Source organism: Actibacterium sp. MT2.3-13A (assembly GCF_018139985.1).
In the GTDB taxonomy this organism is placed as follows: Bacteria; Pseudomonadota; Alphaproteobacteria; order Rhodobacterales; family Rhodobacteraceae; genus JAGSOU01.
Genome location: NZ_JAGSOU010000007.1, coordinates 113,072 through 169,118, shown reverse-complemented (window position 1 = coordinate 169,118; position 56,047 = coordinate 113,072). Strand labels below are relative to the sequence as shown.

Genomic DNA, 56,047 nt, shown 5'->3' with positions numbered 1-56,047 from the left:
TGCCGAGGTTGTCCGCGTTGACGACGGTCACGCCCGTGTCGATGTTCTGCGGATTGGTCTCTTCGCCCTTGATCTGGGCCACCAGGTGCTCGACGGCGAGACGGCCCATCGTGACGGGGCGCTGCACCATGATGCCGTTGATGTAGCCGTCCTTCACGCCCTTGATGGTGTCGGGCAGATCATCGAAGGCGAAGACCTTGAGCTGGCCGGCGCGGTCCGAGAACTCACGCTGGGCCAGAACCTTGGCCACGGCCGGGCCGCCGACCTGGCTGATGCCGAAGATACCGGCAAGGTCGGGGTTGCCGCGCAGCAGCGCCTCGGTCACCGAAACGGCGCGGGCGAGGTCGTCCTCGGTGCCTTCGGTCGCGACGATCTCGATGTCGGGATATTCGGCCAGCGCCTTTTTCACGCCGTCGATCCGCTCATTCAGGTTGGACGCGCCCAGCTGGCCGGTGACGATCGCGACCTTGCCCTTGCCGCCCAGGGCTTCGGCCATGGATTTGCCCATGGTCACGCCAGCCTCTTCGTTGATCGTCCCGATATACATGCTGCGGGCGCTGTTGGCGCTGTCGCTGTCGAAGGTCAGCACGGCGATGCCGGCCTCAACCGCCTGGCCGATGATGCCCTCGACCGATTTCGGCTCGTTCACCGAGATCGCGATGCCGTCGACATGGCGCGCGATCAGATCCTCGATGATCTTGACCTGGGTGGAGCCTTGGGTGTTCTGCGGCACGACCCACTGGTAGTTCACGCCCAGCTTGTCGGCGGCTTCCTGTGCGCCGGTGTTGCAGTCGTCGAAGAACGGCACGGCGACCTTCGGCACGACGGCCACGGTGATGTCCTTGGCCATTGCCGTCGTCGCGGCAAGCATCGAGAACGTTACCAGCGCGGCGCGCGCGGATTTCGCGAAGATATTCATTGTCTTTCCTCCTCTGCGGGCCCTGTCCGAGCCCATATTGAACCAGTCTGTCAGTCGATATTTCCGTGTTCTTGTTCTTGTTTTCGCTTGGTCAGTTCGATGTCTCGGTCAGCCATTCCCTCCCGTGTATCGGTTGCGCAGCACGTCCAGGCTGACGGCGATCAGGATCACGCCGCCGGTGATGGCCTGCTGCGCATAGGTATTGATGTTCAGAAGCACGACGCCGTTGGCGATCACGCCGACGAGCGCGGCACCGATCACCGCGCCGGTGACGCTGCCGATGCCGCCGGCCAGGCTGGCCCCGCCGATCGCCGCCGCGGCGATCACGTCAAGTTCCGAGCCGAAGCCCGAGGCGGGCTCGGCCGAGAGGTAGCGCGAGAAGCCGATCACCCCGGCCAGCGACGCGATGGTCGAGGACAGCACATAGACCGCCAGCTTGATGCGATTGACCTTCACCCCGCTCAGCCGGGCGGCGTATTCGTTGCCGCCGGTGGCGTAGACATGCCGGCCGAACCGCGTGCGGCGCATGACGATGGCGAAGATGATCATCAGCGCCACCATGATGATCACCGGCACCGGCACCGGACCGACATAGCCCTGCCCGATCACGGAAAAGATCTCGGGCGTTTCGGGCGTGACCGGCACGCCGTGGGTTATCATGTACATCATGCCCCGGCCGATGCTCAGCGAGCCCAGCGTCGCGATGAAGGGCGGCAGGCCGATCGCGGTGATCAGCAACCCGTTGAACAGCCCGAAGGCCAGCCCCGTGCCCAGGCCCGCCGCGATCGCCGCCGCGGTGGAATAGCCCGCCCCGAAGGTCAGCGCCGTCACCAGCGAGGCCAGCCCCATCGCCGACCCCACGGAAAGGTCGATCCCGCCGGTGATGATGACCATGACCATGCCGATGCTCATGATCGCCGTCAGCGAAAACGCGCGGAACACGCCCATCAGGTTGTTCGTGGTCAGGAAATAGGGCGTCGCAAGGCTGATCAACGCCCCGACAAGCAGCAGCGCGACCAGCACGCCGAATTCGCGCATGTGGCGCAGCTCCATCACACTTCCCAACAGGGTGCGTTCCGTCTGTTCGGACGCTGCAACCTCATTGCCAGACACAGTCATTTCTTTCCTCCCAAGCGGTCCGTTCCGGGCCTCCTGCGCGCCGCTGCGGCGCGCCTCCGGCGAACCTGTTTCGCCGCAGGCCGGCGCTGTCGGCCTTGTTTTGCGGGCCTCAGGTTTGTGACAGCGCTGCCATGACAGCGCTGTTATTAAAGCGTCAGCAGAGATCGCCCTGTCAACGATGTTTCACGGGGAGGGTTTCAATTTTTTACATATAGCTGTTTTTACTTGATATTTTGAAACAAAACCCGCCGATCAAATCCCCAGAAGCCGCCAAACCGCCCATGTTCCCCCTTGCGAAACGCGACATTCCTGACTCAAAGTGGCACCGCTGTCATCTGGTCGATATTTCCGCAATCACGCGCCAAAACATCACAAGAAAACGCAAAAGCAACAGGGCAATCAATGACTTCTGGGAAAACCGCACAACAACGCACCCTCGGCCTGATTCACACCGTCCCGGGGCTGATTCCGGTTCTGGAACCTCTTCTGGCCGCAACCCTCAGGGAGTGGAGGGTGTTCAACCTCGTCGACGAGAGTCTGCTGAAAACGACGATCGCGACCGGCCACCTGACCCGCCCGACCATGCGGCGGCTGCTGCAGCACGTCTGGTCGGCGACGGATGCCGGAGCCGATGCGATCATGGTCACCTGCTCGTCCCTGGGCCAAGCGGTCGAGGCGGCGCGGCCCTTCTGCACGGTGCCGCTTGTGCGGATCGACGAGGGCATGGCCATCGAGGCCGTCGCGCAGGGCGGGCGCATCGGGGTGCTGGCCACCCTGCCGACCACGCTGGAGCCGACGACCGATCTCATCCGCGCCACCGCCGACAGGATGGGCGCGGGCGACCGCAGCATCGTCAGCCATCTGTGCGAGGGCGCCTTCGACCGGCTGGTCGCCGGCGCGACGGAGGATCACGACAGGATGGTGGCCGACGGGTTCCGGACGCTGGCGCAACAGGTCGACGTGATCGTGCTCGCGCAAGCGTCGATGACCCGCGCACTGGCCGGCCTCCAGCTCGGTGCCGACGCGCCGCACGTGCTCAGCAGCCCGGAACCGGGCGTGCGCCACCTGCAGACCATCATCACCGCGCCCTAGGACCTCGGGACGCGATACGCGGGCCACACGGGGGGCCGCGGCCGCAATACAGAAACGGGAGGACAGAATGGAATACAGAACACTGGGACGATCGGGGCTGAGGGTCTCCGTGCTGACGATGGGCACCTTCACCTTCGGCGGCAAGGGCGACTTCGCGATGGTCGGAAAGCACGGCGTCGACGAGGCGAGGCGTCTGGTCGATCTGTGCATCGACGCGGGCGTGAACCTGTTCGACACCTCGAACATGTACTCGACCGGCGCGTCCGAGGAGATCCTCGGCGAGGTGCTGGACGGGCGCCGCGACGACGTCCTGATCTCGTCGAAGGCGCGGATGCGCATCGGCAACGGCCCGAATGACGAAGGCGTCTCGCGTCACCACCTGATCCGTGAGTGCGAGCGCAGCCTCAAGCGCCTGCGCACCGATCATATCGACATCTACTACATGCACGAATGGGACGGCGTGACGCCGCCCGAGGAAATGCTGTCGGCCCTCGACACCCTCGTGACGCAGGGCAAGATCCGCTATGTCGGATGCTCGAACTATTCCGGCTGGCACATCATGAAGACGCTGGCCGTCGCCGACCGCGACCGGCGGCCGCGCTTCGTGACGCAGCAGATTCACTACACCCTCGAAGCGCGCGAGGCGGAATACGAGCTGCTGCCGATCTCAGTCGATCAGGGGCTCGGCGTGCTGGTCTGGAGCCCGTTGGCCGCGGGCCTGCTGACCGGAAAGCACCGCCGCGGCAAGGAGACCCCGGAGGAGTCCCGCCAGTTCGCCGGCTGGACCGAGCCGCCGATCCGCGACGAGGAACGGCTGTGGGATATCGTCGAGGCGCTGGTCGAGATCGGCGAACAGCATGGCGTTTCCGCCGCCCAGGTCGCGCTGGCCTGGCTGCTGGAGCGCCCGGCGATCACGTCGCTGGTCATCGGCGGGCGCAACGAGGCGCAGTTCCGCGACAATTTCGCCGCGCTGGACCTGAAACTGACGCCCGAGGACCGCGCAAGGCTGAACGCCGTCAGCACGATCCCGTTCATCTACCCCTACTGGCATCAGCGCAATTTCGCGAAAGACCGGTTCAGCCCGGGCGACATGGCGCTGCACCAGCACTTCGCCGAGGATTGAGCCCCGGCGACGCGCAACGCATGCAATCCGGGTCCGGCGGCGGCGGCCGCGGGGCCCGGGTTGTCTTGCCGCCACGGCGGCGGGGAACGATCGCTCAGTGCGACATGAACACCGGCTTGCTGAGCGACCGCAGCACCTCGTTCGTCACGCCACCGAGCAGGTCCTCGCTGAACTTCGAGTGCTCGTAGGCCCCCATGACGAGAAGCGTCGCGCCCAGATCGTTGCAGGCGTCGATCAGGCTGCGCGCGATCGAATGCTCGCGCTTGCGGACCACATATTTCGCGTCCACGCCGTGCCGCTCGATATGGGTCAACAGGCGGCGCGTGGCGGCGTCGGGCTCGGACTGCCGCTCATCGCCGATGCGCAGCAGGGTGAGGTTGTTGATCGGCGGCAGGATATGCAGAAGGTCCGAGACCGCCTTGGCCGAGGTGCGCTTGCCGTCCCAGCCGACGACCACGTTGTCGCACATCTTGGGGGCGCCGGTCAGCTCGGGCACGACGATCACCGGCTTGCCGCTGCGCAGCGCGATGACATCGGGGTGGATTTCGAGCTGCTCGCCGTATTCGCTCGGGCTGTATTTTCCCACGATGGTCAGGTCGAAGGTCCGCGCGATCTTCGAGATCGCATCGTCGGCCATGCCGCGCAGCCCCATCCAGTGCACCTTTGCGGGATCCTTGGCCTCCGCGATCACGGCGCGGAATTTCCCCTCGACGCCGGAGACCACCTCCTTCTGGATCTTTTCGGCCAGTTCCTGGAACTGCTGGGACAGGCCCTCCGGCAGCCAGCCATCGACCGACTCGATCGAGCGCGGCGCGCCATGCGCGAACACCCCGGTCAGATGCGCATCGCGCTTCGCCGCGATCGCGAGCCCCAGGCGGAGCGCATGGTCCGAAGTGTCGTTACCGTTGTAGGCCACGAGGATGTTTTTCAGTGACATGTCTCTTCCTTCTGTCTTGCCGCGAGCCGACATGGCCCGATCCGGCCCGGAATGTGGTGCCCGGTCATTGCAGCAGCGCCCTCAGGATCAACCCTTCGAACAGCTGCAACTCCAGCAGGTACTTGAAGACGCCGATCAGGATGGCGAAGGTCCCGATCCCGGCGAACAGCGCGTGGCGGTAGTCGCGGCGATGGCTCCAGCCGACATAGATCAGCACAATCAGCGACCCGCCCACCAGAAACCCGAAGCCGAGAATGGCGCCACCGAAGAGCCCGAGCCAGATGAACATGGCGCGCTCGCTATGCGCGCCCTCATCCCCCGCCTCGGTGCCCTCTTCCACCGGGATCTCGACCCTGACGGGCCTTTTCAGCACGTCGATGGCCAGCTGCGCGATGCACATCAGCAGCCCCGGCACCGCCACTACAAGTGGCATCGCAGCGGCCTTGCCCGGCAGCGCCAGCGCCATCGCAATGGCCGCCGCAAACAGTCCGATCATCGCGATCGTGGTCAGGTTCTTCTGGTCAAGCTTGTTCATGTGTCCCCTCCCTGGGGCGGTGCGCCCTGCGCTCCCGCAGGATGTAGAAGACGACGGTCAGCACGATCAGCGCGATCAGGACCAGCGACAGCGGCCGCAGGAAGAACGACGGCCCCCAGATCGCCATCGCCTTGTGCAGCGAATCCTCGGCGATGCCGCCCAGCACGAGGCCAATCACGAAGGGCGGGCGCGGCCAGTTGTTCTTTTTCAGGAAGTAGCCAAGCGCGCCGATCCCGAGAACCAGGACAATATTCTCCCAGGCGCCTTCGGACAGATACGCGCCCAGAAAGGCCAGCACGAACACGAAGGGGATCAGCAGGAAGCCCTTGACGAACACCAGCAGCGAGAACGTCGGCGCCATGCCGAGAAAGACGAAGACCGACAGGAAATTCGCCAGCGCCAGCGCCCAGATCAGCGACCACACCATGTCCATGCCGGTCAGCGCGATGCTCGGTCCGGGCTGGATGCCCAGCATGACGAAGGCGCCGATCAGGATCGCCATGCCCGAGCTTCCGGGAACGCCGAAGAACAGCGTCGGCAGGAGCGAGCCACCCTCCTTGGAATTGTTGGCGGTTTCTGGCGCGATCACTCCGCGCACGTCGCCTTTGCCGAAGGTTTCGGGGTTATTGCAGGTCTGCACCGCGTGGCCATAGCACATCCACGAGGCCGCATCCCCGCCCAACCCCGGGATGGCGCCGATCGCGGCCCCGATGATCGAGGTGCGGAAGGTCAGCCAGGGGTGGCGGAACACGTCGAGAATGCCCTCGATCACCTGGCCCATGTCATAGCGCGCCATCTTGCCCGACGCCCCGGCGATCGAGCCGCCCTTGACCCCCAGCGACAGCATTTCCGGGATCGCGAACATGCCCAGGACCGCGGCCACGACATTCACGCCATCCCAAAGGAAAAGCTGATCGAAGGTGAACCGCTGCGAGCCGGTGTGCGGGTCGAGCCCGACCAGCGAGACCAGCAACCCCAGCATGCCCACCGCCACGCCCTTGAGCAGCGACCGCCCCGACAGCATTGCGATGAAAGTGATGCCGAAAATGGCCAGCAGGAAGAACTCCGCCGGGCTGAAGGCCAGCACGACCGGACGCAGCACCGGCAGGGTGGCCGCCAGAAAGAAGGCGCCGATGATCCCGCCCACGCCCGACGCACCCAGCGAGGCGCCCAGCGCCCGGCCCGCCTGCCCCTTCTGCGCCATCGGATAGCCGTCCACGATGGTCGCCGCATCCGCCCCGGTGCCCGGCACCCCGAACAGGATCGACGGGATCGAGCCGCCCGTATGCACCACCGCGTGCATCGCCAGCAGAAAGACGGCACCCGCCAGCGGGTCCATGCCAAACACCATCGGGATCAGCAGCACGATCCCCAGTTTCCCACCGAGACCGGGCACCGCGCCGAAGAACAACCCCAATGGAATTGCGAGCAGGATCAGCCCCATGAGATGCGCCGACGTCAGGATATTGAACAACGGCGTGAATATGGCGTCCACGTCAGGCCACCTCCCCTGTTTTTCCGGCCGCCGGTCCGGCGCCGCCCCTGCGGGCATCCGGCCGGACCGAGGCCCGATTACCTCGCCGCCACCTCCCTGTGGCACCGACCTCCCCGGCAACCGTCTCCATGAGACTGAAATCTGTCAATTAAGTTATGGACCGCAGTTTTGCATAAAGGAACACTTGATCGGTTTTCATTGCCCACCCTCTCTCCGGCCCCAACTATCGCGCGGCACAACCAGCCCCCGCAGGGCGCGAAAAAGGAGGAGTTCGCAATGAACGCAGCTGGCTTCATCGGAGTCGGAGCAATGGGGGCTGAAATGGCCGGACACGCGGCGAAGGCGGGCTTCATCGTCCATGCCCACGACCCCGACCCGGAGGCCGCGGCAAACGCGGCCCGTAAGGGCGCGAAAATTTGCCCGTCCTTGGCGGAAATGGCCCGGCTCGCCGATGTCTTCGTGGTCATGGTCGCCACGGACGCCCAGAGCGAAAGCGTGGTAAACGACCTGCTGGCCTGCGGCCTGGCGCTGGGCGCCACCATCGTGATCGCGGCCACGAACCACCCCAAGACCATGGTGACCCTGGGCGAGAAATGCCGCGCCGCCGGCGTGGGATTCGTCGATGCCCCGGTCTGTTACGGGCTGCAAGGCGCAAAACAGGGCGCGCTGATTTCCCTGTGCGGCGGCACCGCCGAGGACATCGCACGGATCACACCGCTGCTGATGAGCTACAGCAGCAGCGTCGAGCATCTGGGCGAGATCGGCTGCGGGCAGATCGGCAAGACCTGCAACAACATGATGCACTGGGCCGCCTGCGTGGCGAATTACGAGGTGCTCGCCCTCGCCAAATCCTGCGGCATCGACGCCCAGGCCATGCGCGAGACGCTGCTGAAATGCCCGGCGCGCAACACCACCCTGGAACGCTGGGACACGACCCGCTTCACCTGGCACCAGAAGGACATGGATGTCGCCCTCGACCTGTCGCAGATGGCCGGCCTCGCGCTGCCGCTGTTCGGCGCCGTGGACCAACTGGTCAAGCGACTCGGGCCGGACCTTGTCCGACAGCTGCTGCACGAGGAAAGAGCCTCATACCTGGGGCAGGAAATTCCGGTGACTCCCCTGTCGCAACTGGCCAAGTCATCACTTTAGTTCCATATAACAGAACACCTTGCCATTGACGGGAACGGAAAATTCCCCATAGCATCCCACCATTACCGTCAAATCAGGGAGGGACCATGTCTGAACCGACCGAAACGGCCACCGGGCTAGGCCACAACAGCGAAGCCGGACGCGACAAGGTCGTCTGGGAACGCTGGACCCGCAAGCGCACCTTCGTCCGCGCCCTCGAAGGCAATTACAGCGAGATGCGCGACGATCTCTACAACCAGCCGCGCATCTACAAGACCTCGGACCTGAAGTGGAAAGGCGGGCCGCACAATTTCGGCAAGAAGGTCATCAACCCTCAGGCCAACCGCATCGCGCAATCCATCGAGGCGCATGTGGACGCCTTCGCCCCGCACGGCTACGGCCAGATCCACGGCCACATGAACTCCGCCGTGTTCTTCGTCCTCAAGGGCAAGGGCCACGACATCCACGACGGCCGCCGCATCGACTGGGAGGCCGGCGACGCCCTGATCGTCGAAAACGGCTGCGTGCACCAGCACCTGAACGACAGCGACGACGAAACCTATGTCCTGGTCCTCAAGGCCAAGCCGCTGTTCCTGTTCATGCACATGGTCTTCCAGGAAATGGTCCAGTTCCCGCCGACAGAGCCCGTGACGGGCCACGAAGACTACCACCCGCCCGCAAGCCTCTGAGCCCCGGCAGGAATAGGGAGAGAAGACAATGGAAGCATCGACCTTCGCAGACGCCACCGAACGCGCGCGCGCCAAGACCGGCCGCGAGGCGAATTTCTACGCCGAGGCCCTGAAAGCCAGCGCCGAGTTTCGCAAGGAATACGAGCAGCGCCTGAACGTCGTGAACCACGACCAGATGCCGATGGAACGCACCGCCGACGGCCTGATCAAGCACATCATCAACGAGAGGATGGACACCAAGGAGTGCTGCCTCGACATCTACATGCAGTTCGTCGACGCAGGCAAAGCCACCGGCACCAGCCGCCACCTGACCGAGGAGGTGGCCTTTGTGATCGAAGGCACCGGCTACGACCTGCATTATGACGTGCATTTCGAGTGCAAGACCGCCTTCGAATGGACTTGGGACACCACCCCGAAGAAATACGAATGGGGCCCCGGCGATTTCATCTACGTGCCGCCCTACGTCGCCCACAAGCGGTTCAACACCTCGGACATCGAGGCCCGCATCATCGTGTGCAACAGCCGCGTCATGAAGGCGATCGGGCTTGACTGGTTCGATCAGCTGGAACCCGCAGAGGGCTTCGAAGACGTCTGGGTACCCCCCGAAGACTGACGACTTTTTCTGGCCGGCACGCACCGCAACGAGAAAATCAACGCGTGCCGGCCATCCAACCAGGGAGGAAGAAATGAAGAAGTTCATGGTCGCAGCGGTGCTGCTCGCCAGCTCCATAACGCCCGGCTGGGCGGATGGATATTTCAAAGGTAAAACAATAACCTACATCATCGCCACCAACCCGGGCGGCAATTACGACGCCTATGGCCGCCTGATCGGGCGCCATCTGGAGGGCAAGCTTGGCGCGAAAAGCGTCGTGTTCAAGAACATCCCCGGAGCGGGCCATATCGTCGGCGCCAACACCCTGCACTCGTCTAAGCCCGACGGCTTGACGATCGGGACCTTCAACACCGGGCTCATCTATTCGCAGTTGCTCCAGACCGAGGGGCTGAACTTCGATCTCGGCGAGATGAGCTGGATCGGCAAGGCGGCCTCGGACATGCGCTCTGTCGTGCTGAGCAGCAACAGCGGCCTGAAGAGCTTCGAGGATCTCCTGAACTCCGAAAAAAAGGTGCTCTTCGCCGGGGCCGGCATCGGATCGGCCTCGTTCACCGAAACCATGATGCTGCGTGACGGGCTTGACCTGAACATCGAGATGATCCCCGGCTACAACGGCAACGAAGGCGAAATGGCGATGCTGCGCGGCGAGGTTGCCGGGCAGGTCAGCTCCTACGACTCGCTCCGCCCCTTCGTGGAGGCCGGCAACGGCTTTTTCGCGCTGCTGGTCGGCGGCGACAAGCAACCCCAGGCCATCGACTATGCCAAGACCGAGAAGGGCAAGGCCATCGTCAGCCTGATCGACGCCACATCGAACCTCGGCCGCCTGACCGCCGCGCCCCCGGGCGTCCCGGCGGACGTGCTGGAGGAGCTGCGCGACGGCTACATGGCGGTTCTCGAAGACCCCGCGTTCCTGGCCGAGGCCGAGAAACTGGGCCTCTCCATCCAGGGCGTGCGCGGCGACAAGGTGGCCGAGATGATTCAGGCCGCACTCCAGCAAAGCCCGGAGACACTCAAGATCATCTCCGCGGCGATGAATGTCGAGGTGCCGACGCTGAAGGTCCGGAGCGACATCCTTTCGCTGGAGGACAGCAACAAGATCATCGAGTTCAACGCCGGCGACCAGAAGGTGAAGGCCAAGATCTCGGGCTCACGCACCAAGGTCACCGTCGGCGGGGCCGAGGCCGACCGAAAGCAGCTTGTCGTCGGCATGAACTGCGCGATCGAGTTCGACCCCAACCACGAGGAAAACGAACCCTCCGTGATCGCCTGCAACAGCTGATACCACCCCTGAAGCACAAGACAGAAGAGCGCCAGAGGGCGCTCTTTTTTCGCAGGGATACCCGCCGCGCCGTCAGTGCGAATGCCCGTGCGGGTGATGGTGATGGTCGTGGTGGTGGTCGTGTTCCTGCTGGTAGCGCCGCGCGATCCGGGCGGTTTCGGCATGACCAGCGGTCACGGCCTCGATCACCGGACGGAACAGATCGGCCTCGGGCGGCAGCTGCCCGGCGATGAACCCGGCCAGGCGCGCGAAGGCGATGGCCTGGCAGGCAATGGCATCGACGGCCTCGTCGTGCTCGGCGGCGTTTGCGTCGCTCAGCGCCCGGCGCATGCCCGCCCTGAACAGCTCTTCCATATAGGCCGCCCGACCCTCGGCGGCCGCGAGGTTCCGCGGCCCGCCGGCCTGGCCGTCGCCACCCCCGGCAGCGAGCCCCAGCATGCGCCCCATCGCGCGGAACTGCTCCTGCAGGTCCAGCCCCACCTGCACGTTATCGTCGATCTCACCGCACATCTCGCCCTCCTCCCGGCGAATGGAAATTCCAGCATTTTTCATAGAGGGTCGCCGAGGCCAGTGTCTTCCGGTATTCCTCGACCTCGCCTTCGGGGATCGGCCGTATCGCCCCCAGCATCGCGCCCCGATAGGCGCGCTCCGCATTCTGCTCCAGATAGATCGCGCGGCAAACCGCCTCCGGCAAACCCGACCCCACCAGCACCGATCCGTGCGCACGCAACAGGATCCCCGGCGCCCGCCCCAGCAGACCCGCCACCGCCGCGCCGCGGTCCGGCGCGCTGATCGAGTGGCTGCTGGGATAAACGGGCAGATCCGGCACCAGACTGCCCTGCGGCATTACCACCGGCAGAGGCGTTTCCGTCGCCGTGAACAGCGTGCTCCACCTGGGATGGCCGTGCACCACCGCCACCACGTCGGGCCGCGCCCGGTAGATTGCCGTGTGCAGGGGCGCCTCGTTGGGCGGGCGGTCGCCCTCCAGCACCTCGCCGCCTGCGCCGACATGCGTAACCTGCCGGGGCGTCATCGCCCGGCGGTTCGACGGGCCCGAATTGATGAGATACCCGCCGCCCGCCACGCGGCACGAGACGTGGCCGTTGTAGTCGAGAACACCCGCCTCGACCAGGATCGTGACCGCATCGCAGATCTGGGCGACCTGAGGATCATCCATCACAAACTCCCCTCTGCCCGGCGGCCCCGGACAATTCGCCCTTTGCCGCAAGCAGTTTTCCATTGCAGCCACGCTACGCGGCAGATACGTTTTCGTCAATGGACCATCAATCCGCATAAAGGAACGCCCTCGGATGCCGAACGACAACGAGACGCCCAAGCGCCACACCGTGGATGACCATATGTTCGGCGATTTCTTTCCGCATGAGCACGGGGACGACGCCGATCACGACCACGACGACATCGACCCCGGCCCGCTCGAGGACAACCCGATCTGGCAGCGCGACAATGTCGCCCTCAGCTCGGTCGGCATCGACATCGGCTCGGCGGGCACGCAGGTCATCTTCTCCAACATCCACCTGCAGCGGGTCGGCTCCAGCCTGGCCAGCCGCTATGTGATCGTCGACCGCAAGACCGTCTACGAGTCGCCCGTGCGGTTCACGCCCTTCCTCGATGAGAGCAACATCAACGGCCGCGAACTGGGCCAGATCATCGACGACGCCTATGCCGCCGCCCAGGTCCGACCGCGCGACATCGACACCGGCGTGGTGATCCTCACCGGCGAGGCACTGCGCCGGGAGAACGCCGAGGCCATCGCCTCGATCGTCGCCGAGAAGGGCGGGGATTTCATCACCGCGACCGCCGGCAACCACATGGAGGCCATGCTGGCCGCCTACGGCTCGGGCGCGGCCAAGGCCAGCCACTCCGCGCAGAACCGTATCCTGAACATCGACATCGGCGGCGGCACGACGAAGCTTGCCCTGACCGAAAAGGGCAACGTCATCTGGACAGCGGCCCTGCATATCGGCGGGCGGCTGATCGCCACCGAGGACGGGCGCGTCACCCGCCTCGACCCGGCGGGACGCCACCACGCCGTGCAGGCGCGGATCCCCGTCGCGCTGGGGGATCCCTTAAGCGCCGGGCAGTTCGCCCCGATCGCCGGGCACATGGCCGACCTTCTGGTGCGCGCCATCACCGAGCGCCCCCTGTCGCCCGAGATCGCCGGGCTGTTCCTGACGGACATCCCCGAGGATTTCTCGGACATCGCCGCGGTGATGTTCTCGGGCGGCGTGGGCGAATACGTCGCCGGGCGCGAGACGCGCGATTTCGGCGACATCGGCTTCCATCTCGGGCGGGCCCTGCGCGCGCGGGCGCTGGCGGGCGATTTCGGTGCGCCGATGGTGCCGGCCGCCGCCTGCATCCGTGCCACCGCCCTCGGCGCCTCGGAATATTCGGTGCAACTAAGCGGCCAGACCAGCACCATCACCGCGCCGGGCAAGATCCTGCCCCGCCGCAGCATGCAGGTGCTGAAGCCCGAGATCGACCTGTCGCAGGAGCCGACGCCGGACGAAATCGCCGCCAGGATCGCCTTTCACTTCGACTCCTTCGACCTGACGCCGGCGGAGAACGAGGTGGCGCTGGCCTTCGAATACGACCAGCCCCCGGAATACCAGTCGATCCACGCCCTGGCCGCGGGCATCGCCCAGGCTATGGCGCCCCGGCTGGCCACCGGCGCGCCGCTCTACCTGATGATTGACGGCGACATCGGGCAGACCCTCGGCGGCATCCTGCGCGAGGAGCTGGCTGTGGAAAACGAGCTACTCGTCCTCGACGGCATCAGCCTGCGCGATTTCGACTATATCGACCTCGGCAAGATCCGGCTGCCATCCTTCACCGTGCCGGTCACCGTCAAGTCGCTGCTGTTCTCGGAGGATCCGCGCGGCATGCGCCGGCATGAGCGCATCCATTTCGCCGAGCCCGCCAAGGCCGAACAGTCGCGCCATTCCCACCATCACGGCCACGGGCACCGCCACCACCACGGACACGGCCACCACCATCACCACGACTGACCGCCGGCCGGGCCGGCGCGGCACCCTGGAGCCCACTGCTGGCCCGGAGGCTCAGCCGAGTTTCACGAACGCCATGGCGATCCCACCGGCGACCAGCGGGATGATGCAGGCCGAGGCCAGCCTGAGACGCAGGAACCCCGCGCCCAGCAGCGGAATTTCGTAGATCAGGATCCGGTGCGCCGCGAACACCGCCCAAGAGGTAAGGAAGGCAACCAGCGCCGGCGCCGACGCGCCGCTCTTGACGAAGACCGCCGCGATCGAGAAGGCGATCACAGGCCCGGCCGGAACGATGATGCCAGCCAGGCTGGCGATCACGATGGACAGAAAACCCGACTCCTCCCCCAGGAAGCGCGAGATGAAGGCGCTGGGGATGAGCTGGGCGATGAAGCCCGCCGCCATCAGCGCCATCAGCATCCGGGGCACCAGCATCGCGAACTGCTCGATGAAGCGCTGAACGATGGGCGCCCAGGGCTGCTCCTGCCGGACCGCCACCACCAGAAGGGCCGCCAGCACGACGAGCAGGAAGATCAGCCCCATGCTCATCGCTCTGCCCCCTCTCCGGCCTGGGGAAATGTCAGATTCCAAGTGATGCGGCGCGCGATCAGCCCGGCCAGGATGGGCATGGTGCAGCCGGCGGCAAATCGCAACAGCGCGAATTCGGTCCCCATGAAGGGCACGTCCCAGATCACGACCCGCTGCAGCCCCAGCGTGGCCCAGGCGGTTATGTAGCACACCAGCGCACCCCGGTCCGCGCCGGAAACCGCCAACACCCCAAGCAGGGCATAGGCAGAGGACGGACCGCCGGGCGTGATCGTGCCCGCCAGCAGGGCGACGATCAGGCCGCGCAGGCCCGAGTTCTGGCCGACCAGCGAGGCGACCCTGTCGCGCGGCAGGATGGCCCAGATGATCGCCGCCACCGCCAGCGCCACGCTGGCCCGCGGCAACAGGCCGGCCAGCAGGTGCATCTCCTCGGTCAGAGTGCCCGAAAAAACCTCCGGGCCGCGCAGGATATAACACGCCGCGCCGGTGGCCGCCGCGAAGGCCGCGAAGCCCTGGAAACTGCGACCGAAGGCATTTCTCGCGACGCCCTCGCGCCAGTCCCGGTCCCTCAGAAAATGGAATTTCCTCATGTATCACCGATCGCCGCCAGCATGGAAATCATGGACCCGCCAAAGGCGAGAAAAAGCAGCTTGAAGAGAGGATGCGCCCGGGGGCGCAGCCTGACGTCGTCTTCCTCTCGCCCCGCCCTCAGAGATGGGCCAGGTGCGAAAAGCTCTCGTAGGCCAGCGCGCCGCCGACATAGAGCGCCACGCCGCCGATGGCGAGCGACGTCGCCAGCCGCATGGCCGGGCCGCGACGGTGGAGAACAACCAGCGGCAGGCTGACCACCGCCGAAAGCGCCGCCATGCCCATGATCGAGCCAAGGCCGAAGACCGCGGCATAGAGATACGCCTGCCATGGCTCCTGTATTGCCGCGACCATCAACACCAGCAGCCCCGCGGAGCCCGCAGCGCCATGCATGAGGCCGACCACGACCGGCTTGAGCCCCGACAGGCGGGAGGCGTGGCCGTGGTCGTGCCGCGCCTTCGCCGCCGCATCGACGGAGGCCTCGTGGCGGTGCAGATGGATATGCTTGTGCCCGCTGTGCTCATGGACATGCGCGTGGTAGCCGCCGCGACGGAGCTTCCGCAGAACGTTGAGACCGAGCAGGACGATCATCACGCCCACGGCGAACTCCAGAGCGCTTTCCACCCGCTCGGAGATCGTCAGGCCGAACAGCGTCACCACGGAACAGATGGCAAACAGGGAAATGGTATGCCCCAGCCCCCAGAAAGCGCCGCGCCGCACCAGCCGCAGCCGGTTCTCCTCCTTGTCCATCATGGTCGCGACGGCGGCCAGATGATCGGCCTCCAGCGCATGCGCCATGCCGACGAACATCCCCAACGGGAGAAACGCCAAAGCGTCCATTCAGTTTCCTTTCATCAGGCGCGCAATGCACTCAGCATTGCCGGCACATAGTCGTTGTCGCTCGCCACCACGAGCACGGAGGTGAAGGGCCGCAGCGTGTTGACGACGGCATTGACCCTCTCGTCCGACGCCCCCTGCCCGAGTGTCAGGCCAACCGTCATGATATTGCGATGGTAGGCTTCGCGGGCGATCACCTCGGCGGCACCGGCATTCGAATGCTGCGAGCTCAGCAGGATGACCACATTCGCCCCCTGAAGCTCCTCCGACAGAAGCGCGGGGCTGCCGTCCGGGGTGCTGAGCGGCAGGTCGTCGATGCCGGTCTCGTCGGGCACGACGTCGCCCCTGGTGGTGACGGTCAGGAAATGCGCCCCGTTCCAGGGCGCCTCGGTGATGGCATACATTGCCTCTGCGGCATGCTGGTCCAAGGCGAAGACCCGCGAGACCCGAGCCTTCGAATTGGGATACTGGACGCGGAACCGTGCCTCGGCTGCGGTTGCGGCCAAGGCACAGCTGCTCAACATCGTCGGGCGGTACTGATCGGCCATCCGCGGCCTCAAACCGATGTCTGCTTGACACCCGGCCGGACGGTCAGGTCTTCCTTGCAGGCCTCCTTGAAGGGCTGATCCTGCGGAAGAACCTTGGCCACCGAGCGGACGAGCTGGTGTTCCTTCACGCGGCCGGGGGGCTGGACGCCCTTGTCCCGCAGGGCCACTGCGGCCTTGCGCAGACGGTGGCGCGCCATGATGATGCCGTTGTCCGTCGAGACCAGGTTTTCCTTTGTGCGGTCGGCGATGGGGCCCATGCTTTCCTGCAGGCTGGAATCCTGAACGGCGATCCCCCAGATGCCCGAATAGGTCTCGCCGCGCTTCTGGGCCTCGCGGTCCATCATGTAGTCGTTGTCCTTGTTCTGAAGCGGGCGGAAGGTGCCGGGCACATATTTGCAGTGCACGCCGTAACCGGCCTCCAGCGCCTCGCGCTCCTCCTTGGTCAGCGCGCGGGTGGGGTGATAGTCAAAGCTCCACGCCCAGCAGTTCTCATCGTCGATCGGAATCCAGAAATGGCCGTGCACGGGGTGGTCGCCGCGCGGCGGAACCATCGTGAAACTGGGCATGACCCAGGGCGTGATCCGCCAATAGTACTGATCTTCCTCGGCCATCCGGCGCGCGCCGATATAGAGGCCACCATCGGACTCAACCACTTCGAAGACCGGCTTCTTGTCGGCAAGGTTGTACTTGTTGCCGCCCGCGCCCCTGAACAGCGGGTCGGTCTGCAGGTTGCCCGAATGCAGGAAGGACACATGGCTCGAGTCGATGCCGCCCTCCATCGCCTGCAGCCAGTTGCATTCCTGCCAGCGCTTCGAGGTGAAGGTCTGTTCCGCGGGCACGGTGGCGAATTCCCAGACCGGCATCTCCGGCCGCTGCTCCTTGTCGCCCATATGGGTCCACAGGATGTCGCCGATCTTCACCAGCGGATAGCCTCGCAGCTTGATGCTTTCGCAGAAGCCACTTTCCTCGGGCTCCGACGGCACCTCGATGCACTGGCCGGTGTAGTCGAATTTCCAGCCGTGGTAGGGGCAGCGCAGCCCGCCCTCTTCGTTGCGCCCGAACCACAGGGAGGCGCCGCGATGGGCGCAGAATTCGTCGATCAGCCCGTAACGCCCCTTGCTGTCGCGGAAGGCGATCAGACGCTCGCCCAGCAGTTTCACGCGAACCGGCGCGCAGTCGTCTTCGGGCAGCTCCTTGGCAAGAAGCGCCGGGATCCAGTACTGCCGGAACATATCGCCCATTGGCGTGCCGGGGTCGGTCCGGGTCAGCAGATCGTTTACTTCTTTACTGAGCATGGTTTCTCTCTCCCATGAATTGATGGGCATCCTGTCCTGCCCACCGTGACGTTGACTGCGACCAGCGAGGTCGCGAAAGCGGCCGGAGTGGCCTGGCGTCGCGCGCACCAAGCCGGCCGGAAACTATATCGCGGCTCACGATTTCGGCGGGAGATCCGCCAATTCCGCCTCGTAGGCCGCTTCCATCTGCGGCGTCAGGCCGTTCCGGGCCAAGGCGTCGGAGAACATGGAGCGGATTTCCGCACTCTCATCGGCATAGTCGATCTGGTCGCCGCCGATGCGCTGCGAGATCCAGGCCTTCGGCACACCCTGGGCGTTGCGGATCGCCACGCCCTCGTATTTGAACGCCAGGTAGCGCGCCGGCGTGGTGCCGGTGTTGAAATGCTGGTGGTACCACATGTTCGGCGGCGTCACCAAAGTGCCCGGCTTCCAGTCGTAACGCTGCGGCTCCTCGCCCTCCGGCCACATCAGGCTGTAGCCTTCGCCGGACAGGATGATGACATGCGCGCCGGGGCCGTGGCGGTGACATTTCTTGTATGTGCCGACGGGGAACTGGCTGATGTGGCTGTTCATCGAGCACTTGGCCAGCTGGAAGCGGATATGCCCGCCACCCGCGCCACGCTCCTTCGCCTCGATCAGCGGCAGGTTCACGGCGTCCGCGACGAAGTTGGTCTCCATCAGCAGGCCCTTCTGCTCACCCTGGTCGGCGAAATAGTCCGGCTCGCCCGAGAACCGCCCCTTGAAGTCGTAGGAAGTGCCGTAGATGAACTCGGGATCCTCGTAGACATTCATCAGCGGCGGCAGGTTGGTCACCGAGACGAAGCGCGCGGGCTCCACCCCCGAGCCGTTGAAATGCTGGTAATGCGCGTTCAGCGGGATGCCGAAGATCGCGCCCGGCCCCCATTCGAAGCTGACCTTGTCGCCGGCATCGTTCCACACCATGGTCGAGCCGCGCCCCGACAGGATCAGGACGGTTTCCTCGTAAAGCTGGCGGATCGGCTCCAGCTTCTTGCCGGCCGGGATCTCCATCACGAAACAGTCGTTCGAGGTGCGCGAGGCGTCATGGTTGATGAACACCGCGTTGCCACCGCGACGCGCCCAGGGCTTCAGTTCGACCTCGTGCAGACTCTCGACATAGTTGCCGTTGATGATGTCCAGGCCTTCGGCCGCGATGAAGCGGGTATAGGGCGTTTCCTTTTCGGTTTTGAACTTCTCCGCAAGCCGGTCGGAAACGATTGCTGACTTAACCATTGGGCCTCCTCATCCACATGTCGGTGTGTCGGCGGTTATTCCGCCCGGAGGCCGGAAAACCATTGCAGTCAGCTTATGAGACGGCTAATGTTCCGTCAATGGACCGTCGATCCACATAGGGGAACGAAATGAATGTCATTTTCCGGAAAACTGCCCTGATATCAGCCCCGTGAGACGCCGCAGTGCCGGGAAAGCTTCTGCGAGCCAGGTCGCGCCGCATCGGCAGCCACGAGGAAGGCGGGCGGGGACTGCATTTTCAACCACACCGCGAGGAGTGATTTTTTGCAGCGGAACAGGATACTTATGCCGCTTCAGCCGCAGAATGCCGCCAGCAGGCGCCGCCCGGATCAACGCGGCGGCGCGCGCGAGGAAGCGGTTTCGTTGACATTCCAACCGCGACGCTGCGAAAGTGTTCCCTTATTCCTATAAGCGGAACACGAAAGAACTGTTCATGGAAAACAAACCGGAAACCAATCGCGTCGAAAAGAATCGCAATCCGCGCCGGGACGGCGGCCGCCTGTCGTCGGTGACGACCGCCGTGCACCTGATGAAAACCTTCTCCGAGGAGGATCAGGAACTCGGGATCAGCGAGCTCGCGAAACGGCTCGGCGTCGCGAAAAGCACCGTCCACCGCCTCGCCTGCGCCCTGCTCGACGAGGGGCTTCTACAGCAGAACCCCGAAAACGGCCGCTATCGCCTCGGCGTCGGGCTGTTCATGCTGGGCGCCCTGGTGCGGGCGCGGCTGGATGTCGCCAGCGAATCCAAGGTGATCCTGACCAAGCTGCGCGACGAACTGAAGGAAAACGTGCGCCTGGCCGTGCTCGAACGCGACAACGTCGTCTTCCTGCACGACTTCGAAAGCCCGCAGGCGGTGCGGATCCGCTCCAAGACCGGCCAGATGCGCCCGGCCTTCTGCACGGCCGAGGGTATCTGCCTGCTCGCCGGCCTGCGCGAGCCGCAATTGACGGCCTTTTTCGACCATCCGCGCGTGGCACGCACGAAGAACACGATCACCGACGAGGAAACGCTGCGCGCCAATATCCGCAAGGTCAAGCGCAAGGGCTACTACTTCGAGGATGAGGAATGCGACGCCGGCACGCGCAGCGTCGCGGCGCCCGTCTTTTTTGCCGACGGCACGATTGCGGCGGCGATCGGCGTCTCCGGCCCGCGCTCGCGCCTGCGCAAGAGCCAGATCGACAAGCTCGCCCGGCGGGTGATGGAGGCCGCGGACGAGATCTCGCTGCATCTCGGCTACGGCCCGCGGGAACGAATATACATCTGACAACGTGACGGGGAGGAAGCATCCGGACCATGGCGAACATCAACACGAACAAGGAGGGGGTTGCCTTTGACTGCGACGACGAAGACACGATCCTCCGCGCCGCGCTCCGCGCAGGCATCGGGATGCCCTACTCCTGCAATGTCGGCTCCTGCGGCAACTGCCGTGTCGAGCTGATCGACGGCGCGGTCGAACACCTTCGGGCGGACGCCCCCGCCTGGTCGGAGCGCGACCTCAAGCGGAACCGCTGGCTGGGCTGCCAGGCGAAGCCGAAAGGCGACTGCACGATCAAGTTCCGCGCCGATGACAGCTACATCCCGCGCGTCCGCCCGATCCGGCAGGGCGCCCGGCTGGTCGGCGTGACCCCGATCACCCGCGACATCAGCGAGTTTGCCTTTCGCCTGGACTCGGCGACCGATTTCGACCCCGGCCAATATGCCCTGCTGAGCGTTCCCGGCGTCGAGGGCGCGCGCGCCTATTCGATGTGCAACCTCCCGGGCGAGGATCTCTGGCGCTTCCAGATCCGGCGGGTCCCGGAAGGGGCCGCGACCGGCGCCCTGTTCGGGCAGCTGGAGACCGGCGCCGAAATCCGGATCGACGGTCCCTACGGCACGGCCCAGCTGCGGACAGATACGCCGCGCGACATCCTGCTGCTGGCCGGCGGATCGGGGCTGTCGCCCATGGTCTCCATCGCCCGCGGCGCCCGGGCCGCCGGCCTGCTGGGGGATCGCAGGATCCACTTCTACTACGGCTGCCGCTCCGCCGATGACGCCATCGCCCCGGATTTCGTCGAGAACGAGCTGGGCTTCGTCGACAGTTTCGTGACCGCGATCTCCGATCCCGCCGGCTTCGACGGCTGGACGGGGCCGAAGGGCTTTCTGCACGACGTGGTCCTCGCCGATCTCGGCGGGGCACTGAAGGAGCACGAGATCTACTTCGCCGGTCCGCCGGTGATGGCGGCCGCGATCCAGAAGACGGCGCATGAGAATGGCGTGCCGATGGATCAGATCCATTTCGACGAATTCTACTGATCGCAGGCGCATCACGGGAGGCGACATTGACTCTAGATCTGACTCTGGGCTGCTGGGATTACGACCGCGTCCAGCCCCTTCTGAATGGGCAAGTGCGCCCTGACGGCATCAACCTCAACTTCCTCAACATGGTGGTCGAGGAAACCTTTTTCCGCATGCTGCGGCACCGCGAGTTCGACGTCTCGGAGATGTCGCTCTCGTCCTACACGGTCTCGCTGAGCAAGCCGGAGCGCCCCTTCGTGGCAATCCCGGTGTTCCCCAGCCGGTTCTTCCGCCATTCCTCGATCTATGTGAACGCGGACGCGGGCATCGAGACGCCGCGCGACCTGATCGGCAAACGCATCGGCACGCCCGAATTCCAGATGACCGCCCCGGTCTGGATCCGCGGCATCCTGTCCGAACACTACCAGGTTCCGGTGGACGGCGTGACCTATTTCACGGGCGGCGAGGAGGAGCCGAACCGCGACGAAAAGCTCAAGCTGAACCTGCCGCCGAACATCCGCGTCGAACGGATCGGCACGGAGCAGACGCTTGCCCAGATGCTGGCCAGCGGCGAGATCGATGCGCTGCACACCGCGCGCAAGCCCTCCACCTATGACGGCCTGAAGGTGAAGCGGCTGTTCCCCGACTTCCGCTCGGTCGAAAAGCAGTATTACCGCGACACCGGCATCTTCCCGATCATGCATGTCATCGCGATCCGCCGCGACGTCTACGAGGCAAACCGCTGGACCGCCATGAACCTGTTCAAGGCGTTTCGCGAGGCGCAGGCGCTTTGCTATCAGGGCCTCAGCGAGACGGCAGCGCTCAAGGGGATGCTGCCCTGGCTGAACGCCGAGGTCGAGGAGGCAACGGCCCTGATGGGGCCGGACTTCTGGCCCTACGGGCTGGAGAGGAACCGCAAGACGCTGGAGACCTTCCTGCGCTACCACCACGAGCAGGGCCTTTCGCCACGCCGCCTCGAGGTCGAAGAGCTGTTCGCCCCCGAAACCCTCGAAGAATTCGTCATCTGAGAAAGATCCGAGCCCATGAGCAAGAAAACCATCCCCGCCCTTCAGCAGATGAAGCGCGACGGGAACAAGATCTTCGGCGTCGTGGTGTGGGATTACCACATGGCGCAGATCGTCGATCGGATCGGCGCCGATATCGTCTCGGTCGGCGATACGGTCGGCCACAATCTGTGGGGCCAGCCCAACCCGCTGGCAATCACGATGGATCAAATGATCACCGTGACCCAGGCGGTGCGCCGCGGCGTCAAGAACGCGCTTCTGAGTGCGGATTTCCCCTATGGCCCGCTGCAGGAGGGCGCCGACAGCGCCGTCCGCGCCGCCATCCGCTTCGTCAAGGAGGCTGGCGTCGACATGATCAAGCTCGACGGCGCGGCGGATTTCCCGGAGGCGACCGAGGCGCTGGTCAAGGCCGGCATCCCGGTCTGGGCGCAGTTCGGCGTGACGCCGCAGACGGCGCTGGCCTACGGGATGGAATACGGCTCGATGAACACCGCGGCCGCCCATGTCCCCGAAGGCATGACCGAGCGCCTCATCCAGGAGGCCAGGATGCTGCAGGACGCCGGCGCCTCGCTGCTCGACTTCACCAATTCCGGGCCGGTGGTCGGCCCCGCGGTGGTTGCGGAAATGGACATTCCCGTGATCGGCGGTTTCGGCGGTGGCCCCTGGCTGGATGGGCGGGTGCGCATGGCGAATGCCGCCATCGGCTATTCGGCCAAGGCGCTCGATTCCGATGCCGAGAACTACGCCAACGTCGCCAAGATCATTCACAAGGCCCTGACCGAGCTGGGCGAGGATGTTCGCGCCGGGCGGCAGATCAAGGGCACCCCGAAGAGCTGAGGAAACAGAAATGGCATTCGCACGCATTGACGGCATCAACACCCGCTACGAGGTCATCGGCGAAGGACCGCCGCTGCTGATGTATTCGCCCGGCGGCTTCGACGCGCGGATCGAGAAATGGACCGACCTCGGCGTCTACGCCCGGATAAGGCTGCTCGATCACCTGCCGAAGAAATACACCTGCATCCTGTTCGACCGGCGCGAAAACGGCCAGTCGGGCGGCCGGGTCGAGGCGATCACCTGGGACCACTATGTGCGCCAGGGCGCGGGGCTGCTGGACCATCTCGGCGTTGACAAGGCACATCTGATGGGCGGCTGCATGGGCTGCTGCCCGCTGTCCGCCTTTGCCGCGTCCCGGCCCGGGCGGGTGCTGAGCATGGTGCATTACTGGCCGGTCGGCGGCGCCAATTACCGCATCAGCGGGCACCAGCGCTTTGCCCGCCACCTGGCCTATGCCGAGGAGAACGGCCTGCAGGGCGTGGTGGACCTGGCGCTCAGCCACGACAAGAACTTCAGCGCCGATCCCCGGCCCGGCCCTTGGGCGCAGCCGATCCGCAACGACCCGGCCTTTGCCGAGGCGTTCGCCAAGCAGGACCTCGCCAACTACCTGCTGACCGTAACGGCGATGTATCGCGGGCTGCTCGACCGCGACACCTCGCCGGGGGCGGAGCCGGAGCTGCTGATGCAGCTCGACATTCCGACGCTGATCGTGCCCGGCGCCGACGGCTTCCACGCCACATCGGCCGCGCGCTACACGCAGGAATGCCTGAAGGGCTCGGAATACTGGGACGTGCCGACGTCGGAGCAGACCGAAGAGAACGCCCCGGCCAGGGTGATCGCGTTTCTCGACAGCGTCGGCACCTGAGTCCGGGCCGCCACGAGAACAAAAGGCCGATCACTTGGATCGGCCTTTCCTTTTGCGCCATCGCCAGAGGCGATCAGCCGACCAGTTCGCGCGTCTCCTCTGCGAAAAGCGACGGGATATCCACGCGCGACCTGACGATGCCCTGCGTGACCGCGTGGTCCATCAGCATCTCCAGCACCCTCTGGTTCGGCGCGATGCCATAGGGCAGCGGATCGTCCATCACCTCCAGCGCCGCCATGTGCACCCTGTCGACGGCCGTTGGATTGGAAATCCGCCCGGCCTTGAGGTCGTCGACATAGAGCTTCTTCGATTCTGTGAAGGCGTCGAAGATCTGCCGCGCAAGGCCGGGATTGGCCTCCAGCACATCATCGCGCACCACCATCAGATGGTTGATGGGGTAAAGGCCGCGCGTCTTCATCGCGCGCACCGCCGCCCCGAACGGGTTCTCGATGAAGGGCCGGACGTCGGGGTGATCGACGGTCGCGCCGACCGCCGCGGCCAGACGGCCGGCGGCCAGCTCCTCGCCCATGTCCAGCCCGGCGCCCAGCGGCTCGACATTCTGCGGCGGGCGATAGGCCTCGACATGCTCGTCGCCCGACAGCGCCCAGGTGACCCGCGAAAGATCAACGCCATGCTCATCCTGCAGGATCGAGCGGGCCCAGACGCCGGTGGTCACGGTGTAGCCGCGGTTCACGCCGACGCGCCGCCCGTGGAAATCCTTGCCCGTCCTGATCGGCCCCTTGCCGTTGCACAGGATCGCGCCGTGATGGAAATCGCGCACAAGGAAGATCGGAAGAGCGGTGAATTTCACGCCGTTGTCGCGCGCGCAGATATAGGTGGTCAGGGCCATTTCGCTGATATCGTAGGCCAGTTCGCGCACCATCTTGCGGAACCCCTGCACCAGAACCGGGATCTCTTCGAAGTCCAGGTCGAAATCGACCGGCCGCACCCGGCCCTCCTTCAGGGCGCGGTTGTTGCCCTGCGTGCGCGTCACCGTCTTGAAGCTGAGCCTGGTCATGTGTCCTCCTTCGCGACCTGAAGCCTTCAACAGCATTCCCCGTCTCCGTCATCCAGAAAGGCCGCCAGAAGCCACCCAACCGGAAGGTCCCCGGGGCAGACATCCGCCGCCGGCTTGAAAATTCTGATCCGGTAACGCGCCTCTCCCCTCCAGAACACGATGACCGTCTGCTCGGGGGGGAAGCCGGCCGTCCTGGGAACATCCTGGGAAACCAGAACGATGTCCCGCTCCCCGAGACCGTAGGCCGACCGCAGCCAGCCTTCGATGTCGTCGAAGGCCGACAGCATCTGATCCGTGATCGAAATCCGGCGGAACACGTCATCCTCCCGGGCCAGGACGCATTTCGGGAATGTCGCCATTGATACCACCCAATGCCCTCCCCCGAAAAGCCTTATATTCCGTATAGCGGAACTTTGTTCTTGTTTATTCCAAAGCCCTTTGCTACCCAAAATCAAACACCGAGATGGAGGAACAATCGTGTCGGAAAAAGTTCTTGCCGCAGTGCGGACCGGCCCGCAAAAGACCGAGCTCCAGGAGTTTGACATGCCGGACATCCCCGACGATGCGGCCCTTCTGAAAGTCGAAGTGGCGGGCATCTGCGGCACCGATGTCAAATTCTACTCCAAGCCGCCGATCGACGACCCGGTGATCATGGGGCACGAGAACATCGGCTACATCGCCAAGGCCGGTAAGACCTTCCAGAAGCGGCGCGGGTTGAAAGAGGGCGACCTCGTCTTCGCCGAGCATTACGTCGGCTGCATGAACTGCGAGCACTGCCATCGGGGCGATTACCGCCTGTGCTACGCGACCGACTGGCGCAAGAACCCCGAGGGGCTGCGCTTCGGCTACACCTCGGCGAAACGCGCGCCCCATCTCTTCGGCGGCTTCGCGCAATACATGTTCCTGCCGTGGAACTCCGTCCTCCACAAGGTGCCCGCCGGGCTGTCGCCCGAACTGGCCGGCGTCGTGACGCCGATGGCGAACGGCATCCAGTGGGCGCTGTTCGACTGTGGCGTGGGCTACAACTCCACCGTGCTGGTGCAGGGCCCGGGCCAGCAGGGCCTGAGCCAGGTCGTCGCCTGCAAACAGGCCGGCGCCTCGCTGATCATCGTCACCGGCACCTCCAAGGACGCCAAGCGCCTGGACGTGGCCAGGAAACTCGGCGCCGATTACGTCATCGACGTCGAGAAGGAAGACCCGATCGAGCGCATCCGCGAGATCACGTCGGGCGAAGGCGTGGACGTGGCGCTGGACTGCACCGCGGGCGCCGGCACGATCCCGGTCCTGCTGGGGATCGAGGCGCTCAAGCGCAAGGGCGGCACCCTGCTGATCCAGGGCGAGGTGGGCGATTTCCCCAACTTCCCGCTGGCCAAGATCGCGAACAAATACATCACCGTCAAAGCGGCGCGCGGCCACAACTTCCAGAGCTGCGAGCTTGCCCTGCAACAGCTGAATTCGGACCGCTTCCCGCTGGACCTGATCACCACCCACCGCTTCGGCCTGCAGGACACCGACAAGGCCATCAGGGCCGTGGGCGGCAGCGGCGATGTCATCCATGTGTCGCTGATGCCCTGGCAGTAGAATGGCGGCCCGGGAACATCGGGATACCAGGATTCCGGTGACCGTCGTCACCGGCTTCCTCGGGGCGGGCAAGACGACGCTCCTGAACCGGATCCTGGGCGCCGGACACGGCCGGAGCTATGCCGTCATCGTCAACGAATACGGCGATATCGGCCTGGACGGGGCGCTCATACGCGGCACCGAGGAAGAGCTGATCGAGCTGAGCAGCGGCTGCGTGTGCTGCGTGCTGCGCGGCGATCTGATCCGAACGGTCCGCGCGCTGCTCAAGGCGAAACAGGTGCTGGACGGGATCTTTGTCGAGACCACGGGGCTGGCCCATCCCGGGCCGATCCTCCAGACCTTCCTGGTAGACCCGCTGATCGCCGCCCGCTGCCGGCTGAACAGCGTCGTCGCCCTCGCGGACGCCCACAGCGTGCTTGAACGGCTCGACGACAGCGCCGAGGCGGCGGACCAGATCGCCTCGGCCAACCTCGTGATTCTCAACAAGGTCTCGGACGCGCCCGCGGACAGAACCCGCCGCGCCGAGGCCGAGATCGCCCGCCTCAACCCATTTGCTGAGGTGCTGAAGACCGACCGCGCCGCCATCGCGCCCGAGCGCATCCTGCAACAGCGCGCGTTCGCGCCCGAACGCATCGCCGCCCTGCTGGACGCGGCCCCCGAGCGGCAGGAAACGCACGGCCACGATGGCCACGCCCATCACGATCACCACGGTCGGGCCGGCGCCGGCATTTCCAGCGTCTCCTGCCTGGCCGAAAGCCCGCTCGACCGGGCGCGGATCGAAAGCTGGCTTGAGGATCTGCTGGCCAGCAAGGGTGCCGACATCCTGCGGATCAAGGGCATCCTCGCCATCGAGGGGCATACGGACCCCTTCGTCCTGCACGGCGTCAACATGACCCTCGAGGGCGCCTTCACGCCCATCCCCCGAACCGGGCCGCCAAACCAGAGCAGGCTGGTCTTCATCGGGCGCGACCTGGACGCCCCCACCCTGAAATCCGAGTTTGCCGCCTGCGCGGCGCAGTCATAACGGAGAATGCAATGGGAACCGTTGTTACCAACATCAAGCGCGCCGACCGCGCGGCCGCAGACGCCCTTGCGCGCTACGGCGTGGCCACCGTGCACGAGGCCCAGGGCCGCGCCGGCCTGATGGCGCCGCGGATGCGCCCGATCTATCGCGGCGCCCGGATCAGCGGCACCGCCGTGACCGCAACGGTCACCCCCGGCGACAACTGGATGATCCATGTCGCCGCCGAGCAGTGCCAGGAGGGCGACATCCTGGTCGTCGCGCCGACTTCGACCTCGGAATCGGGCTTTTTCGGCGACCTTCTGGGCACGCTTCTGCAAGCCCGCGGCGTGCGCGGCCTGATCATCGACGGCGGCTGTCGCGACGTGGCCGACCTGGAGGCGATGGGCTTTCCGGTGTGGTCGCGCTGCATTTCGGCCCACGGGACGGTGAAGGAGACCATCGGCGACGTGAACCTGCCGATCTCCTGCGGCGAGCAGCTGGTGAACCCCGGCGACGTGATCGTCGCCGACGACGACGGCGTGGTCGTCGTGCCCCGCCTGGCCGCGGCCGACGTCGCGCGGAAATCCCAGCAGCGCGAACAGCGCGAGGCCGGCATCCGCGCGCGCTATGCGGCGGGCGAGCTGGGGCTGGACATGAACAACATGCGCCCCCGGCTCGCGGAAAAGGGCCTGCGCTACGTCGATCAGGCCGATCTCGACCTGGGCTAACCAACAGACGGACGGAGAAACACAATGATCATCGATTGCCACGGTCACTACACCACCGCGCCGGCGCAACTGCAGGACTACCGCGACGCGCAGATCGCGCATTTCGAAAACCCCAGCGCCCCGCCGCCCCGACTGGCCGACATCAGCGACGACCAGATCCGCGAAACCATCGAAACCAACCAGCTGCGCGCCCTGAAAGAGCGCGGCGCGGACATGACCGTGTTTTCGCCCAAGGCCTCGGCCATGGCGCATCACATCGGGGACGAACAGGTCTCCAGGACCTGGACGCGCATCAACAACGACCTGATCCACCGCGTCGTGTCGCTGTTCCCGGAGCATTTCATCGGCGTGTGCCAGCTGCCGCAATCGGTGGGCGTGCCCATCCGGAACGCGATCGAAGAGCTTGAGCGCTGCGTGGTCGAACTCGGATTCGTCGGCTGCAACCTCAACCCCGACCCGTCGGGCGGCCATTGGTCCGGCCCGCCGCTGACCGACAAGAGCTGGTATCCCTTCTTTGAAAAACTGGTCGAGCTGGAAGTCCCGGCGATGATCCATGTCTCGGGCTCGTGCAATTCCAACTTCCACGCCACCGGGGCGCATTACATCAACGCTGACACCACGGCCTTCATGCAGTTCCTGCAGGGCGACCTGTTCACCGACTTCCCCGACCTGAAGCTGGTGATCCCCCACGGCGGCGGCGCCGTGCCCTACCACTGGGGCCGGTATCGCGGTTTGGCCGACATGCTCAACAAGCCGCCGCTGACCGAGCACATTATGAGGAACGTGTTCTTCGACACCTGCGTCTACCACCAGCCCGGCATCGACCTGCTGTTCGAGGTGATCGACATCGACAACATCCTCTTCGCCTCCGAAATGTTCGGCGCGGTCAAGGGCGTCGATCCCGAGACGGGGCATAATTTCGACGACACCAAGCGCTATATCGACGCCCTGAATCTGAGCGCCGAAGACCGCCACAAGGTCTTTGAGGGCAACGTGCGCCGGGCCTACCCGCGACTGAATCGCGCACTTGAATCGCGCGGAAAATAGGCCGCGTTACATATCAACAGGTTATGAGAATCCGGGGGCTCTGCAATACACGAAGACCCGTTATGCACAGGCCCCCGGCAGCTTGATTCAGACCCGTCTTTTCGCCATCTGTACCGCAACGCAGCAAACCATGCTGCATCGCAGAACGAAAGGACGCCATCATGGCCACCGCCGTCGAATATGGGTCGCCGCAACTGCTGGAAATCATCCGCGATGTGGCGCCCAGGAACTTCTCCCGTGACTTTTTCGGCCTTCTGACCGGGTTCCGCGCTTTCCGTATCTACTCGTTCCTGACGGAGATGAGCGACGCCCAACTCGCCAGCCTCGGGCTCGATCGCACGAACATCGCCCGCGCGGCGTTCGACCTGGCCGCCTCGGACAAGGCCTGAGCCCACCTTAGAGAAGCAGACGGGTCATCGGCCCGTCGGCTTCGTGCATCCGCCGCGCGATGGTGTGGATGAAGTCGCGGAAATGCGGGGTCTCGACGAGATACTCGCTTTCCTTCGAATAGAGGAACAGCAAGGTCCGCACCACGGGCGGCGCCACGATCGGGCGGGCGATCAGGGTCCCCTTCTGGATTTCGCCCGCGGCCGCCCCGTAGGGCATCACGGTCAGCGCCGCGCCCTTCTGGACCAGGTTCTTCACCGCCCGGATCGACTGCACCTCATAGGCCACGTTCAGCCGCTTGCCGATGCGCGCGGCCATCGCCTCAAGAGTGCGGCACACCGAATCCCAGCGCCCCGTCGTCGCCAGATCCCTGTCGAGCATCTCGGAGAACGGGATCGGGTCGGTGTTCACCCCCTCCCCAGGGCTGTTGAGGCAATAGAGTTCCTCCTCCAGCAGCGGCCATCGCGAATATTTCGGGTCGGGATCGAAGGCGTAGGACAGGGCGCAGTGCAGTTCACCCTGCTCCAGAAGCTGCATCTGGACGAAGCTCAGCTCCTCGACGACCTTCAGCGACACCTCGGGGACGGCGTCCTGCAACTCCATCACGATATCATCGCCGACGACCCGCATCAGGCTGGGCGTGACGCCCATCTTGACGACGGTCCGGTCGCTGCGACCCAGGCTGCGGACCGCGCGCTTGGCCTCGTCGATATGCGCCAGGATGTTGACGGCATATTGATGCATGAGCTCGCCGCTCGGCGTCGCCCGGATACCGCGGGAATGGCGCTCGATCAGGGTGACGCCCAGCTCTTCCTCAAGATTGCGGACCTGTATGCCCAGCGCCGTCTGGGCCACATGCAGTTCTTCGGCGGCAGCCGAGATGGAGCCCGACTCGATGATCTGCCTCAGATACTTGAGCTGCTTGATATTGATTTTGAACCTCCCCCGTTCGGCCATGAGAATGGGTAATTTGCACCGTTCTGACAACAGTCATTCGCGGCCGGCCAACAGGCTCTAGTAAAGCTTGCGCGACAAAACGCGGATTGCATCGGGGCCGAACCCCAGCAGATCGAGCAGCGCGCGCGTATCCGCCGTCAGCGCGATCGCCCCCAGGACCGACATCAGGATCGCGGCGATCACGCCGCGGTCCAGCACCTCGTGCTGCCGGTTCAACATGGCGTTGAAGATGATGCGGAACACGACGGACAGCCTCTGGATCGGGACGACCACCGACACCGGCGCCAGCGCCAGCGCCATGTAGCGAAAGAACTGCGACAGCGCCACGAAGGCGGCAGAGGCCGCGAACCAGCCCACCGATCCGCGGTCGAGCGACCGCATGTAGCGCCGGCCGCCGCTGAACGCGATCAGAACCGCGACCACCACCGCCGCCGCGACATAGGACACCAGGACCCCGCCCACGCTGTCGGCCAGGCTGCGCGTCTGCCCCAGCCCCAGCACGATCATCAGCGGGCTCGCGCCATAGCCCAGCGCGCAGATGAACCCCCAGAACAGACCGGGCCCGTATTCGGGGACGAAGCCCTCGGGAAGGCCCTTGGCCGAGTTCCGGCGCCGCATCACCACCGCCGGCCCCAGCAGGATGATCAGGATGCCCAGCCCGTTGACGAGATTGACGCTTTCGCCCAGGAATGCCGAGGCCAGCGCCAGCGAAACAAGAATGCTGAGCTGCTGGATCGGCGTCGACAGGGTGGCGCCAAGCGCCTGCGTCGCGCGGTAATTTCCGAACCGGCCCAGCACGAAATGCACGATTCCCGCGCCGACCATCCAGCCCCAGGCCGCAAGGGGCCATTTCGCCATGGCCGCGTAGCTGCCGAACAGGGCGGCGAACACCATGAACAGCGGGATGCCCGCCGGCACGGTGATCGCCATGCCGTGAAGCGCCGTGGATTTCAGAACACCCCGCCGGACGGTCGCGTTGTTCAGGCCGAAGAAGCCGGCCGAGGCAAAGGCAAGGATTGCGCCCAGCATGGATGTTCCGATCATGCGGTTTCGGTTATGGGCCCGGCCACCTCAGCCCTGGCGGATCAGGAACCTGCGGATCTCGGTCGCGCAGAGGGTCACGTCGGGATCGTATTCCGGCGCATCCTCGATCTGCTCCAGGTCGTTGAGGCCGCATTGCTTGAAGATCCGGTTGATCGACGAGATCAGCCGCAAGGGCCGGTCGGGATCGGCGTTGAAATGCTGGTGGATCGTGTTGGGCGGCACATAGATGATATCGCCAGCCTCGTAGTCGAAGCGCTGGATCTCATCCTGCGGCTTCCAGTGGTAGCCGTCGGTGATCTCCACGTCGCAATCCTGGTGCAGATCGTAGCCGCGCCCCTCGAGCACATAGATGCATTCCTCGGCGAGGTGGCGGTGCTTGCCCGAGCGCGACCCCGGCGGGATGATCTGCATGTAGGCATCGACCGTCTCCATCCGGGTATTCATGTCCTCGTTGATGAGGTGCTTGAGCAGGCCCTGGCGCGACATCTCCCACGGCATCTCCTCGGGGTGGACGACCTTCTTTCGCTGGGCGTTGCGCGCGGGCGCGGCCTCGGCGTCGTCCAGCAGCTTCTGGTAGAGGTTCCGGGTCTCGTCGCCGGCGATCCAGGTCTTGGCTTCATCCCAGGCCATGCTCAGTACCCCCCGTGCGGATGGTTGAAGTCGTCCTCTTCCTCGCGGACCACGAATTCCTCGCCCCCCGGCGCGGGCTCGGTCTGCCGCGGCTCGACGGTCTTCTGGAACAGCATGTTCATGAAGACGAACATCGGCTTGGTCTTGAGAACGAGGGCGCGAGCGGGCCTGGTGTCGGAGGCGTTGAAATGCTGGTGCACGCAGTTGTTGTGCACAATCGCCACGTCGCCGGCCTTCCAGTCGTAGCGGATGCCATCGTGGATCTCGTACCCCTCGCCGTCGAGGATGTAGAACGCCGCCTCGTTGACATGGCCGTGCTTCTGCGACTTGCCGCCGGGGCCGTATTCCTCGAGGTGGATGTGGAACAGCTGGCTGATGCCGTCCTTGGGCTCGACATAATGGCGCGAATAGGCCTGCGGGCCGTCCACGAACTTGATATCGCGCGCCTTTCTGACCCGAGGCATCGCGCGAAGGCGCTTCAGCTCTTCGGTCAGATTGTATTCGCCTTGAACGGCACGCACGAAGATGCGGTCCTTCTGGCTGTGGTAATAGCCCGCCGGCTGCGCCTCTTCGGCGCTGTCGTGGTCGTCACACATATCGCTCCTCCTGGTTCGGAACCCTTGGCGCACCGCGGGATTTCACGTTCCTATATCGCATACCAGAACAGAGTGCCATTTCCCCAGATCACCCGGTCGCTTCGACAGGGTCATAATTCCAAGGGTTTATATTCTATCCCTGCAAATATTTGAAACATTATGGATGGAGAATCCACCAGATATTTGCGGATGCTTTCTTGCATACGGAATACGGTTCCGATAATTTCCGGCAAACACGGAACCGGAGGGCTCAATGGATTTGAACGTCAAGACACTCACCCTTTGCGCGAAAGGCGACGTCGCGGAGGGCACTGCCATCAAGGTCGAGGCCGGGGACCTCGAACTCGCGGTCTACCATGTCGAGGGCGAATTCTACGTCACCGACGACGTCTGCACCCACGGCCCGGGCTCGCTGTCCGAAGGCTATCTGGACGGGCATGAGATCGAATGCGACTTCCACAACGGCCGCTTCGACATCCGGGACGGCAAGGTGACGGCTCCTCCCTGCATCATGGAGCTGAAGACCTACAGGGTGATACCGGATGACACGATGGTCGTAATCGACCCCTCCTGATTTCCGGACGATACGCCATCGAGACGCTGCCGGCCCCGGGCCGGCAGCTTTTCTCGTTTCAGGCCCGACTGCCCCTGCGCAGGCGGAGCTTGCGCATGATCGGCAGGAAGAAGGTGAACACGGTCGCGCCCAACAGCACCACCGCAACCGGCCGCCCCATCATGAAGTCCAGGGCATGCCCGTCCGAAATCAGCTGCACCTGGTGGAACGAACGTTCCGCCGTGTCGCCGAGCACCAGCGCGATCACCAGCGTCAGGCGGGGATAGTCGAAGCGGATCATCAGGTATCCCAGCACGCCCATGATGATCGTCAGCAGAACGTCGGCCATCCGCCCGTCCAAAACATAGACGCCAGTCAGCGACAGCGCGATCACCACGGGAACGACGATCCCCGCGTCGATCCGGGTGATCAGGACCAGCCAGCGCGACAGCGCGAGGCCGATCAGCGAGGCGCCAATGGCTGCCGCGGTGAGGGCGACGATCAGGCCGTAGATCTCGCGTTCGTTATACAGCAGGATCGCCGGGCCGGGGTCGATCCCGTGCAGCACGAGGATCCCCAGGAACAGCGCGGTTTCCGCGCTGCCCGGGATACCGAAGGCGACGGTGGGGATCAACGAGCCGCCGTCCTTGGCGTTGTTGGCCGATTCCGGTGCGATGACGCCGCGGATGTTGCCCTTGCCGAAGCTTTCGGGGTCGCGGTCCGTCTGCGCGGTGGAACTGTAAGCGAGAAACGAGGCGACGGTGCCGCCCAGCCCCGGAATCGCACCGATGATCGTCCCGATGATCGACCCGCGTAGCAGAACATCCCAGTGGCGGAAGACCGACAGCACGCCCTCCCCGACGCCCGAGATCTGCATCTGCTTCTTGCTCGCCTGCGTGGCGGCGCCGGCGACCGAGCCGCCCTTCAGCGCGAGCTCGATCATCTGGCTGATCGCGAACATGCCGGTCAGGGTCGGCACCAGCGGGATGCCGTCCCACAGGTAGTCGATGCCGCCGGTGAAGCGCAAATCGCCGCTGATGGCGTCCGAGCCCACGAAGGCGAAGAGCAGCCCGACGCAGCCGGCGATCAGGCCGCGCAGCAGCTTGCCGCGCACCGACACCGCGATGGCCGTCAGGCCCAGAATCGTGAGCAGGAAGAACTCGGCCGGCCCGAAGCTCAGAACGATCTGCTTTGCGATCGGGATGAACAGGATCAGGGTGATCAGCCCGATCAGCCCGCCCAGGGACGACGCCGCCGCCGCCGCACCGATCGCCAGGCCCGCGCGCCCCTGGCGCGCCAGCGGATAGCCGTCGAAGGTCGTCGCCGCGTTGGGCGCCGTGCCGGGCGTGTTCAGCAGGATCGCGGTGATCGAGCCGCCGAAGGACGTCGCCCCCATCACGCCGCCGGCCAGATACATCGCCTCGATCGGCTCCAGCGAATAGGTGACGGGGATTAGCAGGGCGAGGGCGGTCGTCCCCCCCAGCCCGGGGATCACCCCGAAGAGCAGGCCCAACACCACGCCCCCCAGAAGATAGAGCGATCCGGCCGACCCCAGAACCTGCAGAAGAGCATCCAGTAGCGCGTCAAAGCCCATCAAGCTTCCCCTCGTCATTCGAAGCGGCCCCACCCGCAATGAACGGGCGGGACCGGTGTTGGCCGCGTCACTGCGCAAGCAGATCCTTGTAGCCGGTGTAGAACTGCGACAGCTCGTCCATCATCGCCGTGGTTTCGGCCGGGCTCATGTAACGCAGCGTCGTGCTGGTGCCTGCGGCCCACTCGCGCACGCTGTCCGCCTTCAGCGTGGCCTCGAAGCCCGCGGCCAGCTTTTCGACGATCTCGGCAGGCATGTTCGGCGGCGCGCCGACGACGCGGCTGATGCCGAATTTGGCCAGTTCCGGGTAGCCCAGTTCGGTGGTGGTCGGCACGCCCTCGACGAGGGTCACGTCGGAGATCGTGACGATGAACCGCAGATCGCCCGACTTGGTGTATTTGCTCAGCGACGAGACCGGCTTGAGCGTCGCATCGACCTCGCCGCGCATCACGGCGATCATCGTGTCGTTCGACCCGCCATAGCCGGTGATGTTCGAGATCGGGCAGCCGATCATGTCGAAGGCCAGGACCGAGGTGATCGACGAGGTCGAATCCTTGCCGGTATCCGACAGCTTGATCGGGCGGCCCAGGTCGCACAGATCCTTGAGCGACTGTATCGGGGAATCCGCCTTGACCGCGATGGCGTATTTTTCCTCGGCGATGTTGGCGATCCAGGTGATCTCACCCAGGTTGAAGCCGATGTCGCGGCCGAGGGCCTCGGACACGGTCAGGCCGGGGATGTTGAAAATCCCGATCGTGTAGCCGTCCGGGTCCGCGCGATAGACCGCCTGGCCGCCGCGCGTGCCGGAGGCCCCGGGCAGGTTCTCGGGCACCACGGTGGCGCCCATGGCCTCTTCGAGGGCCGGCGACAGGGTGCGGACAATGGTGTCAAAGCCGCCTCCCGCGCTGTAAGGCACGATGAAGGTGATGTCGTCATCCAGCGGATAGCCCTTGTCCGCGGCGATGGCCGGGCCACACAGCAATGTGGCTGCGGCCAGCACCCCCCCGAGATATTTCGTTTTCATTGTTTCTTCCCTCCCTGTTTGAGTAATTGCGCGGCCTACCATTGGGACAGGCCACCTTTTGAGAACAGCAGCCCGCGATAGAGCTCGTAATCGAGGACCAGTTCAAAAACGACGAATTGGAAGATCAGCACGATCGACGCCACGAGCACGGCCTCGAACACCGGCCGGCGGGCCTGAAGCAGAACGTAGCTCAGGCAGAACAGCGGCAGCGCGATCAGGATCCCGATCAGGGCGATGGCGGCGAAGGCCGCGAGCACCCAGCCCAGCACCACCAGCTCCTTTCCAAGCGGCGGGCGATAGCGCATCTCGCGGTGTTCGAACCCGCTGCCCATGAAACTGTTGAGTTGCCGGTGTCCCGGCAGGGACGAACGCCCGTAGAGATCGAGCAGCGCCAGCACCGTCAGCGTCCCCGCGACGAGCCGCGGCATGCGGCGCGCGCTTTCGCTGTAGTCATGCGACAGCGCCAGGATGGCGATGGCGAAGACCAGCAACACCAGCGGCGCGATGAAGGAGCGCACCGACCAGGGGATTTCGTTCTCAAGTTCCTCGTCGGACACATGCGTCTCCTTTTTCGGGCAGGGCGTTTTCTGAGGGGAAGACCAGCGACTTGACCACGACCGGCACGGAGCCGGTGGCGTGCAGCACCTCGCCGATATCGACGAAATCGAAATCCGCCAGGTCCAGGCCATCGACCGAAACCACCGCGTTCGCGCAGAGATCGTTCTCGCGGCAATGCATGCCCAGCAGGCCGCCGACATCGCTGTCGCACAACATCACCAGCGGGTGACCGGCGTGCAAGATGTCCTCGAGCCCCGCGATGATGCCGCGGCTCAGCGCGTCGAGGCGCGCATAGGTCGCCGATCCCTGCCAGTCGATGCTGACGGCCAGCGACTGCGCGTCGCCCAGCAGGTCGAAGGTCCGGCGGATGTCCCGGACCGAAGCCGCGACCGCGGCTGGATCTATCTCTTCGCCCGAGATGTCGAAGCGGGGGCGGATATTGACCACGTTGCGAAGGGGCAGCTTTTCGAGGGGGTCGATGAAGACCGTGCTGCCGCTCATCTGCACGGTCTGCTGCGACGCGCCGAGAACGGTCGCGCGGATGCCCTCGGCCCCCGGCAGGACTGGCAGGCCCGAAAGCGTGATGCGCTCCATGATCGCCGCGGCGAGATCGGGGCCGAGATCGCCGAAATCCGCGCTGGTGCGCCGGTGCAGGAATTCCGAAACGCCGCCCGAGATGACGAATCCGGTGTGATCGAAACGGGTCCTGCCCTCGGTCAGGCGCAGGAATTCCGGTGGGCACCTGCCCGCGACGGCATCGAAGATGCGGTCGGCCATGGCCGCCGCCAGCGCCCGTTTCGCATCGGCCGAAAGCGGGGCGCCGAGGGCCAGCGGAAGGCCAAGATCGCGCGCATACCGCGCCCCGTAATCCTCCAGCCGTTCCACCTGCCCCGCAGCATCTGTGACCACGAGGCGCGCGCCGGCCTCAACCACCGACATACCCTCGACCCGGCCGTTGCGGCACAGCGACAGCTTGGTGGTGCCTCCGCCGATGTCGATGTTCAGCGTGCAGCGCCCCGTTTCCGAGGCCCGCAACGCCCCCGATCCATGCGCCGCGAGCAGGCTTTCCAGCCGGTCTCCGGCGGAGACAGCCACGAACTTGCCCGCGTCCCGGGCGAACATTTCGGCGATCGCGCGGGCATTGCGGCGGCGCACCGCGACCCCGGTCAGGATCAGGGCGCCGGTGTCGATCTGCTCGCGCGCGACGCCGCTCTCCTCGAAGATCCCGTCGAAGATCCGCCGCAGCGCCGCGGTGCTGATATCCTCGCCCGACACATAGGGCGTCAGGTGGATCGGGGACTGGTAGAGGACCTCGCGCTCCGAGACCACATAACGGGTGTCGAGCCGCTCCAGCTCGATCCGGGACAGGACCAGATGCGTCGTCGCGGAGCCGATATCCACCCCCGCCGAAATCAGCGAGATCGTATCCTCCTCGACGAGGCTGCGTTCAGCCCCGGAGAAGAAGATGCGTCCGCCGGTTTCGTCCGGGGAGAGATCGCGTGCGGCCATGGCTCAGGCCAGCCCTTCGGGCTTTTCATACCGGCTGGGCTCCATCCGCGAGGTGCCGCCATTGGCCGCGATCGCCGCCTCGAATTCCTCCCGCAGGAACGGGTCCTCCATCCAGTAGGGAATGGCGGTGCCGCCCTCGGTGATGTCCATCGCGGTATAGTCGATCTGCTGGTCGCCCGGCCGGGTGCCGGTCACCAGGCTGGGGTGGTTCGGCCCGAACCACGCGGACAGGCGGAACGGCTCGGCCGAGGTGTTGAAATGCTGGTGATACCAGCGCGCGCCGCCCGGCGCCGCGCTGACCATGCCGAACTGGCCGTAGTCGATGCGCTGTACCTGATCGCCGTTGCCGTCCTTCCAGGGGTTGACGCCCAGTTCCTCCGGCCAGGTATAGGTGTATCCCTTGCCCCTGAGGCCGATCAGAACCGCGGCCGAGGTATGGGCATGCGCCTTGGAATAGCGGCCGGTTTCGTGCTGGCCGAGCCACAGGTAGAACTTGTTGCCGGTCATGAAGGGCTCGACGCGCCGGTAGCCCGGTGAGCGGCGGTTGTCGAGCGGCAGCTCGCAATTCACCACGTCGGGCACAAGGTTGGTCTTTCGCATGGCCAGTCCGCGGATCGGATCGGGCTCGATATCCTCGACCGGCTTGTAGAAATCCGACGCCCTGGAGAAGCGGTCGCCGAACTGGTAGGGCGCGTTGAAGATGAAATCGGTGTTGCCGATCAGGTTCATCAGGTTCGGCGCCGTGGTTCCGGCAATCAGCAGCGCCGGCTTGTTGGTCGCGTTGACGATCCGGTGATAGGCGTTGACCGGAATGGAAAAGAGCGAGCCCTTCTGCCATTCGAAACTGTGCTTGTAGCCGCCCTCCTCGGCCCAGACCTCGGTGGTGCCGCGGCCCTCGGCGACGAGGAATATCTCCTCGTAAATGTGCTTTTCGGGATTCAGCGCGCCACCCGCCGGCACCTCGACCACATAGCAGCCCCATTTGCCCTCGGTGCCGTGCAGCTGGATGTAGTGGCCGCGGCCGCCCATGCGGGGCCAGTCTTCGAGATCCAGATCCTTGACGCTGCTCAGGCCGAGCCCGCGGAACACCGGGATGCCGTCTTCCTCCATGAACCGGTCATAGTCGGAGAGCGGCTGGCCGAACTTCCCGAAACCGGCGCGGTCGCCGGTGGTGGGTTCGTGCCAGTGCACCTTGCCTGAGATGTCGTCGTGCATATGGATCGTCCTCTTGTTTCTGGATGGAACGGCGCGGGGCCCTCCGCCGCGCTCAGAAGTCGCGGTAGCCCTGCAGGTAGCGGATGATCAGCCCCCGATAGAGCTCGATGTCGAAGCCCACCTCGAACAGGGCGAAGATCACAACCGTGGTGATTGCCGCGACCAGCAGGCTGAGCTTCAGCCGTTCGCGCGCCAGCGCCCGCACCAGCACGAAGATGAAGGCGAAGATCGCGGCGTAATGGCCGATGACCAGGACCGCGCCCAGCAGCAGGACGCTGCACAACATGATCACAAGGATCTTGTTGAAATATGGGTTGTTGCCGCTCCAGACCCGGGCGATGCGCCCGCCCACGGCGCCCCACATCCCCGAGCGCGCCATGCGCGCGGCCTGGAAGGCGATCAGGCCCATCAGCGGCACCATGATCACGAAGGGGGTGCGCGACGAGACCAGATCGTAGGTCAGCGCCTCGAAAAAAGCGGCGATCACGACCACGGCTAGGACCGCCAGGAACACGACCTCCAGCGCGAAACGGTCCCGCTCCTGGCCCTGTTCGAAGGCGGCGGCCGTCCGGTCGTCGGTCTCGATGTCGGGGGTCTTCAGGGTGTCGCTCATTTCACGGCCCTCCGGCGGTCGCGCGCGATGATGTAGATGTTGTAGCCGAGGAACAGCAGCGTCAGGATCGACAGGCCCAGCGGGATCGGCTGAAGGAAGAACAGCGGGCCGTCCAGCAGCAGCGCGAGATACAGGTTCTTCTCCACCGCGAAGCCCAGCACGAAGCCGATCAGCAGCGCCGCCCGCGAATAGTTCAGCACCTTCATCAGGTAGCCCAGCACGCCGAACACCAGCGCGACGCCGATGTCGAACAGCGACCGCTCGGAGGCATAGGCGCCGGTCACGATGATCACCATCAGCACCGGCACCATCAGCGTGGCGCGGATCGAGGTGGCGCGCGACAGCGGGTTCACCATGAACATGCCGATCAGGGTGCCGACGAGATTGCCGATGATGATGGTGAAGATCATGATGAAGACGATATCGACATGGTTGTTCAGCATCGTCGGCCCGGTTTCGAGCCCGAGGATGAACAGCCCGCTCAGCAGGATCGCCATCGACGAGCTGCCGGGGATGCCGAAGGCCAGGGTCGAGGCCAGCGCGCCCCCCTCCACCGCGTCATTCGCGGCCTCGGCGCCGATCACGCCCTCGATGTTGCCCTTGCCGAACAGCTCCTTGTTCTTCGAGGTCTGCTTGGCATGGCCATAGGCGACAAAGGCGGCCGGCGCGCTGCCGAGGCCGGGAATCAGCCCCATCACCGTGCCGATGGTCGAACATCGGATGACCAGCCAGCTGTGCTTGAACGCGGCCAGGATGCCGGAGAAGATCTGGCGCTGCGTGTCGCGCGCCGACAGCGGGTTCTCCATCTTCTTGGCCAGGGCGCCGCCCTGCGCCCAGAGCTCGAACATCTCGGCCACGGCGAAGAGGCCCAGGATCACCGGCACCATGGCGAGACCATCCTCAAGGGTCAGCGACCCCATGGTGAAGCGCGCGGTGTTGGTCACGTTGTCCAGACCGATCATCGCCAGAAGCATCCCCATCAGGGCCGCGATCAGGCTGCGCGTCATGTCCTCCTTGCCGAGGACGGCGACGAAGGTCAGCGCAAGGAAGGCGAGAACGAATATCTCGGGCGGACCGAAGAACAGCACCACGTCGCGCAGCACCGGCAGCAACGCGGCCAGCGCGATCGCGCCGAAGGTCGCGCCGAGGAAGCACGACGCCATCGCCGCGCCGACCGCCAGCCCGACCTCGCCGCGGTCGCGCATCGGCGGCCCATCCAGCAATGTCGCGGCGTTCTGCCCGGTTCCTGGCGTCGAGAACAGGATGGCGGTCAGGCCGCCGCCCTGCGCCACCGTCGAATGCGCCCCGAGCAGAAAGGCGATGCCTGCACCAGGCTCCATCGAGTAGAGAAAAGTGACGGCCATGGCCATGGCGAAATGGCCGCTCAGGCCGGGGATGACACCGATGATCAGGCCGAACACCGCCCCCACGACCAGGTATGGCAAGACGTCTAGGCTTATGGCCTGCAGGAAACCGCTGCTCAGGCCCTCAATTATTGTCATTTTCCAAACTCTCGGAAATTGGTGACAGACGCAAACAGGCGCCCGGGCCGGGATCGCAGCCCGGGCGCCTGCCCGAATGCTGGTGTCAGAGCTCGCCCCGGATCGCGGCGATCATCAGCTTTTCGACCTCGGGCGACATCTGCGTGGCCTGGGCCGCCACGGTCGCCATGGTGGCGCCGTCGGCAAAGGACAGTTCGCGCTCGGCGCTGTTCGCCTTGGCCAGGAAGTCGGGGTCATTCATCGACTTCTGGAACGCATCACGCAGGAAGGCGACGCGGTCCTCCGGGATCCCCGGAGGGGCGGCCACGGGGCGGCCGACGGCGTTCAGCGCGTCCCAGGCGGTCATGATCTCGGCGGCCAGTTCCTTGTTCTCCGCCTTTTCGATGTAGTCGAACAGGCTCGGCACATTGCCGACACCGGGGATCTCGCCGCGGCCGCTTTGCAGGATGATGCGGTGGTCGCCGTTCGCGGCCCCGCTCAGCGCGCTACCCAGCGAGCCCCACATGCCGTGGATATCCCCGCGCAGAAGCGCCTGACGCACGTCGCTGGAGCTGTTGAAGCCGTGCACGACCTTCTGCTTCAGCTTGAACACGTCCCCGATGATCACGGCGTCCACATAGGTCGAACCGCCAAGGCCGGTGGCGCCCAGCACGATCGGAGAGTCGCTGGACATGATGTCCTCGAGGCTGCCAAAGCCGTTGTTCGGCGAGGTCACCAGAACACGGACATCCGCGGCGACGCGTCCGAGGAAGTTGTAGTCGGCGACCTTGTAGCGCGCGCCCTTGATCTCGGCGAGCTGGTTGGTCACCATGGCAGACCCGTTGATGATGCCGACGGTCAGGCCGTCGTCGGGCGCGTTGAAAATCTCGTTCGCCCCCTTCATCCCGCCCGCGCCGGGCACGTTCACGATCTCGATGCGCGCGCCGGTGTATTTCTCCATGTAGGGCGCGAGCAGACGGCTGTACTCGTCATAGCCGCCGCCGGGCTTGTAGGGCACGATCCACTTGATCGCCTTGCCAGCGTAAAACTGCTGCGCGTCCTGCGCCATCGCGGGAAGGCCGGTCAGCCCCATCGCCGCGACGGCTGCCAGCCCCTTCAGAAATTGTCGCCTCATGTTCTTCCTCCCTAACCGAACACTTTTATTATCGCTGATCGCAGACCATCAGCTCGCAGTTCTGCTGTCCTGCCTGCCCGTCGCAACAGGCCTCGCACTTGCCGGACCCACCCTTTTCCCTTGAGTCTTCGATGCAGCAGGATTGAGAAGATTAAAGGATAATATCGCCACGCCGTCAATGAGACGTCGGTCCATATAGGGGAACATTTTTTAGCACCTTGCTAGATATTTTTTCGCTGACAGGGCCCTCAGCTAGCTATCCGATAGCGACGAAAATCACGCCCACCATCGCGAAACCCGCCGCCACCAGCACCCGCAGCGACGGGATGGGCTCGGACCGGAAGACGACTGAGGACAGGAACATCGCGATGAAGATCTCCACGGAGCCGATCATCGCGACGGTTGAAACCTCGGCCACGGCCAGCGCCGCGAAAAACAGGATCTGCCCCGCGGACATCAGGATCGACGCCGCCACCACCCAGCGGTCGAGAAAGGCGAACATGCCCAGGAAACTCGCCCGGTAGCGCTGGGAAAAACAGGCGATGACCGCGAAGGCCAGAAGCCCGCTGAGCGCCGAGATGAAGGTGCCCAACGCCGGCGAGTCCATCGCGGCAAGCCCGTATTTGCGCGCGACATAGGCAAAGGCGTAGGACAGCGCCGCCGCGACGCCCACCCCGTAGGCCGGGATCGACCGAGCCTCGCGGTCCCCGCTCCGGCTCAGCGCCTCGTGGATCAGCAGCCCGAAGGACAGCGCGATCAGCACGACCCCCGCAAGCTCCCCGCCGGTCAGCGCCTCTCCCAGCAGGAGCGACGCCAGCAGCACCGAAAAGAACGGGTTGAGGCGCTTCACCGCCGACGAGCGCGCCACGCCCAACTGCCGGACCGAACTGAACAGAAGCGTCCGCCCCAGCACCATGGCCGCGACCCCGGCAACCGCGAACCAGAGCACCCCGGCCAGCGGGTCGCCCCCTTCGATCCCGCCCGCGCCCCCAGCCAGCCAGACGCCGGCAGACATCACCAGCGTCACCAGCACCGAGAACACCGTCCCCTTGTCGCCGCCGGAACGGGTCGTCTGCGAGACGCAGAAATTGGCCGCAGCGAACGCAAACGCAGCGCCGAGAGCCATGAATTCGCCTGGGAATGCACCCACCGCCGCCCCCTTACCTACTGCAATGCATGGATAAACGGGGGGCCACGGAGAATGCAATTTTCTTGGAACATTTTTTCGTATGCAGGAACGTTGGACAATACCTCTGGCAGTCGCCCTCCGACATCCGGTATTGCCGCACAGGCATCAGACCCCTCAATCCCGACCGGCGCCAAGGCCCCCGGCGCGGGCGACAGAGAATTGCCAGACACATGATCGGACAGCTCGCAACAGCCTTCACCGCATTGATCGGAGCCTTCGCCGCGCAACAGATCGGCCTGCCGCTGCCGTGGATGCTGGGCCCGCTTCTGTTCACCGCCGCCGCCGCGATTGCCGGGCTCACGGTGATGGGACAGCCGATGGCCATGCCCCGGCATACGCGGCTCGTCTTCGTCCCGATCATCGGCCTGATGATCGGCGCGCGCGTGTCGCCCGATATCCTCGACCAGATGCTGACCTGGTGGCCCAGCCTGCTGGCCATCGGCCCCGTCGCGATGCTGATCCAGCTGGTGAACACCTATGTCCTGCGAAAGGTCGCCGGCTATGACCGCACCACCGCCTATTTCGCGGCCAGCCCCGGCGGGCTGGTGGAGGCCGTGCTGATCGGAGAGTCCTACGGCGGCAACGGCACCAGCATGGCGATGCAGCATTTCGTGCGGGTGACGCTGGCGGTTCTGACGGTGCCGGCCATCCTGTCGCTGGCGCTGGGCAACGCGGTCGGCAGCGCGGCCGGAGTGGTGATGGAAACCGGCGCGCACGCCCTGACACTCGTGGACGTCGCGCTGCTTGCCGCCGCCGCGATTGTCGGCGCCGGCGTTTCGACCCGTCTCCGGCTGCCCGCGGGGATCATGGTGGGCCCGTTCCTGCTCAGCACCTTGCTGCACGCCACCGGCATCACCGCGGCCCAGGTCCCCGGCGAACTGGTCAAGGTCTCGCAGTTGGCGATCGGCGCGGTTCTGGGGTCGCGGTTCAAGGGGCTGACCGGCTCGGCGCTGTTGCGCGGCCTGGCGAGCGGCTTTTTGGCGCTCTGCTCGTCGCTCGGCATCGCGGCGCTTTCCGCGCTGGCCCTCAAACAGCTGTTCGGCATGCATGTCCCGCTGCTGTTCATCTCCTTCGCCCCCGGCGGCCTGGCTGAGATGAGCCTGATCTCCATCTCCCTCGGCGAGGACCCGGTCTTCGTCGCGGTCCACCACATTGCCCGCATCTCCGTGGCGGTCATGATCTCGCCGATCGTCTTCAGGCTGCTGTTCCTTCGGTCGAAGCCGGACTAGGCGCGGGCGATCTCGCGGTCCAGCCAGTCGCGGAAGGCGCGCTCCTTCTCCGATCTGCGGTTGGGCGGGACCGAATAGTAATAGCGCGGGCGCGGCGGCAGATGGGCCTGGTCCAGCAGGAACGGGACGCGCAACTCGCCCGACCGCACCAGCCGGCTGGCGTTGTGGCGGTTGGCCAGGGCCACGCCATAGCCCTGCCGCGCAGCCTCAAGCGCATGGACCGACAGGCTCAGCGTCAGGATCCGCGGCCGGGCGCGCGCTGTGGCGGCGGGCAGGATATCGGACCAGGACACCAGCCGGCGCTCGGTCTCGATCAGGGTGCAGACCGACAGATCGTCCAGCCCCCGGATCGCGAAGCGCGAGATGTAGTCCGGCGCCGCCATCGGCACGATCTCGTCCGACATCAGCGCCTCGGAGCGCAGCCGCGGCGAGGTGTCGATCCGGTATTCGATGGCGCAATCCACGTCCTCCCCGGATTCGGGAAAGGTCATCCGGTCCACCAGCCGCAGTTCGATCTCGGGGTGCTGTTCGAGAAAACCGCTCAGCCGCGGCAGGATCCAGTTGCTGATGAAGCTGGGCGGCGCCGACACGCTGAGCCTCTCGCGCGGCTTGACGCTGGTGGCGCGCAGGCTGGCGCGGGCGATGCTGTCCAGCGCGGGCTCGAGCTGTTGCAGGTATTCGCGCCCGGCATCGGTCAGCACCAGCCGCCGGCCGCTGCGCACGAAAAGCGGCGTCTGGAGATATTCCTCGAGGATCGCGATATGGCGGCTGACCGCGGACTGGCTGACGTTGAGTTCCTGCGCGGCGGCGCGCACCCCGCCGGTGCGGGCCGCGGATTCGAAGGTGCGGACGGAGTTGAGCGGGGGCAGCTTGCGGTGGGACATCCGGAACCGTTCCATATTTTCGAACGGTTTTCCAATTATTTTGAAATTTTCGTCAATCCCCTGACCGCATTATTGTCACCCGCAGCAATAACGGAGGGACAGCATGTCCGAAGGTGAGCTTGAGGATATCCGCCGCGCCGTGGCGCAGCTTTGCGCCGGGTTCGGCGAGGACTATTGGCGCGAGTTGGATGAAACCGGCGGCTACCCGACCGATTTCGTGAAAGCGCTGACCGAGGCCGGGTTCCTCTCCGCCCTGATCCCCGAGGAATACGGCGGCGCCGGGCTCGGGCTGGTGGAATCCTGTGCCATCCTCGAAGAGGTCAGCCGCAGCGGCGGCCATCCGGGCGCCTGCCACGCGCAGATGTATGTGATGGGCGCGGTGCTGCGGCACGGCTCGGACGCACAGAAACGGGCCTATCTGCCCAAGATCGCCTCGGGAGAGCTGCGCCTGCAAAGCTTCGGCGTGACCGAGCCGACCACCGGCACCGACACCACCAACCTCAAGACAACCGCGGTGCGCGACGGCGACCATTACCGGGTAAACGGCCAGAAGGTCTGGATCAGCCGGGTCGAACATTCCGATCTCATGGTGCTGCTGGCGCGCACCACCCCGCGCGAGCAATGCGCGAAGAAGTCCCAGGGCATGTCTGCCTTCATCGTCGATCTGCGCGCAGCGATCGGCAACGGCCTGACCGTGCGCCCGATCAAGGCGATGATCAACCACCACGCCTGCGAGTTGTTCTTCGACGACCTGATGGTGCCGGCGGAAAACCTGCTGGGGGCCGAGGGCGAGGGCTTCAAGGTGGTGCTGGACGGCATGAACGCCGAGCGCATCCTGATCGCGGCCGAATGCATCGGAGACGCGCGCTATTTCATCGAAAAGGCCACCGCCTACGCCAATGAGCGGGTGGTGTTCGGCCGCCCGATCGGCGCCAACCAGGGCATCCAGTTCCCGATCGCCAGCTGTTTTGCCGACACCTCGGCCGCGGCGCTGATGGTCGAACACGCCGCCCGCCTGTTCGACGCCGGCCGGCCCTGCGGCACCGAGGCCAACATCGCCAAGCACCTCGCCGCCGAGGCCAGTTGGAAGGCCGGCGACGTGGCCATGCAGACCTTCGGCGGCTTCGCCTTCTCCCGCGAATACCATATCGAGCGGAAGTTCCGCGAGACCCGGCTCTACCGCACCGCACCGATCTCGACCAACCTGATCCTCAGCCACATCGCGACCCACGCGCTGGGCCTGCCGCGGAGTTTCTGATGCTACCGATGGAGGGATATACCGTCGTCGCGCTGGAACAGGCCGTGGCGGCGCCGCTGTGCACCTCGCGGCTGGCCGACGCCGGCGCGCGGGTGATCAAGATCGAGCGCCCCGAGGGCGATTTCGCGCGCGGCTACGACGACGCGGCGCAGGGCGACAGCTCGTATTTCGTCTGGACCAACCAGGGCAAGGAATCGGTGGTTCTGGACATCAAGGACAGCGCCGACCGGGCGATCCTGCAAAGCATGCTGGCGCAGGCCGACGTGTTCGTGCAGAACCTCGCCCCCGGCGCGACGGAGCGCCTCGGCCTGGGCTCGGAGAGCCTGCGCCGACGCTACCCGCGGCTGATCACCTGCGACATCTCCGGCTATGGCGAGGATCCGGCGGTCGCGCATCTGAAGGCCTATGATTTCCTGATCCAGGCCGAAAGCGGCCTGGTCGCCATCTCGGGCGGCGAGAACGAACTGGGCCGAGTCGGCGTGTCGGTCTGCGACATCGGCGCGGGCATGGCCGCCTATGCCGCGATCACCGAGGCGCTGCTGCTGCGCGAGCGCAGCGGCGAGGGCGCGTCGCTGAAGGTCTCGCTGTTCGACGTGGCGGCGGAATGGATGACCGTGCCGCTGGTCCATCACGACTACGGCGCCGGCGCCCCCACCCGCCAGGGGCTGCGACACCCCTCGATTGCGCCCTACGGCGCCTATCCCACCTCGGACGGGGCGCTGACCATCCTGTCGATCCAGAACGAGCGCGAGTGGGTGGCCTTCTGCGCCGAGGTGCTGCGGAGGCCGGACATCGCCACCGATCCGCGCTATGACAGCAACACCGCGCGCGTGGCCCACCGCGACGCGATGGACGCCGAGATCCACGCCGTGACCACCGGCATCGACGCGGCCACCTTCCGCGAGCGGCTGGCTGCGGCACGCATCGCCTTCGGCGCGGTCAACGGCGTGCCGGAGCTGTCGCACCACCTGGCGCTGCGCCGGCGCTGCGTCACCACCTCGCAGGGCGACACCCTGACCATCCCGGCCGCGCCGGCGATCTGGGCCGACCATCCGCGCGCGCCCCTGCCGCCCGCCCCCGCGATCGGCCGCGACACCGCCGCCATCCGCGCCGAATTCGGAGAAAGCGATGACTGAAGCCACGCAAGACCTCGACCGGTGGATCGGCCGCAGCGAGACCGCGACCGACGTGCTGGACCCGCGCCCGGCGCGGATGATGGCCAGCATCCTGCCGGCCGGCAGCGCCCTGGAGGAGGGCGACATCCTGCCGCCGCTCTGGCATTGGCTCTATTTCCCGACGGCCGTGCCCCTGGCCGGGCTCGGCCGGGACGGCCACCCGGCCCGCGGCGGCTTCCTGCCGCCGGTCGCGCTGCCGCGCCGGATGTGGGCGGGCGGGCGGTTCGAATTCCACGGCGACCTGCGCCTGGGCGAGCCTGTCGAGAAACGTTCCGAGATCACCAGCATCCGCAGCAAACAGGGCAAGAGCGGCGCGCTCTGCTTCGTCACCGTCACCCATTCCCTGTCCGTCGCCGGCCAGCTCAGGCTGCGCGAGGAACACGATATCGTCTACCGCGACGATCCCGCCCCCGATGCCCCCCGGCCGACCCCCCCGGCGGCCCCCGAGGGCGCCGACCTGACCGAAGAGATCACGCCGAGCCCGGTCATGCTGTTCCGCTATTCGGCAGTCACCTTCAACGGGCATCGCATCCACTATGACCGCGACTATTGCCGCGACGTCGAAGGCTATCCCGGTCTCGTCTTTCACGGCCCGCTGACCGCGACGCTGCTGGCCGACCTGGCGCAACGCGCCGCGGGCCGGCCGCTGGCCGCCTTCGGCTTCCGGGCGGTCAGCCCGCTGTTCGACACCGCGCCCTTCACGATCTCTGTCCGCAGGGGGCCGGAGGGGGCCGATCTCTGGGCCACGGCGCCGGGCGGGGCGCTGGCGATGACCGCGGAGGCGACCTTCCGATGACCCTGTTCCCGATGCGGTCCATCCTCTTCGTGCCCGCCGACCGGCCGGAACTGGCGGTCAAGGCGGCGGGATCGGCCGCCGACGCGATCTGTCTCGACCTCGAGGACGGCGTGGCGCCGGACCGCAAGCCCGCCGCGCGGGCGGTGCTGGCCGACACCGCGGCGCCCCTGCTGGAGGCCGGCAAGCCGCTGTGGCTCCGCGTGAATTCGGAACTGGAAGAAACCGTCGCCGACATCGCGGCCGCGCCCGCCGGCACCGCGGCCATCATCCTGGCCAAGAGCCGCGATCTGACCCATGCCGCGCTGGTCGGCGAGATGATCGACCGCCGCGCCGGGGCGCAGGGTCCCGCCCTCGTCGCCCTGATCGAGGATCCCGCCGCAATCGCCGCCTTCGCGGCGGCCGGGCCGCGGCGCGCCCATTCCCGCCTCGCCGCCCTGGCGCTGGGGGTCGAGGATCTGGCCGCCGAACTGGCTGCCGCGACCGGCTCCGGCCTGATCCGGCGGCAATTCCACGACCTCGTGCTTGCCGCGCACGGGCTGGGCCTGCCCTGCCTCGGCTATCCCGGCTCGATCGCCGAGTTCCGCGACCTCGACGGCTTCGCCGCGCCGCTGGCCGGGGCGGCGGCGGACGGCGCGGTGGGGGGCTTCTGCATCCACCCTGCGCAGATCGCGCCGCTCAACCGCTGCTTCGGCGTCCGCGACGAGGATCGCGACTGGGCCGGGCGCGTGGTCGCGGCCTTCGAGGCCGGCGGCGGCGTCGTGACCGTGGACGGCCGGATGGTCGACCGCCCCGTCTACGAGCGCGCGCGCAAGCTGCTGGCGCGCGCGGCGGGGAACGCGTAGGGCGGCAGCGCGCCGCCGGCGCCCGCGCGGGAAACCGCCGATCTGCCCCCTTGGCGGCCCCGCACGGCGTGGCTAAGAAGGGTCTCCCATCAGACCGGAGGAGACGCCTTGGACCCCGCACGCCGCATTGCCCAGACCATCGCCACAGAGATCGGCGCGCGCCCCGAACAGGTCAGCGCGGCGGTGACGCTGCTCGACGAGGGGGCGACCGTGCCCTTCATCGCGCGCTACCGCAAGGAGGTCACCGGGGGGCTCGACGACAGCCAGCTGCGCCTGCTGGCCGACCGCGTGGTCTACCTGCGCGAACTCGACGCACGGCGGGCGAGCATCCTCGAATCGATCAGGGATCAGGGCAAGCTGACCGGGGACCTGGAGCGCTCCATCGCCCGCGCCGCCACCAAGGCCGAGCTGGAGGACATCTACCTCCCCTACAAGCCCAAGCGCCGCACCAAGGCGATGATCGCGCGCGAGAACGGGCTGGAGCCGCTGGTCGAGGCGATCCTCGCCGACCGTTCCGCCGCGCCCGAGGCGCTGGCCGAGGGCTTCGTCACCGAGGCCGTCCCCACGGTCAAGGACGCGCTGAACGGCGCGCGCGACATCCTGGCCGAGCAACTGTCGGAAAACGCCGGGCTGCTGGGCGATCTGCGCGCCTTCCTGCACAAGGAGGCGTTCCTGAGCGCCAAGGTGATCGCCGGGCAGGAGCAGAGCGGTGCGAAATTCTCCGACTATTTCGACCACCGCGAACTGTGGGCCAACGTGCCCTCGCACCGGGCGCTGGCGATGATGCGCGCCTCGAAGGAGGGCGTGGTGACGCTGGACATCGCGCCCGACCCCGAAACCGGCGCGGCGCGCGCCGAGGCGATGGTCGCCGCCCGGCTCGAGGCCCGCGGCGAGGGGCCGGGCGACGCCTGGCTGCGGCAGGTGGCCGGCTGGACCTGGCGGGTGAAGCTGAGCCTGTCGATGATGATCGACCTGATGGGCGACCTGCGCGCCCGCGCGCAGGAGGAAGCCATCCAGGTCTTCGCCCGCAACCTCAAGGATCTGCTGCTGGCCGCGCCCGCGGGCCCGCGCGCGACGCTGGGCCTCGACCCGGGCATCCGCACCGGCGTCAAGGCCGCGGTGGTGGATGCGACCGGCAAGGTCGTGGCGACCGAAACGCTCTATCCCTTCCAGCCCAAGAACGACCTGCGCGGCGCGCAGGAGGCCATCCTGCGCCTGATCAAGGCGCACGGGGTGGAACTGATCGCCATTGGCAACGGCACCGCCAGCCGAGAGACCGAGCGGCTGGTCAGCGAAACGCTGAAGCTGCTGCCGCGCGAGGCGAAGGCGCCGACCAAGGTCGTGGTCTCCGAGGCCGGCGCCTCGGTCTATTCCGCCTCGGAACTGGCGGCGCGGGAATTTCCCGATCTTGACGTCAGCCTGCGCGGCGCGGTCTCGATCGCGCGGCGGCTTCAGGACCCGCTGGCCGAGCTGGTGAAGATCGAGCCGAAATCCATCGGCGTCGGCCAGTATCAGCACGACGTCGACCAGCACCGCCTGTCGCGCTCGCTGGAGGCGGTGGTAGAGGACGCGGTAAACGCGGTGGGCGTCGATCTGAACACCGCCTCGGCGCCGCTGCTGGCGCATGTCTCGGGGCTGGGGCCTGGGCTGGCCGAGGCCATCGTCGCCCATCGCGACGCGCATGGCGCCTTCCGTTCCCGCAAGGGGCTGCTCGATGTCGCCCGCCTCGGCCCCCGCGCGTTCGAGCAATGCGCGGGCTTCCTGCGGATCCGCGACGGCGAGGAGCCGCTGGACGCCTCCGCCGTCCACCCCGAGGCCTATGGCGTCGCGCGCCGGATCGTGCAGGCCTGCGGGCGCGACATCCGCGCGCTGATGGGCGACACGGCGGCGCTGCGCCGCCTGCGGGCCGAGGATTTCGTCGATGACAGTTTCGGCCTGCCCACGGTGCGCGACATCCTGTCGGAGCTGGAGAAACCCGGCCGCGACCCGCGCCCGAGCTTCGTCACCGCCGCCTTCGCCGAGGGGGTGGAGGACATCAAGGATCTCACCCCGGGCATGGTGCTGGAGGGCACGGTCACCAATGTCGCGGCCTTCGGCGCCTTCGTCGATATCGGCGTGCACCAGGACGGGCTGGTGCATGTCAGCCAGCTGGCCGACCGCTTCGTCAAGGACCCGCATGAGGTGGTCAAGGCGGGCGATGTGGTGAAGGTGCGCGTGACCGAGGTCGACGTGGCGCGCAAACGCATCGGGCTGAGCATGCGCAAGGACGGCGGCGCCTCGGCCCGCGCCGACCGCGCCGCGCGCGACGCCGCCCCGGGGGGCGCGGCGGGCGCGGGTGGCCGCGGCCGCAAGGCGCCGATGCAGGCCGCCCCAAAGGGCAACCCGTCAGGCGGCGGCCAGACCGGCGCGCTTGGCGCCGCACTTCTGGACGCGCTGAAACGGAACTGAGCCGGGATGGCGGCCGCCCCGGCCGCCATCTTCCGACCGCCGGCGTGGGCAAAGTGCAGCACCGCGCCGGGGATGCACCCCGGCACCCGGAAAGCGGTTGACAGGAGCGCGCCACTCCGGGGATGAAACGGGAAATTGTATACAATTTTTCGTCACCCGGAGAGACCCATGATCGAGACAGCCCTCGGCCTCAGCCACGCGATGACCGCGCCGCACCGCACCGCCGCCAAGATCGGCGCCGACGTCATGGAGGCCGGCGGCACCGCGATCGAGGCCATGGTGGCCGCCGCAGCCGCAATCGCCGTGGTCTATCCCCATATGAACGGGATCGGCGGCGACGGGTTCTGGATCATCAAGCGGGCGGGCGAGCGCCCGGTGGGCATCTCGGCCTGCGGCGCCGCCGCCGGGCTGGCCACCCCGGCGTGGTACGCAAGACAAGGGATCACCGGCGCCCTGCCCACCCGCGGCCCGCTGGCCGCGCTGACCGTGCCCGGCACCATCGGCGGCTGGCAGGCGGCGCTGGAGATCGTGCCCGTGGCCCGGCGCATGACCCTGTCAGAGCTGCTGGCCCCCGCCATCAGGCTGGCCCGGAACGGGATCGCGGTCAGCCTGAACCAGGCGCAGACCACGGAGGAGAAGCTGGACGGCCTGAAGGACGTGCCGGGCTTCGCCGGGATCTACCTCGACCACGGCGCCGCGCCCCGCGCCGGCGCCCGGCTGGTGCAGACGGCACTGGGCGACACGCTGGCCCATCTGGCCGAGAACGGCCTCGACGCCTTCTACCGGGGCGAGATCGCGGCGGAACATGCCCGCTTCCTCGAGGAGCAGGGCAGCCCGCTGCGGCACGAGGATTTCGCCGCCTGCCGCGCCAGCACCGTGCGCCCGCTGGAGATCGAGACCAGCCGCGGCCGCCTCTACAACATGATCCCGCCGACGCAGGGCATGTCGTCGCTGGCGATCCTCGGCATCTTCGACCGGCTGGGCGTGACCGAGGGCGAAAGCTTCGCCCATATCCACGGGCTGGTCGAGGCGACCAAACAGGCGTTCCTCGTCCGCAACGCCGAGTTGGGCGACCCCCGCGCCATGCGCCGCGACCCGCAAGGGCTGCTCAGCGACGCGCGGCTCGACGCGATGGCCGCCGCCATCGACCCGGAACGCGCCCTGCCCTGGCCGCAGGAGGCCAAGGCCGGCGACACAATCTGGATGGGCGCCGTGGATGCCGAGGGCACGGCCGTCAGCTTCATCCAGTCGGTGTTCTGGGAGTTCGGCTCGGGCCTGACCTGCCCGCAGACCGGGGTGGTGTTCCAGAACCGCGGGGCGGGCTTCGACCTCACCCCGGGGCCGAACCAACTCGCCCCCGGGAAGACGCCGTTCCACACCCTCAACCCCGCGCTGGCCGAACTGCGGGACGGCCGCGTCATGGCCTATGGCACGATGGGCGGCGAGGGCCAGCCGCAGACGCAGGCCGCGGTCTTCACCCGCTACGCCCATTTCGGCGTGCCCCTGCAACAGGCCGTTACCGCGCCGCGCTGGCTGCTGGGCAAGACCTGGGGCGACGACACCACCAGCCTGAAACTGGAGGGCAACATGGACCCCGCGCTGGTCGAGGCGCTGGCCGTCGCCGGTCACGAGGTGGAGACCGTCCCGGCCTTCTCCAGCCTGATGGGCCATGCCGGCGCCGTGGTGCGCCACCCCGACGGGCTGTGCGAGGCGGCGAGCGACCCGCGCTCGGACGGCGCGGCGCTGGCGCAGTGACTACAGCCCCAGCGCGCGGTGGTGGTCGCTGATCGCGCCTGCGGTGGTCCACCACACGCGGTCGCCGCCCTGCCGCCGGATATGGCGCAGCGCGCGCTCCAGATGCTTCAGCCGGTGCGGCTGCCCCATCAGGTAGCCGTGCAGGGCGATGCCCATGACCAGCGGGCGGCGGGCGCTTTCTTCGGCCATCACGTCGAAGGCGTCGATGATCATGTCGGCGAACTCCGCCCCCTCGCGCCTGCGCCCGACGATCTGGGGAATGTCGTTGAGTTCCTGCGGATAGGGCACCGACAGGATGCGCCCGCCGCGCGTGGCCATCCATGTCGGCTGGTCGTCATGGCACCAGTCCAGCAGGTAGTCGTAGCCGGCCTCCTGCAGAAGGTCGGGCGTGACCGCGCTTTGCGAGATCCACGGCCCCAGCCAGCCCTTGGGTGCGGCGCCGGTTCGTTCGGTCAGAACCTGCGTGGCCTCGACGATCAGGTCGCGTTCCTCCGCCTCGGGCAAGATGCCCTGACGCTCCGCGTTGGTCCGGCCATGCCCCGCGATCTCGTCGCCACGCGCCTGGAAGGCCTCGGCCAGGCCGGGCGCCACGTCGTAGATCCGGCTGTTGACCAGCGCGGTGCAGGGCAGTTCCAGCCGGTCGAACAGCTCCAGCATGCGCCAGGCGCCCACCCGGTTGCCGTAGTCGCGCCACGCGTAGTTCAGAACGTCCGGCTGCGGACCGCCCGGAGTCAGCTCGGCCCCCAGTCCCGCGCCGAAGGCGAAACATTCGATATTCATCCCCAGATACACCGCCAGCCGGGCGCCCCCCGGCCAGCTGAAATCCGGGCGCGCGGTGATCGGCGAAAAGGCATAGCGGCTGTGCTGTGCAAGCGTCATGGAATCGCTCCCTCCGTTTTCCCCACCCATGCCGCGGCGCGGCGCCGAGGCCCAAGCTCAGCCTTGACGCAGGGGTGAGGGGACAGGCGTTTCCCCAGGATTCCGACCAAAAATTCAGCACCGCCCAGCCGCGCGCCGGTCTTTTGATCGCTTGATATTGTATACAAACCAGCCCGCAGGCCCCGATGGACCCGTCACGTTTGGCCATCTCGTATACAAAATGGAGACACTCATGGATCGCCGCAAGTTTATGACCGCAACGGGCCTCGCCGGGGCAGCCGCCCTGTCGGCCCCCGCCGTGGCCCGCGCCGCAACCACCATCAAGTGGAAGATGACCACCGCCTTCCCGCCGGGTCAGCCCTTCTATTCCACCGGCCCCGGCTCGCTGACCGATTTCGCCGACCGGGTGCGCAAGATGTCGGACGGCCGCCTGGACATCCAGGTCTACCACGCCGGCGAACTGGTCCCGGCCTTCGAAGGCTTCGACGCGGTGCGTCAGGGCATCGTCGAGATGAACGGCTGGGTCAGCTACTTCGGCTCGGGCAAGGTGCCCGCCGCGCAGTTCTTCGGCGCCGTGCCCTTCGGCATGTCGACCCAGGGCCAGAACGCCTGGTTCTACATCGGCGACGGCATAAAGCTGTGGAACGAGGTCTACGAGCCGCTGGGTCTCGTCGCCATGCCGATCGGCGCCACCGGCGTCCAGATGACCGGCTGGTTCAACAAGGAGATCAATTCGCTCGACGACATGCAGGGCCTGCGCCTGCGCATCCCCGGCCTCGCCGCCAAGGCCTATGCCCGCATCGGCGTCGACGTGAAACTGCTGCCGGGCGGCGAGATCTTCCCGGCGCTGGAGCGCGGCGTGATCGACGCCGCCGAATGGGTCGGCCCA

Annotated in this window: 56 protein-coding genes (2 of these 56 cut by a window edge); 26 read left to right on the top strand and 30 right to left on the bottom strand. The window is 66.2% G+C overall.

Translation table 11 applies throughout. The features are described 5' to 3' along the window. Positions 1-919, bottom strand: partial view of a sugar-binding protein gene (locus KCI33_RS08690; protein WP_212524390.1) — the 5' portion only. It extends 14 nt beyond the left edge of the window; the window shows 919 of its 933 coding nt (coding positions 1-919); the start codon lies at positions 917-919; its stop codon lies off the left edge, out of view. A 108-nt stretch (positions 920-1,027) separates the two neighbouring features. After that, a complete protein-coding gene (locus tag KCI33_RS08685) occupies positions 1,028-1,972 on the bottom strand; it encodes an ABC transporter permease (protein WP_212524389.1) in 945 nt (314 codons plus the stop codon). Between the two features lie 468 nt (positions 1,973-2,440). Between KCI33_RS08685 and KCI33_RS08680 the strand changes: the two genes are divergently transcribed. After that, complete coding sequence (locus KCI33_RS08680) at positions 2,441-3,130, top strand: aspartate/glutamate racemase family protein (protein ID WP_212524388.1); 690 nt, start codon at positions 2,441-2,443, stop codon at positions 3,128-3,130. Between the two features lie 67 nt (positions 3,131-3,197). Next, complete coding sequence (locus KCI33_RS08675; protein ID WP_212524387.1) at positions 3,198-4,253, top strand: aldo/keto reductase; 1,056 nt, start codon at positions 3,198-3,200, stop codon at positions 4,251-4,253. A gap of 94 nt (positions 4,254-4,347) precedes the next feature. Here the strand turns inward: KCI33_RS08675 and KCI33_RS08670 are convergent, their stop codons facing one another. The 3 genes from KCI33_RS08670 to KCI33_RS08660 form a co-directional block, all read right to left on the bottom strand. Then, on the bottom strand, positions 4,348-5,190 hold the full coding sequence (locus KCI33_RS08670) for a universal stress protein (RefSeq protein WP_212524386.1): 843 nt from the start codon (positions 5,188-5,190) through the stop codon (positions 4,348-4,350). A 64-nt stretch (positions 5,191-5,254) separates the two neighbouring features. After that, complete coding sequence (locus KCI33_RS08665; protein WP_212524385.1) at positions 5,255-5,725, bottom strand: tripartite tricarboxylate transporter TctB family protein; 471 nt, start codon at positions 5,723-5,725, stop codon at positions 5,255-5,257. After that, on the bottom strand, positions 5,712-7,220 hold the full coding sequence (locus tag KCI33_RS08660) for a tripartite tricarboxylate transporter permease (protein WP_212524384.1): 1,509 nt from the start codon (positions 7,218-7,220) through the stop codon (positions 5,712-5,714). The genes KCI33_RS08665 and KCI33_RS08660 overlap by 14 nt, the downstream gene beginning before the upstream one ends. Positions 7,221-7,388: 168 nt before the next feature. Between KCI33_RS08660 and KCI33_RS08655 the strand changes: the two genes are divergently transcribed. From KCI33_RS08655 to KCI33_RS08640, 4 genes are all read left to right on the top strand, one after another. After that, the gene (locus KCI33_RS08655; RefSeq protein WP_349252194.1) at positions 7,389-8,369 is read left to right on the top strand and encodes an NAD(P)-dependent oxidoreductase; all 981 of its coding nucleotides are present in this window, start codon (positions 7,389-7,391) and stop codon (positions 8,367-8,369) included. A gap of 86 nt (positions 8,370-8,455) precedes the next feature. After that, positions 8,456-9,037 (top strand): cupin domain-containing protein, encoded by a 582-nt coding sequence (locus KCI33_RS08650; RefSeq protein WP_212524382.1) that lies wholly within the window; start codon positions 8,456-8,458, stop codon positions 9,035-9,037. A gap of 28 nt (positions 9,038-9,065) precedes the next feature. After that, positions 9,066-9,650 carry a hypothetical protein gene (locus KCI33_RS08645; protein WP_212524381.1) on the top strand — a complete coding sequence of 195 codons (585 nt, stop codon included), beginning with the start codon at positions 9,066-9,068 and terminating at the stop codon, positions 9,648-9,650. 73 nt (positions 9,651-9,723) lie between these two features. After that, positions 9,724-10,929, top strand: coding sequence for a tripartite tricarboxylate transporter substrate-binding protein (locus tag KCI33_RS08640; protein WP_212524380.1), 1,206 nt, complete (start codon positions 9,724-9,726; stop codon positions 10,927-10,929). A 72-nt stretch (positions 10,930-11,001) separates the two neighbouring features. Here KCI33_RS08640 and KCI33_RS08635 read toward each other — a convergent pair whose 3' ends face one another. Further along, positions 11,002-11,439 carry a hypothetical protein gene (locus KCI33_RS08635; RefSeq protein ID WP_212524379.1) on the bottom strand — a complete coding sequence of 146 codons (438 nt, stop codon included), beginning with the start codon at positions 11,437-11,439 and terminating at the stop codon, positions 11,002-11,004. After that, on the bottom strand, positions 11,429-12,106 hold the full coding sequence (locus KCI33_RS08630; RefSeq protein ID WP_212524378.1) for a class II aldolase/adducin family protein: 678 nt from the start codon (positions 12,104-12,106) through the stop codon (positions 11,429-11,431). Before KCI33_RS08630 ends, KCI33_RS08635 begins: the two co-directional genes overlap by 11 nt. Positions 12,107-12,239: 133 nt before the next feature. Between KCI33_RS08630 and KCI33_RS08625 the strand changes: the two genes are divergently transcribed. Continuing rightward, positions 12,240-13,955 carry an ethanolamine ammonia-lyase reactivating factor EutA gene (locus KCI33_RS08625; protein WP_212524377.1) on the top strand — a complete coding sequence of 572 codons (1,716 nt, stop codon included), beginning with the start codon at positions 12,240-12,242 and terminating at the stop codon, positions 13,953-13,955. A gap of 51 nt (positions 13,956-14,006) precedes the next feature. On the opposite strand, the gene KCI33_RS08620 is transcribed toward KCI33_RS08625, so the two are convergent. The 6 genes from KCI33_RS08620 to KCI33_RS08595 form a co-directional block, all read right to left on the bottom strand. After that, on the bottom strand, positions 14,007-14,498 hold the full coding sequence (locus tag KCI33_RS08620; protein WP_212524376.1) for a hypothetical protein: 492 nt from the start codon (positions 14,496-14,498) through the stop codon (positions 14,007-14,009). Then, positions 14,495-15,085, bottom strand: coding sequence for a hypothetical protein (locus tag KCI33_RS08615; RefSeq protein WP_212524375.1), 591 nt, complete (start codon positions 15,083-15,085; stop codon positions 14,495-14,497). The genes KCI33_RS08620 and KCI33_RS08615 overlap by 4 nt, the downstream gene beginning before the upstream one ends. Before the next feature lie 118 nt (positions 15,086-15,203). After that, a complete protein-coding gene (locus KCI33_RS08610; RefSeq protein WP_212524374.1) occupies positions 15,204-15,923 on the bottom strand; it encodes a sulfite exporter TauE/SafE family protein in 720 nt (239 codons plus the stop codon). Between the two features lie 14 nt (positions 15,924-15,937). Further along, positions 15,938-16,426 (bottom strand): hypothetical protein, encoded by a 489-nt coding sequence (locus KCI33_RS08605; RefSeq protein ID WP_212524373.1) that lies wholly within the window; start codon positions 16,424-16,426, stop codon positions 15,938-15,940. Between the two features lie 50 nt (positions 16,427-16,476). Beyond that, the gene (locus KCI33_RS08600; protein ID WP_212524372.1) at positions 16,477-17,763 is read right to left on the bottom strand and encodes a Rieske 2Fe-2S domain-containing protein; all 1,287 of its coding nucleotides are present in this window, start codon (positions 17,761-17,763) and stop codon (positions 16,477-16,479) included. Between the two features lie 135 nt (positions 17,764-17,898). Continuing rightward, on the bottom strand, positions 17,899-19,014 hold the full coding sequence (locus KCI33_RS08595; RefSeq protein ID WP_212524371.1) for a hypothetical protein: 1,116 nt from the start codon (positions 19,012-19,014) through the stop codon (positions 17,899-17,901). A gap of 451 nt (positions 19,015-19,465) precedes the next feature. Between KCI33_RS08595 and KCI33_RS08590 the strand changes: the two genes are divergently transcribed. From KCI33_RS08590 to KCI33_RS08570, 5 genes are read left to right on the top strand one after another with little or no spacing between them, the layout of a single operon-like run. Continuing rightward, on the top strand, positions 19,466-20,296 hold the full coding sequence (locus KCI33_RS08590) for an IclR family transcriptional regulator (RefSeq protein ID WP_212524370.1): 831 nt from the start codon (positions 19,466-19,468) through the stop codon (positions 20,294-20,296). A 29-nt stretch (positions 20,297-20,325) separates the two neighbouring features. Continuing rightward, a complete protein-coding gene (locus KCI33_RS08585) occupies positions 20,326-21,324 on the top strand; it encodes a 2Fe-2S iron-sulfur cluster-binding protein (RefSeq protein ID WP_212524369.1) in 999 nt (332 codons plus the stop codon). 26 nt (positions 21,325-21,350) lie between these two features. Beyond that, positions 21,351-22,334, top strand: coding sequence for an ABC transporter substrate-binding protein (locus KCI33_RS08580; protein ID WP_212524368.1), 984 nt, complete (start codon positions 21,351-21,353; stop codon positions 22,332-22,334). Between the two features lie 15 nt (positions 22,335-22,349). Further along, positions 22,350-23,168 (top strand): 3-methyl-2-oxobutanoate hydroxymethyltransferase, encoded by an 819-nt coding sequence (locus KCI33_RS08575; RefSeq protein WP_212524367.1) that lies wholly within the window; start codon positions 22,350-22,352, stop codon positions 23,166-23,168. A gap of 10 nt (positions 23,169-23,178) precedes the next feature. Then, positions 23,179-24,033 carry an alpha/beta hydrolase gene (locus tag KCI33_RS08570; protein WP_212524366.1) on the top strand — a complete coding sequence of 285 codons (855 nt, stop codon included), beginning with the start codon at positions 23,179-23,181 and terminating at the stop codon, positions 24,031-24,033. A gap of 73 nt (positions 24,034-24,106) precedes the next feature. On the opposite strand, the gene KCI33_RS08565 is transcribed toward KCI33_RS08570, so the two are convergent. Next, complete coding sequence (locus KCI33_RS08565; RefSeq protein ID WP_212524365.1) at positions 24,107-25,051, bottom strand: hypothetical protein; 945 nt, start codon at positions 25,049-25,051, stop codon at positions 24,107-24,109. Between the two features lie 26 nt (positions 25,052-25,077). Next, complete coding sequence (locus tag KCI33_RS08560; RefSeq protein ID WP_212524364.1) at positions 25,078-25,368, bottom strand: hypothetical protein; 291 nt, start codon at positions 25,366-25,368, stop codon at positions 25,078-25,080. Between the two features lie 226 nt (positions 25,369-25,594). Between KCI33_RS08560 and KCI33_RS08555 the strand changes: the two genes are divergently transcribed. From KCI33_RS08555 to KCI33_RS08535, 5 genes are all read left to right on the top strand, one after another. After that, positions 25,595-26,632, top strand: coding sequence for an alcohol dehydrogenase catalytic domain-containing protein (locus KCI33_RS08555; protein ID WP_212524363.1), 1,038 nt, complete (start codon positions 25,595-25,597; stop codon positions 26,630-26,632). A gap of 37 nt (positions 26,633-26,669) precedes the next feature. After that, positions 26,670-27,656 carry a GTP-binding protein gene (locus tag KCI33_RS08550; protein ID WP_212524362.1) on the top strand — a complete coding sequence of 329 codons (987 nt, stop codon included), beginning with the start codon at positions 26,670-26,672 and terminating at the stop codon, positions 27,654-27,656. 11 nt (positions 27,657-27,667) lie between these two features. Next, the gene (locus tag KCI33_RS08545) at positions 27,668-28,363 is read left to right on the top strand and encodes a 4-carboxy-4-hydroxy-2-oxoadipate aldolase/oxaloacetate decarboxylase (protein WP_212524361.1); all 696 of its coding nucleotides are present in this window, start codon (positions 27,668-27,670) and stop codon (positions 28,361-28,363) included. Between the two features lie 24 nt (positions 28,364-28,387). After that, on the top strand, positions 28,388-29,410 hold the full coding sequence (locus KCI33_RS08540) for an amidohydrolase family protein (RefSeq protein ID WP_212524360.1): 1,023 nt from the start codon (positions 28,388-28,390) through the stop codon (positions 29,408-29,410). Between the two features lie 161 nt (positions 29,411-29,571). Further along, the gene (locus KCI33_RS08535; RefSeq protein ID WP_212524359.1) at positions 29,572-29,799 is read left to right on the top strand and encodes a hypothetical protein; all 228 of its coding nucleotides are present in this window, start codon (positions 29,572-29,574) and stop codon (positions 29,797-29,799) included. 7 nt (positions 29,800-29,806) lie between these two features. On the opposite strand, the gene KCI33_RS08530 is transcribed toward KCI33_RS08535, so the two are convergent. Genes KCI33_RS08530 through KCI33_RS08515 form a run of 4 tightly spaced genes read right to left on the bottom strand, consistent with a single transcriptional unit; the run spans position 29,807 to position 33,024 of the window. After that, positions 29,807-30,754 carry a LysR family transcriptional regulator gene (locus tag KCI33_RS08530; protein WP_212524358.1) on the bottom strand — a complete coding sequence of 316 codons (948 nt, stop codon included), beginning with the start codon at positions 30,752-30,754 and terminating at the stop codon, positions 29,807-29,809. Between the two features lie 57 nt (positions 30,755-30,811). Beyond that, a complete protein-coding gene (locus tag KCI33_RS08525; protein WP_212524357.1) occupies positions 30,812-31,783 on the bottom strand; it encodes an EamA family transporter in 972 nt (323 codons plus the stop codon). A 42-nt stretch (positions 31,784-31,825) separates the two neighbouring features. Then, positions 31,826-32,428 carry a cupin domain-containing protein gene (locus tag KCI33_RS08520; protein WP_212524356.1) on the bottom strand — a complete coding sequence of 201 codons (603 nt, stop codon included), beginning with the start codon at positions 32,426-32,428 and terminating at the stop codon, positions 31,826-31,828. Positions 32,429-32,430: 2 nt separating this feature from the next. After that, positions 32,431-33,024, bottom strand: coding sequence for a cupin domain-containing protein (locus KCI33_RS08515; RefSeq protein ID WP_212524355.1), 594 nt, complete (start codon positions 33,022-33,024; stop codon positions 32,431-32,433). Positions 33,025-33,277: 253 nt separating this feature from the next. On the opposite strand from KCI33_RS08515, the gene KCI33_RS08510 reads away from it, so the two are divergent. Further along, positions 33,278-33,598, top strand: a complete 321-nt coding sequence (locus KCI33_RS08510) for a non-heme iron oxygenase ferredoxin subunit (protein ID WP_212524354.1) — start codon at positions 33,278-33,280, stop codon at positions 33,596-33,598. A gap of 58 nt (positions 33,599-33,656) precedes the next feature. Here the strand turns inward: KCI33_RS08510 and KCI33_RS08505 are convergent, their stop codons facing one another. The 9 genes from KCI33_RS08505 to KCI33_RS08465 all read right to left on the bottom strand — a co-directional run bounded on the left by KCI33_RS08505 (position 33,657) and on the right by KCI33_RS08465 (position 43,829). Next, on the bottom strand, positions 33,657-35,171 hold the full coding sequence (locus tag KCI33_RS08505) for a tripartite tricarboxylate transporter permease (RefSeq protein ID WP_212524353.1): 1,515 nt from the start codon (positions 35,169-35,171) through the stop codon (positions 33,657-33,659). Between the two features lie 67 nt (positions 35,172-35,238). Continuing rightward, positions 35,239-36,192 (bottom strand): tripartite tricarboxylate transporter substrate binding protein, encoded by a 954-nt coding sequence (locus KCI33_RS08500; protein WP_212524352.1) that lies wholly within the window; start codon positions 36,190-36,192, stop codon positions 35,239-35,241. Between the two features lie 35 nt (positions 36,193-36,227). Next, complete coding sequence (locus KCI33_RS08495) at positions 36,228-36,749, bottom strand: tripartite tricarboxylate transporter TctB family protein (RefSeq protein WP_212524351.1); 522 nt, start codon at positions 36,747-36,749, stop codon at positions 36,228-36,230. Beyond that, the gene (locus tag KCI33_RS08490; RefSeq protein WP_212524350.1) at positions 36,730-38,259 is read right to left on the bottom strand and encodes an ethanolamine ammonia-lyase reactivating factor EutA; all 1,530 of its coding nucleotides are present in this window, start codon (positions 38,257-38,259) and stop codon (positions 36,730-36,732) included. Before KCI33_RS08490 ends, KCI33_RS08495 begins: the two co-directional genes overlap by 20 nt. A 3-nt stretch (positions 38,260-38,262) precedes the next feature. Then, the gene (locus KCI33_RS08485; protein ID WP_212524349.1) at positions 38,263-39,474 is read right to left on the bottom strand and encodes a cupin domain-containing protein; all 1,212 of its coding nucleotides are present in this window, start codon (positions 39,472-39,474) and stop codon (positions 38,263-38,265) included. 52 nt (positions 39,475-39,526) lie between these two features. Then, a complete protein-coding gene (locus KCI33_RS08480; protein ID WP_212524348.1) occupies positions 39,527-40,087 on the bottom strand; it encodes a hypothetical protein in 561 nt (186 codons plus the stop codon). Further along, the gene (locus KCI33_RS08475; RefSeq protein ID WP_212524347.1) at positions 40,084-41,589 is read right to left on the bottom strand and encodes a tripartite tricarboxylate transporter permease; all 1,506 of its coding nucleotides are present in this window, start codon (positions 41,587-41,589) and stop codon (positions 40,084-40,086) included. The genes KCI33_RS08480 and KCI33_RS08475 overlap by 4 nt, the downstream gene beginning before the upstream one ends. 85 nt (positions 41,590-41,674) lie before the next feature. Further along, positions 41,675-42,703 (bottom strand): substrate-binding domain-containing protein, encoded by a 1,029-nt coding sequence (locus tag KCI33_RS08470; protein ID WP_212524346.1) that lies wholly within the window; start codon positions 42,701-42,703, stop codon positions 41,675-41,677. 256 nt (positions 42,704-42,959) lie between these two features. After that, complete coding sequence (locus tag KCI33_RS08465; RefSeq protein WP_212524345.1) at positions 42,960-43,829, bottom strand: DMT family transporter; 870 nt, start codon at positions 43,827-43,829, stop codon at positions 42,960-42,962. Positions 43,830-44,062: 233 nt separating this feature from the next. Between KCI33_RS08465 and KCI33_RS08460 the strand changes: the two genes are divergently transcribed. After that, the gene (locus tag KCI33_RS08460; protein WP_212524344.1) at positions 44,063-45,121 is read left to right on the top strand and encodes an AbrB family transcriptional regulator; all 1,059 of its coding nucleotides are present in this window, start codon (positions 44,063-44,065) and stop codon (positions 45,119-45,121) included. On the opposite strand, the gene KCI33_RS08455 is transcribed toward KCI33_RS08460, so the two are convergent. Next, the gene (locus tag KCI33_RS08455) at positions 45,118-46,005 is read right to left on the bottom strand and encodes a LysR substrate-binding domain-containing protein (protein ID WP_212524343.1); all 888 of its coding nucleotides are present in this window, start codon (positions 46,003-46,005) and stop codon (positions 45,118-45,120) included. The two genes, KCI33_RS08460 and KCI33_RS08455, sit on opposite strands and share 4 nt — an antisense overlap. Positions 46,006-46,108: 103 nt before the next feature. Between KCI33_RS08455 and KCI33_RS08450 the strand changes: the two genes are divergently transcribed. The 6 genes from KCI33_RS08450 (at position 46,109) to KCI33_RS08425 (ending at position 54,279) form a co-directional block, all read left to right on the top strand. After that, positions 46,109-47,263 (top strand): acyl-CoA dehydrogenase family protein, encoded by a 1,155-nt coding sequence (locus tag KCI33_RS08450; protein ID WP_212524342.1) that lies wholly within the window; start codon positions 46,109-46,111, stop codon positions 47,261-47,263. After that, a complete protein-coding gene (locus KCI33_RS08445) occupies positions 47,263-48,399 on the top strand; it encodes a CaiB/BaiF CoA-transferase family protein (RefSeq protein ID WP_212524341.1) in 1,137 nt (378 codons plus the stop codon). Before KCI33_RS08450 ends, KCI33_RS08445 begins: the two co-directional genes overlap by 1 nt. Next, on the top strand, positions 48,392-49,234 hold the full coding sequence (locus tag KCI33_RS08440; protein ID WP_212524340.1) for a MaoC family dehydratase N-terminal domain-containing protein: 843 nt from the start codon (positions 48,392-48,394) through the stop codon (positions 49,232-49,234). The genes KCI33_RS08445 and KCI33_RS08440 overlap by 8 nt, the downstream gene beginning before the upstream one ends. Next, positions 49,231-50,076, top strand: coding sequence for an aldolase/citrate lyase family protein (locus KCI33_RS08435; protein WP_212524339.1), 846 nt, complete (start codon positions 49,231-49,233; stop codon positions 50,074-50,076). Before KCI33_RS08440 ends, KCI33_RS08435 begins: the two co-directional genes overlap by 4 nt. A gap of 108 nt (positions 50,077-50,184) precedes the next feature. Further along, a complete protein-coding gene (locus KCI33_RS08430) occupies positions 50,185-52,524 on the top strand; it encodes a Tex family protein (protein ID WP_212524338.1) in 2,340 nt (779 codons plus the stop codon). 168 nt (positions 52,525-52,692) lie between these two features. Beyond that, complete coding sequence (locus KCI33_RS08425; RefSeq protein WP_212524337.1) at positions 52,693-54,279, top strand: gamma-glutamyltransferase family protein; 1,587 nt, start codon at positions 52,693-52,695, stop codon at positions 54,277-54,279. On the opposite strand, the gene KCI33_RS08420 is transcribed toward KCI33_RS08425, so the two are convergent. Next, a complete protein-coding gene (locus KCI33_RS08420) occupies positions 54,280-55,158 on the bottom strand; it encodes a polysaccharide deacetylase family protein (RefSeq protein WP_212524336.1) in 879 nt (292 codons plus the stop codon). It abuts the gene before it with no gap. A 232-nt stretch (positions 55,159-55,390) separates the two neighbouring features. On the opposite strand from KCI33_RS08420, the gene KCI33_RS08415 reads away from it, so the two are divergent. Continuing rightward, on the top strand, positions 55,391-56,047 hold the 5' portion of the coding sequence (locus KCI33_RS08415) for a TRAP transporter substrate-binding protein (protein WP_212524335.1). 426 nt of this gene lie beyond the right edge of the window; only the first 657 of its 1,083 coding nucleotides appear in the window; it begins with the start codon at positions 55,391-55,393; the stop codon falls past the right edge of the window.

What these genes read in the sequence shown, in the direction of transcription:
- KCI33_RS08685 (WP_212524389.1), bottom strand. Translation starts at nt 1,972, where the DNA reads ATGGAGCTGCGCCACATGCGCGAATTCGGCGTGCTGGTCGCGCTGCTG.
- KCI33_RS08680 (WP_212524388.1), top strand. Translation starts at nt 2,441, where the DNA reads ATGACTTCTGGGAAAACCGCACAACAACGCACCCTCGGCCTGATTCAC.
- KCI33_RS08675 (WP_212524387.1), top strand. Translation starts at nt 3,198, where the DNA reads ATGGAATACAGAACACTGGGACGATCGGGGCTGAGGGTCTCCGTGCTG.
- KCI33_RS08670 (WP_212524386.1), bottom strand. Translation starts at nt 5,190, where the DNA reads ATGTCACTGAAAAACATCCTCGTGGCCTACAACGGTAACGACACTTCG.
- KCI33_RS08665 (WP_212524385.1), bottom strand. Translation starts at nt 5,725, where the DNA reads ATGAACAAGCTTGACCAGAAGAACCTGACCACGATCGCGATGATCGGA.
- KCI33_RS08650 (WP_212524382.1), top strand. Translation starts at nt 8,456, where the DNA reads ATGTCTGAACCGACCGAAACGGCCACCGGGCTAGGCCACAACAGCGAA.
- KCI33_RS08645 (WP_212524381.1), top strand. Translation starts at nt 9,066, where the DNA reads ATGGAAGCATCGACCTTCGCAGACGCCACCGAACGCGCGCGCGCCAAG.
- KCI33_RS08640 (WP_212524380.1), top strand. Translation starts at nt 9,724, where the DNA reads ATGAAGAAGTTCATGGTCGCAGCGGTGCTGCTCGCCAGCTCCATAACG.
- KCI33_RS08635 (WP_212524379.1), bottom strand. Translation starts at nt 11,439, where the DNA reads ATGTGCGGTGAGATCGACGATAACGTGCAGGTGGGGCTGGACCTGCAG.
- KCI33_RS08630 (WP_212524378.1), bottom strand. Translation starts at nt 12,106, where the DNA reads ATGGATGATCCTCAGGTCGCCCAGATCTGCGATGCGGTCACGATCCTG.
- KCI33_RS08625 (WP_212524377.1), top strand. Translation starts at nt 12,240, where the DNA reads ATGCCGAACGACAACGAGACGCCCAAGCGCCACACCGTGGATGACCAT.
- KCI33_RS08620 (WP_212524376.1), bottom strand. Translation starts at nt 14,498, where the DNA reads ATGAGCATGGGGCTGATCTTCCTGCTCGTCGTGCTGGCGGCCCTTCTG.
- KCI33_RS08615 (WP_212524375.1), bottom strand. Translation starts at nt 15,085, where the DNA reads ATGAGGAAATTCCATTTTCTGAGGGACCGGGACTGGCGCGAGGGCGTC.
- KCI33_RS08610 (WP_212524374.1), bottom strand. Translation starts at nt 15,923, where the DNA reads ATGGACGCTTTGGCGTTTCTCCCGTTGGGGATGTTCGTCGGCATGGCG.
- KCI33_RS08600 (WP_212524372.1), bottom strand. Translation starts at nt 17,763, where the DNA reads ATGCTCAGTAAAGAAGTAAACGATCTGCTGACCCGGACCGACCCCGGC.
- KCI33_RS08595 (WP_212524371.1), bottom strand. Translation starts at nt 19,014, where the DNA reads ATGGTTAAGTCAGCAATCGTTTCCGACCGGCTTGCGGAGAAGTTCAAA.
- KCI33_RS08590 (WP_212524370.1), top strand. Translation starts at nt 19,466, where the DNA reads ATGGAAAACAAACCGGAAACCAATCGCGTCGAAAAGAATCGCAATCCG.
- KCI33_RS08585 (WP_212524369.1), top strand. Translation starts at nt 20,326, where the DNA reads ATGGCGAACATCAACACGAACAAGGAGGGGGTTGCCTTTGACTGCGAC.
- KCI33_RS08575 (WP_212524367.1), top strand. Translation starts at nt 22,350, where the DNA reads ATGAGCAAGAAAACCATCCCCGCCCTTCAGCAGATGAAGCGCGACGGG.
- KCI33_RS08570 (WP_212524366.1), top strand. Translation starts at nt 23,179, where the DNA reads ATGGCATTCGCACGCATTGACGGCATCAACACCCGCTACGAGGTCATC.
- KCI33_RS08565 (WP_212524365.1), bottom strand. Translation starts at nt 25,051, where the DNA reads ATGACCAGGCTCAGCTTCAAGACGGTGACGCGCACGCAGGGCAACAAC.
- KCI33_RS08555 (WP_212524363.1), top strand. Translation starts at nt 25,595, where the DNA reads ATGCCGGACATCCCCGACGATGCGGCCCTTCTGAAAGTCGAAGTGGCG.
- KCI33_RS08545 (WP_212524361.1), top strand. Translation starts at nt 27,668, where the DNA reads ATGGGAACCGTTGTTACCAACATCAAGCGCGCCGACCGCGCGGCCGCA.
- KCI33_RS08540 (WP_212524360.1), top strand. Translation starts at nt 28,388, where the DNA reads ATGATCATCGATTGCCACGGTCACTACACCACCGCGCCGGCGCAACTG.
- KCI33_RS08535 (WP_212524359.1), top strand. Translation starts at nt 29,572, where the DNA reads ATGGCCACCGCCGTCGAATATGGGTCGCCGCAACTGCTGGAAATCATC.
- KCI33_RS08530 (WP_212524358.1), bottom strand. Translation starts at nt 30,754, where the DNA reads ATGGCCGAACGGGGGAGGTTCAAAATCAATATCAAGCAGCTCAAGTAT.
- KCI33_RS08525 (WP_212524357.1), bottom strand. Translation starts at nt 31,783, where the DNA reads ATGCTGGGCGCAATCCTTGCCTTTGCCTCGGCCGGCTTCTTCGGCCTG.
- KCI33_RS08520 (WP_212524356.1), bottom strand. Translation starts at nt 32,428, where the DNA reads ATGGCCTGGGATGAAGCCAAGACCTGGATCGCCGGCGACGAGACCCGG.
- KCI33_RS08515 (WP_212524355.1), bottom strand. Translation starts at nt 33,024, where the DNA reads ATGTGTGACGACCACGACAGCGCCGAAGAGGCGCAGCCGGCGGGCTAT.
- KCI33_RS08510 (WP_212524354.1), top strand. Translation starts at nt 33,278, where the DNA reads ATGGATTTGAACGTCAAGACACTCACCCTTTGCGCGAAAGGCGACGTC.
- KCI33_RS08505 (WP_212524353.1), bottom strand. Translation starts at nt 35,171, where the DNA reads ATGGGCTTTGACGCGCTACTGGATGCTCTTCTGCAGGTTCTGGGGTCG.
- KCI33_RS08500 (WP_212524352.1), bottom strand. Translation starts at nt 36,192, where the DNA reads ATGAAAACGAAATATCTCGGGGGGGTGCTGGCCGCAGCCACATTGCTG.
- KCI33_RS08490 (WP_212524350.1), bottom strand. Translation starts at nt 38,259, where the DNA reads ATGGCCGCACGCGATCTCTCCCCGGACGAAACCGGCGGACGCATCTTC.
- KCI33_RS08485 (WP_212524349.1), bottom strand. Translation starts at nt 39,474, where the DNA reads ATGCACGACGACATCTCAGGCAAGGTGCACTGGCACGAACCCACCACC.
- KCI33_RS08480 (WP_212524348.1), bottom strand. Translation starts at nt 40,087, where the DNA reads ATGAGCGACACCCTGAAGACCCCCGACATCGAGACCGACGACCGGACG.
- KCI33_RS08475 (WP_212524347.1), bottom strand. Translation starts at nt 41,589, where the DNA reads ATGACAATAATTGAGGGCCTGAGCAGCGGTTTCCTGCAGGCCATAAGC.
- KCI33_RS08470 (WP_212524346.1), bottom strand. Translation starts at nt 42,703, where the DNA reads ATGAGGCGACAATTTCTGAAGGGGCTGGCAGCCGTCGCGGCGATGGGG.
- KCI33_RS08465 (WP_212524345.1), bottom strand. Translation starts at nt 43,829, where the DNA reads ATGGCTCTCGGCGCTGCGTTTGCGTTCGCTGCGGCCAATTTCTGCGTC.
- KCI33_RS08460 (WP_212524344.1), top strand. Translation starts at nt 44,063, where the DNA reads ATGATCGGACAGCTCGCAACAGCCTTCACCGCATTGATCGGAGCCTTC.
- KCI33_RS08455 (WP_212524343.1), bottom strand. Translation starts at nt 46,005, where the DNA reads ATGTCCCACCGCAAGCTGCCCCCGCTCAACTCCGTCCGCACCTTCGAA.
- KCI33_RS08450 (WP_212524342.1), top strand. Translation starts at nt 46,109, where the DNA reads ATGTCCGAAGGTGAGCTTGAGGATATCCGCCGCGCCGTGGCGCAGCTT.
- KCI33_RS08445 (WP_212524341.1), top strand. Translation starts at nt 47,263, where the DNA reads ATGCTACCGATGGAGGGATATACCGTCGTCGCGCTGGAACAGGCCGTG.
- KCI33_RS08440 (WP_212524340.1), top strand. Translation starts at nt 48,392, where the DNA reads ATGACTGAAGCCACGCAAGACCTCGACCGGTGGATCGGCCGCAGCGAG.
- KCI33_RS08435 (WP_212524339.1), top strand. Translation starts at nt 49,231, where the DNA reads ATGACCCTGTTCCCGATGCGGTCCATCCTCTTCGTGCCCGCCGACCGG.
- KCI33_RS08425 (WP_212524337.1), top strand. Translation starts at nt 52,693, where the DNA reads ATGATCGAGACAGCCCTCGGCCTCAGCCACGCGATGACCGCGCCGCAC.
- KCI33_RS08420 (WP_212524336.1), bottom strand. Translation starts at nt 55,158, where the DNA reads ATGACGCTTGCACAGCACAGCCGCTATGCCTTTTCGCCGATCACCGCG.